This window comes from Halomonas sp. 11-S5 (assembly GCF_029889825.1).
In the GTDB taxonomy this organism is placed as follows: Bacteria; Pseudomonadota; Gammaproteobacteria; order Pseudomonadales; family Halomonadaceae; genus Halomonas.
On sequence record NZ_JARANW010000024.1, the window covers coordinates 1 to 55,296 of the forward strand.

General features: G+C 67.2%; 45 protein-coding genes, 1 tRNA gene and 2 pseudogenes. 18 read left to right on the forward strand and 30 right to left on the reverse strand.

Annotation, left to right across the window (positions count from 1 at the left end; translation table 11 throughout):
* Window positions 1-106: pseudogene (locus tag OP497_RS14240) on the forward strand (IS1595 family transposase); the annotation flags it as partial.
* Window positions 107-544: 438 nt separating this feature from the next.
* On the opposite strand, the gene OP497_RS14245 reads toward OP497_RS14240, so the two are convergent.
* Window positions 545-1,261, reverse strand: a complete 717-nt coding sequence (locus OP497_RS14245) for a ComF family protein (RefSeq protein ID WP_280549544.1) — start codon at window positions 1,259-1,261, stop codon at window positions 545-547.
* A gap of 70 nt (window positions 1,262-1,331) precedes the next feature.
* Between OP497_RS14245 and bioB the strand changes: the two genes are divergently transcribed.
* The 7 genes from bioB (at window position 1,332) to bioA (ending at window position 7,380) form a co-directional block, all read left to right on the forward strand.
* Window positions 1,332-2,450, forward strand: coding sequence for a biotin synthase BioB (gene bioB, locus OP497_RS14250; protein WP_280549546.1), 1,119 nt, complete (start codon window positions 1,332-1,334; stop codon window positions 2,448-2,450).
* A gap of 2 nt (window positions 2,451-2,452) precedes the next feature.
* A complete protein-coding gene (gene bioF / locus OP497_RS14255) occupies window positions 2,453-3,625 on the forward strand; it encodes an 8-amino-7-oxononanoate synthase (protein ID WP_280549549.1) in 1,173 nt (390 codons plus the stop codon).
* Window positions 3,622-4,329 (forward strand): alpha/beta fold hydrolase, encoded by a 708-nt coding sequence (locus OP497_RS14260; RefSeq protein WP_280549551.1) that lies wholly within the window; start codon window positions 3,622-3,624, stop codon window positions 4,327-4,329. The genes bioF and OP497_RS14260 overlap by 4 nt, the downstream gene beginning before the upstream one ends.
* The gene (locus OP497_RS14265; RefSeq protein WP_280549554.1) at window positions 4,326-5,138 is read left to right on the forward strand and encodes a methyltransferase domain-containing protein; all 813 of its coding nucleotides are present in this window, start codon (window positions 4,326-4,328) and stop codon (window positions 5,136-5,138) included. Before OP497_RS14260 ends, OP497_RS14265 begins: the two co-directional genes overlap by 4 nt.
* Before the next feature lies 1 nt (window position 5,139).
* Window positions 5,140-5,853, forward strand: a complete 714-nt coding sequence (gene bioD / locus OP497_RS14270; RefSeq protein WP_280549556.1) for a dethiobiotin synthase — start codon at window positions 5,140-5,142, stop codon at window positions 5,851-5,853.
* A 44-nt stretch (window positions 5,854-5,897) separates the two neighbouring features.
* Window positions 5,898-5,982: transfer RNA gene (locus OP497_RS14275), tRNA-Leu, on the forward strand.
* A gap of 105 nt (window positions 5,983-6,087) precedes the next feature.
* Window positions 6,088-7,380, forward strand: a complete 1,293-nt coding sequence (gene bioA / locus OP497_RS14280) for an adenosylmethionine--8-amino-7-oxononanoate transaminase (RefSeq protein ID WP_280549558.1) — start codon at window positions 6,088-6,090, stop codon at window positions 7,378-7,380.
* 12 nt (window positions 7,381-7,392) lie between these two features.
* Here bioA and OP497_RS14285 read toward each other — a convergent pair whose 3' ends face one another.
* On the reverse strand, window positions 7,393-9,417 hold the full coding sequence (locus OP497_RS14285) for a CocE/NonD family hydrolase (protein ID WP_280549560.1): 2,025 nt from the start codon (window positions 9,415-9,417) through the stop codon (window positions 7,393-7,395).
* 28 nt (window positions 9,418-9,445) lie between these two features.
* Window positions 9,446-10,750 (reverse strand): hypothetical protein, encoded by a 1,305-nt coding sequence (locus OP497_RS14290; RefSeq protein ID WP_280549562.1) that lies wholly within the window; start codon window positions 10,748-10,750, stop codon window positions 9,446-9,448.
* A 472-nt stretch (window positions 10,751-11,222) separates the two neighbouring features.
* On the opposite strand from OP497_RS14290, the gene OP497_RS14295 reads away from it, so the two are divergent.
* From OP497_RS14295 to OP497_RS14305, 3 genes are all read left to right on the forward strand, one after another.
* On the forward strand, window positions 11,223-13,223 hold the full coding sequence (locus OP497_RS14295; protein ID WP_280549564.1) for a hypothetical protein: 2,001 nt from the start codon (window positions 11,223-11,225) through the stop codon (window positions 13,221-13,223).
* A gap of 85 nt (window positions 13,224-13,308) precedes the next feature.
* A complete protein-coding gene (locus tag OP497_RS14300; protein WP_280549566.1) occupies window positions 13,309-14,616 on the forward strand; it encodes a carboxylate--amine ligase in 1,308 nt (435 codons plus the stop codon).
* A 452-nt stretch (window positions 14,617-15,068) separates the two neighbouring features.
* Window positions 15,069-15,212: a hypothetical protein gene (locus OP497_RS14305; protein WP_280549568.1), complete on the forward strand. Its 144-nt coding sequence runs from the start codon at window positions 15,069-15,071 to the stop codon at window positions 15,210-15,212.
* A 12-nt stretch (window positions 15,213-15,224) separates the two neighbouring features.
* Here the strand turns inward: OP497_RS14305 and OP497_RS14310 are convergent, their stop codons facing one another.
* The 7 genes from OP497_RS14310 to OP497_RS14340 form a co-directional block, all read right to left on the reverse strand.
* On the reverse strand, window positions 15,225-16,589 hold the full coding sequence (locus OP497_RS14310) for a TrkH family potassium uptake protein (protein WP_280549570.1): 1,365 nt from the start codon (window positions 16,587-16,589) through the stop codon (window positions 15,225-15,227).
* Window positions 16,590-16,631: 42 nt separating this feature from the next.
* Entirely contained in the window at window positions 16,632-17,288 is a 657-nt protein-coding gene (locus OP497_RS14315; RefSeq protein ID WP_280549572.1) for a TrkA family potassium uptake protein, read from the reverse strand.
* A gap of 521 nt (window positions 17,289-17,809) precedes the next feature.
* Window positions 17,810-18,775 (reverse strand): putative zinc-binding metallopeptidase, encoded by a 966-nt coding sequence (locus OP497_RS14320; protein WP_280549574.1) that lies wholly within the window; start codon window positions 18,773-18,775, stop codon window positions 17,810-17,812.
* 134 nt (window positions 18,776-18,909) lie between these two features.
* Window positions 18,910-20,721 (reverse strand): acyl-CoA dehydrogenase C-terminal domain-containing protein, encoded by a 1,812-nt coding sequence (locus OP497_RS14325; protein WP_280549576.1) that lies wholly within the window; start codon window positions 20,719-20,721, stop codon window positions 18,910-18,912.
* 337 nt (window positions 20,722-21,058) lie between these two features.
* Complete coding sequence (locus OP497_RS14330) at window positions 21,059-21,826, reverse strand: SDR family NAD(P)-dependent oxidoreductase (RefSeq protein WP_280549578.1); 768 nt, start codon at window positions 21,824-21,826, stop codon at window positions 21,059-21,061.
* A gap of 178 nt (window positions 21,827-22,004) precedes the next feature.
* Entirely contained in the window at window positions 22,005-23,666 is a 1,662-nt protein-coding gene (locus OP497_RS14335) for an AMP-binding protein (RefSeq protein ID WP_280549579.1), read from the reverse strand.
* Between the two features lie 254 nt (window positions 23,667-23,920).
* Entirely contained in the window at window positions 23,921-24,487 is a 567-nt protein-coding gene (locus tag OP497_RS14340; protein WP_280549581.1) for a TetR/AcrR family transcriptional regulator, read from the reverse strand.
* Window positions 24,488-24,640: 153 nt separating this feature from the next.
* On the opposite strand from OP497_RS14340, the gene OP497_RS14345 reads away from it, so the two are divergent.
* On the forward strand, window positions 24,641-25,828 hold the full coding sequence (locus OP497_RS14345; protein ID WP_280549583.1) for an acetyl-CoA C-acyltransferase: 1,188 nt from the start codon (window positions 24,641-24,643) through the stop codon (window positions 25,826-25,828).
* A gap of 58 nt (window positions 25,829-25,886) precedes the next feature.
* Here the strand turns inward: OP497_RS14345 and fetB are convergent, their stop codons facing one another.
* Together fetB and OP497_RS14355 are read right to left on the reverse strand one after the other, a co-directional pair.
* Window positions 25,887-26,690 carry an iron export ABC transporter permease subunit FetB gene (fetB, locus tag OP497_RS14350; protein ID WP_280549586.1) on the reverse strand — a complete coding sequence of 268 codons (804 nt, stop codon included), beginning with the start codon at window positions 26,688-26,690 and terminating at the stop codon, window positions 25,887-25,889.
* A complete protein-coding gene (locus OP497_RS14355; RefSeq protein WP_280549588.1) occupies window positions 26,681-27,295 on the reverse strand; it encodes an ATP-binding cassette domain-containing protein in 615 nt (204 codons plus the stop codon). The genes fetB and OP497_RS14355 overlap by 10 nt, the downstream gene beginning before the upstream one ends.
* Before the next feature lie 135 nt (window positions 27,296-27,430).
* Between OP497_RS14355 and arsB the strand changes: the two genes are divergently transcribed.
* Together arsB and OP497_RS17535 are read left to right on the forward strand one after the other, a co-directional pair.
* A complete protein-coding gene (arsB, locus tag OP497_RS14360) occupies window positions 27,431-28,534 on the forward strand; it encodes an ACR3 family arsenite efflux transporter (RefSeq protein ID WP_280549590.1) in 1,104 nt (367 codons plus the stop codon).
* Window positions 28,531-28,626, forward strand: coding sequence for a hypothetical protein (locus OP497_RS17535; RefSeq protein WP_348533123.1), 96 nt, complete (start codon window positions 28,531-28,533; stop codon window positions 28,624-28,626). Before arsB ends, OP497_RS17535 begins: the two co-directional genes overlap by 4 nt.
* A gap of 17 nt (window positions 28,627-28,643) precedes the next feature.
* Here OP497_RS17535 and OP497_RS14365 read toward each other — a convergent pair whose 3' ends face one another.
* The gene (locus OP497_RS14365; RefSeq protein ID WP_280549592.1) at window positions 28,644-28,994 is read right to left on the reverse strand and encodes a metalloregulator ArsR/SmtB family transcription factor; all 351 of its coding nucleotides are present in this window, start codon (window positions 28,992-28,994) and stop codon (window positions 28,644-28,646) included.
* 123 nt (window positions 28,995-29,117) lie between these two features.
* On the opposite strand from OP497_RS14365, the gene OP497_RS14370 reads away from it, so the two are divergent.
* Window positions 29,118-30,320, forward strand: coding sequence for an MFS transporter (locus tag OP497_RS14370; RefSeq protein WP_280549594.1), 1,203 nt, complete (start codon window positions 29,118-29,120; stop codon window positions 30,318-30,320).
* A 13-nt stretch (window positions 30,321-30,333) separates the two neighbouring features.
* On the opposite strand, the gene arsJ is transcribed toward OP497_RS14370, so the two are convergent.
* From arsJ to OP497_RS14410, 8 genes are all read right to left on the reverse strand, one after another.
* On the reverse strand, window positions 30,334-31,560 hold the full coding sequence (gene arsJ / locus OP497_RS14375; RefSeq protein WP_280549595.1) for an organoarsenical effux MFS transporter ArsJ: 1,227 nt from the start codon (window positions 31,558-31,560) through the stop codon (window positions 30,334-30,336).
* On the reverse strand, window positions 31,553-32,626 hold the full coding sequence (locus tag OP497_RS14380; protein WP_280549597.1) for an ArsJ-associated glyceraldehyde-3-phosphate dehydrogenase: 1,074 nt from the start codon (window positions 32,624-32,626) through the stop codon (window positions 31,553-31,555). The genes arsJ and OP497_RS14380 overlap by 8 nt, the downstream gene beginning before the upstream one ends.
* Window positions 32,627-32,665: 39 nt before the next feature.
* A complete protein-coding gene (locus OP497_RS14385; protein ID WP_280549599.1) occupies window positions 32,666-33,088 on the reverse strand; it encodes an arsenate reductase ArsC in 423 nt (140 codons plus the stop codon).
* A 125-nt stretch (window positions 33,089-33,213) separates the two neighbouring features.
* The gene (gene pstB, locus OP497_RS14390) at window positions 33,214-33,996 is read right to left on the reverse strand and encodes a phosphate ABC transporter ATP-binding protein PstB (protein WP_280549633.1); all 783 of its coding nucleotides are present in this window, start codon (window positions 33,994-33,996) and stop codon (window positions 33,214-33,216) included.
* Between the two features lie 121 nt (window positions 33,997-34,117).
* Window positions 34,118-35,284 carry a phosphate ABC transporter permease PstA gene (gene pstA, locus OP497_RS14395; protein WP_280549602.1) on the reverse strand — a complete coding sequence of 389 codons (1,167 nt, stop codon included), beginning with the start codon at window positions 35,282-35,284 and terminating at the stop codon, window positions 34,118-34,120.
* Between the two features lie 18 nt (window positions 35,285-35,302).
* Window positions 35,303-36,559, reverse strand: a complete 1,257-nt coding sequence (pstC, locus tag OP497_RS14400; RefSeq protein ID WP_280549604.1) for a phosphate ABC transporter permease subunit PstC — start codon at window positions 36,557-36,559, stop codon at window positions 35,303-35,305.
* A 104-nt stretch (window positions 36,560-36,663) separates the two neighbouring features.
* A complete protein-coding gene (locus OP497_RS14405) occupies window positions 36,664-37,692 on the reverse strand; it encodes a substrate-binding domain-containing protein (RefSeq protein ID WP_280549606.1) in 1,029 nt (342 codons plus the stop codon).
* 105 nt (window positions 37,693-37,797) lie between these two features.
* Window positions 37,798-38,982 (reverse strand): Bcr/CflA family multidrug efflux MFS transporter, encoded by a 1,185-nt coding sequence (locus OP497_RS14410; RefSeq protein ID WP_280549608.1) that lies wholly within the window; start codon window positions 38,980-38,982, stop codon window positions 37,798-37,800.
* Window positions 38,983-39,119: 137 nt separating this feature from the next.
* Here OP497_RS14410 and tal point away from each other — a divergent pair, with 137 nt between their 5' ends.
* Window positions 39,120-40,058 (forward strand): transaldolase, encoded by a 939-nt coding sequence (gene tal / locus OP497_RS14415; protein ID WP_280549611.1) that lies wholly within the window; start codon window positions 39,120-39,122, stop codon window positions 40,056-40,058.
* Between the two features lie 25 nt (window positions 40,059-40,083).
* Here tal and OP497_RS14420 read toward each other — a convergent pair whose 3' ends face one another.
* The 9 genes from OP497_RS14420 to OP497_RS14460 form a co-directional block, all read right to left on the reverse strand.
* On the reverse strand, window positions 40,084-40,593 hold the full coding sequence (locus tag OP497_RS14420; protein ID WP_280549613.1) for an STAS domain-containing protein: 510 nt from the start codon (window positions 40,591-40,593) through the stop codon (window positions 40,084-40,086).
* Window positions 40,580-41,794 (reverse strand): fused response regulator/phosphatase, encoded by a 1,215-nt coding sequence (locus OP497_RS14425; RefSeq protein ID WP_280549615.1) that lies wholly within the window; start codon window positions 41,792-41,794, stop codon window positions 40,580-40,582. The genes OP497_RS14420 and OP497_RS14425 overlap by 14 nt, the downstream gene beginning before the upstream one ends.
* Window positions 41,795-41,806: 12 nt before the next feature.
* Entirely contained in the window at window positions 41,807-42,580 is a 774-nt protein-coding gene (locus tag OP497_RS14430; protein WP_280549617.1) for a VacJ family lipoprotein, read from the reverse strand.
* Window positions 42,581-42,612: 32 nt separating this feature from the next.
* Window positions 42,613-43,734, reverse strand: a complete 1,122-nt coding sequence (locus tag OP497_RS14435; protein WP_280549619.1) for a beta-ketoacyl-ACP synthase III — start codon at window positions 43,732-43,734, stop codon at window positions 42,613-42,615.
* Window positions 43,731-47,771, reverse strand: a complete 4,041-nt coding sequence (gene hrpA / locus OP497_RS14440) for an ATP-dependent RNA helicase HrpA (protein WP_280549621.1) — start codon at window positions 47,769-47,771, stop codon at window positions 43,731-43,733. Before hrpA ends, OP497_RS14435 begins: the two co-directional genes overlap by 4 nt.
* A 144-nt stretch (window positions 47,772-47,915) precedes the next feature.
* A complete protein-coding gene (locus OP497_RS14445; RefSeq protein ID WP_280549623.1) occupies window positions 47,916-49,586 on the reverse strand; it encodes an AMP-binding protein in 1,671 nt (556 codons plus the stop codon).
* A 101-nt stretch (window positions 49,587-49,687) separates the two neighbouring features.
* A complete protein-coding gene (locus OP497_RS14450; RefSeq protein WP_280549625.1) occupies window positions 49,688-50,476 on the reverse strand; it encodes a class II glutamine amidotransferase in 789 nt (262 codons plus the stop codon).
* On the reverse strand, window positions 50,469-52,304 hold the full coding sequence (locus OP497_RS14455) for a vWA domain-containing protein (RefSeq protein ID WP_280549627.1): 1,836 nt from the start codon (window positions 52,302-52,304) through the stop codon (window positions 50,469-50,471). Before OP497_RS14455 ends, OP497_RS14450 begins: the two co-directional genes overlap by 8 nt.
* Before the next feature lie 24 nt (window positions 52,305-52,328).
* Window positions 52,329-52,775 (reverse strand): hypothetical protein, encoded by a 447-nt coding sequence (locus tag OP497_RS14460; protein WP_280549629.1) that lies wholly within the window; start codon window positions 52,773-52,775, stop codon window positions 52,329-52,331.
* Between the two features lie 71 nt (window positions 52,776-52,846).
* On the opposite strand from OP497_RS14460, the gene OP497_RS14465 reads away from it, so the two are divergent.
* Entirely contained in the window at window positions 52,847-54,997 is a 2,151-nt protein-coding gene (locus tag OP497_RS14465) for a prolyl oligopeptidase family serine peptidase (RefSeq protein ID WP_280549631.1), read from the forward strand.
* 63 nt (window positions 54,998-55,060) lie between these two features.
* Window positions 55,061-55,296, forward strand: a pseudogene (locus OP497_RS14470) (hypothetical protein); the annotation flags it as partial.

The window sequence follows — 55,296 nt, forward strand, 5'->3', positions numbered from 1 at the left end:
TCGGCGCTATGACCTCAAGGCCATGATCCCGCGGTTTCTCACGGTAGCCGCCCGAACACCGCCGATGCCATACCGGTTCCTGAAGATGGCTGAGCCTTATGCGTAATCAGGAAATTCTTTGTAAGAGATACCCCCTTTTTCGTGCATTCGTAAACAAGATTTGCGATGAAACCTGCTGCAACACTCTCGATAACCATGCCTTATTCCTTTTGATACTTATTGGTTAGCCATATCCTCATATTAGGGTTATTTAGGAATGACTGCAATGAGACTTTCAACTTCCAAAAAAGCTAAGTTTCTGATTTTTTTGTGATTTCATCAAAGCTAAGGGGTGAAGGCATGGAGTTGCATCCTAGGTAGCGGACATCACGTCATCCACCGGCGCCACCCGCCGCGGCAGGCCTGCCGGGAGGCAAAAGGCGCCGCGCAGGTTGCGGCGCCGCTCGCCACGGTCCAGGCCGCGCTCCCCTTCGACCTGTCTCCGGCGCCTCTCGCTTCGGGTAACTGCGATTGCCCTGGTGTCAGGCGGCGACCGTGCCGGTCGTCAATGTCTCCCTGCCGGCGTCCGGGCCACCGCCCAGGCCTGCACCTCCTCGGCACCGGCCTGGCGACAGGCCACGGCCAGGGCGTCGAGGGTCGCGCCGGTGGTCATCACGTCATCCACCAGCGCCACCCGCCGTGGCAGGCCGGCCGGGAGGCGAAAGGCGCCGCGCAGGTTGCGGCGCCGCTCGCCACGGTCCAGGCCGCGCTGGGTCCGGGTGTCGCGGGAGCGCTGCGCCAGCGCCAGGGGGCAGCCCAGCTGTCGCCCGAGACGTGAGGCCAGCCAGCGCGCCTGGTCGAAGCCCCGTTCACGGGCCCGCCGCGGATGCAGGGGAACCGGCACCAGCGCCTCGGGCCAGCCTCGAACTTCCGCTGGCAGCCCGGCCACCATCAGCTCCAGCAGTACCCGGCCGGCGCGTGGCGAGGCATCGAACTTGAAGCGCTGCACCAGGCCGGCCACCTCGGCATCGTAGCGCAGCGGCACCCAGGCGCGGTCGAACCGCGGGGGGCGACGCAGGCAGTGGCCACAGCGACGTCCCCTCGCGGCGCCCGGCTGGGGCTCGGCACAGCCGGGACAGGCCGGCAGGTTCCAGGGCAGTTCCGAGAAGCAGGCCTCGCACCAGGGATGATCCCCCGGCAGGGGCGTCAGGCAGAAGACGCAGCGACCGGGCAGGGCCCGCGCCAGCCAGCCGTCAACCCTGGCTCGCCAGGAGGTTGACACGGCAACCGCAGGCGTTAGGCTATCCGTCAACCTGGACATGAACATCAAGTTGACCATAAGCGAGCCCACCATGATCTCTGCGTCCCACGAATCCCGCGCCGCTTCCCTGACCCTAGCCCCGCGGGGCGAGATCCGCCACGACTGGACGGTCGAGGAGATCGAGGCGCTCTTCGCCCTGCCCTTCAACGACCTGCTGTTTCACGCCCGGCAGGTCCACCGCGACCACTTCGACCCAAATGCCGTGCAGGTCTCCACCCTGCTCTCCATCAAGACCGGCGCCTGCCCCGAGGACTGCAAGTACTGCCCGCAGTCGGGGCACTACAACACCGGCCTGGGCAAGGAGAAACTGCTGGAGGTCGAGAAGGTGGTCGAGCAGGCCCGTGCCGCCCGCGAGGCCGGCGCCAGCCGCTTCTGCATGGGCGCGGCCTGGAAGAGCCCCCGTGAGAAGGACCTCGACGTGGTGCTGGAGATGGTTCGCCGGGTCAAGGCGCTGGGACTGGAGACCTGCATGACCTTAGGGATGGTCGACACCGACCAGGCCGGCCGCCTGGCCGAGGCGGGGCTCGACTACTACAACCACAACCTCGACACCTCGCCCGAGTACTACGGCGAGATCATCACCACCCGCACCTACGCCGACCGCCTGGAGACCCTGGGCCATGTGCGCCAGGCCGGCATGAAGGTCTGCGCCGGGGGCATCCTCGGCATGGGCGAGGCGCCCCGCGACCGCGCCGCCCTGCTCCAGCAGCTGGCTCGCCTGGAACCGCACCCGGAGTCGGTGCCGATCAACATGCTGGTCAAGGTGCCGGGCACGCCGCTCGAGAACGTGGAAGACCTCGACCCCATCGAGTTCATCCGCGCCATCGCCGTGGCCCGCATCCTGATGCCGGCGAGCCATGTGCGCCTCTCCGCCGGTCGTGAGCAGATGGGCGAATCCACCCAGGCGCTGGCCTTCCTGGCCGGGGCCAACTCGATCTTCTACGGCGACCAGCTGCTGACCACGGGCAACCCCCAGGTGGATCAGGATCGCGCGCTGTTCGCCAAGCTGGGGCTGCATCCCGAGCAACGGGAATCTTGTGTCGATGACGCCCACCAGCAGGCCACTCTGGAGACCGCGCTGGTTCGCCAGTCGGCGACGGCGCTGGACACCGAGGCCAGCCGGCTCGCCTACGACGCTGCCCGGGCCTGACCATGCAGGACACCTGGAGCACGTATCTCGCCGAGCGGGCCGCGAGCCAGCGCCACACCGGGCGCTGGCGGCGTCGCCGCACCTGGTTCGCGGGCGACGGGCACCGCGACTTCGCCGGCAACGACTACCTGGGCCTGGCCGGCGACCCGCGCCTCGCCGAGGCCCAGGCCGAGGGTGCGAGGCGCCACGGCGCGGGTGCCCGAGCCTCGCACCTGGTCAGCGGCCACCTCGAGGTGCACGAAGCATTGGAGTGCCGGCTGGCCACCCTCACCGGCCGGCCCCGCGCGCTGCTCTTCTCCACCGGCTACATGGCCAACCTCGGCACCCTGCAGGCGCTCTGCGACCCCGACACCCGGGTGTTCCAGGACCGCCTGAACCACGCCTCGCTGCTCGACGGCGCCAGGCTCGCCGGTGCCCGCTCGCGGCGCTTCCACCATGGCGACCTCGGGGACCTCGAGCGGCTGCTCGCCCGGGCGCCGGCCGATGGGCGCCGGCTGGTGGTCAGCGACGGGGTGTTCAGCATGGATGGCGACGTGGCCGATATCGCCGGGCTGGCCGCGACCAGCGCCCGCCATGGGGCCTGGCTGATGGTAGACGATGCCCACGGCCTGGGCGTGCTGGGCGAGACCGGCGACGGCTGCGTGGGTCGCGCCCATGGCATCGACGAGGTGCCAGTGCTGGTCGGCACGCTCGGCAAGGCGCTGGGCTCCGCCGGCGCCTTCGTGGCGGGAAGCGAGACGCTGATCGAGCACCTGATCCAGTTCGCCCGCCCCTATGTCTACACCACCGCCCAGCCGCCGGGGGTGGCCGCGGCCACCCTGAAAGCCCTGGAACTGCTCGAGGCCGAACCCGAACGGCGCACCCGCCTGGCCACCCTGATCGCGCGCTTCCGCCGCGAGGCCGCCCTCCTGGGACTGCCGCTGGCCGCCTCCGCCACGCCGATCCAGCCGCTGGTGCTGGGCGACAGCCAGCGGGTGATGGAGTGGGCGGCGCGACTGGCCGAGCGCGGGATCCTGGTCGGCGCGATCCGCGAGCCCACGGTGCCCCGCGGCCAGGCGCGACTGCGCATCACCCTGAGTGCCGCTCATGGCGACGATGACCTTGACGCCCTGCTCGAGGCGCTGGCCGACTGCCGGGCCCGGGAGGCCCTGGCGGGCGGGGAGGCGAACCCATGACGCCCCTGGTACTGCTCTCCGGCTGGGGCTGCGACGCGCGCCTCTGGCAGCCGCTGGCCGAGCACTGGCCCGAAGGGCTGGCGATCAGCGCCCCCGACTGGCCCGGCTACGGGGCCCGCCCACCGCTGGCGGACCCCGGCAGCCTGGCCGAGCTGGCCGAGGCCATGGACGACGACCTGCCGGCGGACGCCGTCTGGGTGGGCTGGTCACTGGGCGGTCTGCTCGCCACCGCCCTGCACGATCACCTGCCCGCGCCCCGCGCCCTGGTATTGCTCGGCATGGACGAGCGCTTCTGTCATGAAGCGGGCATCCCCCCGACAGAGCTGGCCGACTTCCGACGAGCCTTCGAACGTGCCCCGGAGGCGACCCACCGGCATTTCCTGCGCTGGCAACTGGCCGGCGAGCCCGACCCGCGCGCTGCCCACCGGCAACTGCGGGGCTTGCTCGGCGACGAGGGTGGTGCCGACCGCGCCACCCTGGCCGCGGGGCTCGACCAGCTCGCCGGGCTCGATAACGCTGGCCGCCTGGCCCGCTCGCCCTGCCCGGTATGGCGCGTCGCGGGGGATCGCGACCCGCTGCTCGCGCCGGCGCTGCGCGAGAGCGCCGACCATCGCCTGATTGAGGCCGGCCACTGCCCGATGCTCAGCCAGCCGGCATCGCTGGCCGCCTGCCTCGCCGGCATCGCCGGAGGGATCGCGCCATGAGCGCCCTGCCGCTCGCCATCCCCGCCGGCCGGAACGCACCCCGGGGGGATGACTGGCAGGCCCGTGTGGCCCGCGCCTTCTCCCGTGCCGCCCCCCACTATGCCGAGCGAGCCGTCGCCCAGCGGATCATGGCCGAGCCACTGCTTTCCCGCCTGCCCGCGCGAGCCGGGAGGGTGCTCGACCTGGGCTGCGGGCCGGGCGAGATGACCGCGAGCCTGGCCGGGCGCTTCGGTGCCGGCTGCACGGTCATCGGCCTGGACCTTGCCCCGGGCATGCTCGAGGTGGCACGGCATACCCACGGGGACGCAGCCCGCTGGCTGTGCGGCGATGCCGCCGCCCTGCCGCTGGGGGAGGCCAGCCAGGACCTGGTGGTCTCCAACCTGGCGATCCAGTGGTGTCCGGACCTCGACGCCGTGATGGCCGAGCTTCGCCGCGTCCTGCGCCCGGGGGGCCGGGCGCTGGTCAACACCCTGGGCCCCGGGACCCTGGCCGAGGTCGGCCAGGCCTGGTCGCGCCCCGACCCGCCCGCCGGCCTGCTCGCCTTCCGCGACGCCGCCTGCCACCGGCGCGCCGCCCGAGCGGCGGGCTTCCGTCGCCTCGACTGCCGGGAACGTGCGCTGCGCTTCCACTATCCCGACCTCGCCGCGGTGATGGCCTCCATCAAGGGCATCGGTGCCCAGACATCGCGGCCCGGCGGCCGGCTCACCCGCGCCGACCTGGCACGGGCGGCGCGCCGCTACGAGACACAGCGCGAGCCCGAGGGGCTGCCCGTCACCTATCGCCTGCTGACCCTGGAGCTTTACGCCTGAGATGAGCGCCTACTTCGTCACCGGCACCGACACCGACGCCGGCAAGACCCTGGTCACCAGCGGCCTGCTCGCCCTGGCGCGCCGTCGCGGCCTGACCACCCTGGGCCTCAAGCCGGTGGCCTCGGGCTGCGAGGCGACACCCGAGGGCCTGCGCAACGCCGATGCCCTGGCCCTGCAGGCCCAGACATGGCCGGCCCTCCCCTACGCGACCCTCAACCCCTTCGCCTTCGCCCCGGCCATCGCCCCGCACCTGGCCGCCCGCCGAGCCGGCGTGACGCTGGCCCTCGATGACCTGGTCGACCATGCCCGCCCGTTGCTTGCCGAGCAGCGCGACCTGACCCTGGTCGAGGGCGCCGGCGGCTGGCGGGTGCCGCTGAACGAGCGCGAGGACCTCTCGGGCCTGGCCGTCAGGCTCGAGCTGCCGGTACTGCTGGTGGTGGGGCTGCGCCTGGGCTGCATCAGTCACGCACGACTGACGGCCGAGGCGGTCCGGGCAGACGGCCTGCACCTGGCGGGCTGGGTCGGCAGTCTGGTGGAGCCCGGGCTCTCCTTCGATGCGGCCGGCGATGAGGCGCTCTACCGCGACAACCTGGCGACCCTTGCGGCCACGCTACCCGCCCCCTGCCTGGGCGTGGTGCCGCGGCTGGCGGCGGAGTCTCCCGCGGCCATGGCCGAGGCCGCCGCGGACCATCTGGAGCTGCCCGATGGCGATTGACTTGCGCGGGGGCGTCCGTAGAATATTGTCGCCTGCCTGCCCGTGCGGATGTGGTGGAATTGGTAGACACGCCAGGTTTAGGTCCTGGTGCCTTCGGGCGTGGGAGTTCAAGTCTCCCCATCCGCACCATCATCTATCCCCCTTCTCGACGCGCTCCTGTCCGTCATCTCCCCGAGATGCGCGGCGCCTTCGCGTGCCTGGCATGAACCCTCACCGCTGCCATGGAGCCCTCTGATGCCCTCTCCCCCCTCTCTTTCTCCCTCTCCCGTCTGGCATCCCTATGCCCATCTCAAGACCCAGCGCCCGGCGCCCAGTGTGGTCGGCGGCGAGGGACCGCGCTTCACCCTGGCCGGCGGCGAGACCCTGCTCGACGCCACCTGCTCCTGGTGGTGCATGATCCACGGCTACGCCCACCCGCGGCTGGTGGCGGCGATCTGCGAGCAGGCCGGCGAACTCTGTCATGTGATGCTCGGCGGCCTGACCCACGAGCCCGCCGACCGCCTGGCCCGGGAACTGGTGCGCGTCACCCCCGAGGGGCTGAACCACGTCTTCTACTCCGACAGCGGCTCGGTGGGCATGGAGGTGGCCATGAAGATGGCCGTGCAGTACCACCAGCTGCGCGGCAGGCCGGGCAAGCATCGGCTGCTCTCGCTGATGAAGGCCTACCATGGCGACACCGCCGGCTGCATGGCGGTCTGCGACCCCGAGGAGGGCATGCACTCGCTGTTTGCCGGCTACCTGCCCCGCCACCCCTTCGCCCCGGCACCCACCGCGCCCTTCGATGCTCCGCCCGAGGCGGTGGCGGCGGACCTCGACGCGCTGCGCGCGGTGCTCGAGGCCCATCACCACGAGGTCGCCGCGCTGCTGATGGAGCCGCTGCTGCAGGCCGCCGGCGGGCTCAACATGACCTCGCCCCACTATCTACAGGGAGCGCGACGGCTTTGCGACGAGTTCGACGTGCTGCTGGTGTTCGACGAGGTGGCCACCGGCTTCGGCCGCACCGGACGGATGTTCGCCGCCGACCATGCCGATGTCACGCCCGATATCATGGTGCTCTCCAAGGGGCTCACCGGGGGGTATCTCGGCCACGCGGCGACGCTCGCCACGGATCGGGTGCATGGCGCCTTCATGGGGGACTCCCCCGAGCACGCCTTCATGCACGGCCCCACCTTCATGGGCAACCCGCTGGCCTGCCGGGTGGCCCTGGAGAGCCTGGCGGTGTTCGAGGAGGAGGATTACCTGGGCAAGATCGCCGCGCTGAATCGGGTGCTGCGCCAGGCTCTGCTCGACGACCAGGCGCTAGCCGCCCACCCGGCGGTGGCGGACGTGCGGGTGCTGGGGGCCACTGCGGTGATCGAGGCCCATGAGGCGGCGGATCTTGCCGGTGTGGGTGACTGGGCCCGCGAGCAGGGCATCTGGCTGCGCCCCATCGGCCGCTGGCTCTACACCATGCCGGCCTACGTCACGGCAGAGGCCGACCTGCGGCGCATCACCGACGTCATGAAGGGCTGGTTCCTGGCACGCTGATCGCGGCCGCGGCTACACCAGCCGGCGCGGGATGGCGAGATCCCAGTTGCGGCTGTAGACACGCTGCTCACCCTCGTAGGCATCCAGGGTGGCATGCAGCCGGAACTCCCCTGACGTCGAGGTCAGCACGGTGCGGGTCACCGTGCGCACCTCCCAGTCATCCCGCTTCAAGGCGCGCTCCCAGAGGGTCGTGCCCTCCAGGGAGTCGAAGTCGTCGTCCCGGGAGCGATAGGTCTCCACCGCACGGGTCACCACCTCGATGCCAGAGTCCTCCAGGCGGATCCGCCCGTTGTCGTTGATCACCTCCAGCGTCGAGAGATCCTCGGCGAGATCGCGATGGACATACCAATTGTGGTGCCCGGGCTCGAGGTGCGTAGTGGGGATGGACGGGGCGGCCTCGGCCTCGGCGAACGGGGCCAGGCGGTCATCCTCATCGCGCGGCGGCCGCACCGGCAGGTGCAGCGCGCTCTCCCTGTCGAAGACCGTCAGGCGCACGTGCTCGGGAGGCGCCCAGGCCAGCGGCCAGTAGGAGGTGGAGAGCGAGAGCCTCAGCCGGTGGCCGCGGGGAAACACCTGGGCCACGTCGTTGAGCTGCACGCGCACCCGGTAGCGGCGGCCTGGCTCCAGCGCGGATGGCGACTCATGGCTATTGCGGTGGGTCAGGTTGAGCAGGCCATAGGTCACCCGGGTGGCCTTGTCATCCGGCGCCACGTCGGAGAGGCGCACTGCCACCATGGCCACGGGGCGGTCGGCGGCCAGTTCCAGCTCCAGCTCCGGCGCCCCCATCATCTCCACGGTCTCCTCCAGCGGCGGCGTGTCGAAGGTCAGCGAGCCGCCATCCTCCTCGCGCTGGTCATGGGCCAGATCGGGGCCGGCGGCATAGGAACACCACTTGCCGGCGAACAGGCCGCAGGTCAGCGGTGATTGCACGGTGAGTGCGCTCTCCTCCTCGCTGCGCGCCCCGCCCAGGGCCAGACGCCCCGGCGCCAGCGGCAGTCGCCAGTGGCTGATATTGGGCGATGGCCAGCTGGGCTCCGCCACCCAGCGGCCCGGCCGGCAGCCGTAGCGAGTGGTCGGCGGCATGCTGTCCTGCATCCACACGCGGATCGCGGGATCCTGCTCCACGCCCCGGTCCACGCCCTTCAGCCACTGGTCCCACCAGCGCAGGCACTCCTGCAGGAAGCCGATGGCCGGGCCCGGTTCACCCAGGTGGGGGTACTTGTGGCTCCAGGGGCCGATCAGCCCCTTGCAGCGTTCGGGCAGGTTCGCCACCAGCCGCTTGACCGCGTTGGAGTAGCCGTCCGCCCAGCCGCTGGCGGCCAGCACCGGTACTTCGACCCGGGAGAAGTCCTCGCAGATGGAGCCGTGCTGCCAATAGGCGTCCCGGTGCGGATGCGCAAGCCAGGTCGAGAGCCACAGGCCGCTACCCTCGAGCCGCTGGTGCCACATCTCGCGCCAGGCATCGCCGACGATAGTCGGGTCCGGCGGCAATGAGTTGTAGGCGAACATGGTGGAGGCCCAGGAGAGATTGTCACCCAGCAGGCAGCCGCCCATGTAGTGCACGTCGTCCGCGTAGCGGTCGTCCGTGGAGCAGACGCTGACCACCGCGCGCAGCTCGGGCGGGCGACGGAAGGCGAGCTGCAGGCCGTTGAAGCCGCCCCAGGAGATGCCGATCATGCCGACCTTGCCGTCGCACCAGGGCTGGGCGGCGATCCAGCGCAGGATCGCCTCGCCGTCCACCAGCTCCTGCTCCAGGTACTCGTCGGTCAGCACGCCGCCGGAATCACCGCTGCCACGGATATCGACCCGCAGCGAGGCATAGCCATGCCCGGCAAAGTAGTGGTGGTGCATGGCATCCCGCCGCGCGGAGCCGTCGCGCAGCCGGTAGGGGATGTACTCGAGGATCGCCGGTACCGGGGCCTGCTCGGCGCCCTGGGGCAGCCATAGGCGAGCGCACAGCTCGACCCCGTCGTCCATGGCAATCCAGACGGGATCATGGCACTCGACCGGGTGGGGAAAGTCGGTCACGACACGCATGACGGCCTCCTTCAGGGATGGTGATGGCTCAACCAGGCGACTGCGAGGCGAGCGGCTCGATCTCGAAGGACAGCATCCGCCGGCACTGCTCGATCCGCTGCGTCAGCGCCTCGCGACTTTCCCCACCGATGAACAGCACGCCGAGCTCCCAGGAGAAGGAGTCCTGATGCTTGAGATCCGAGAGCCGCATGCCCTCGTGGACATTGAGATGCACCAGGGTGCCCGGGAATGTTTCCTCGACCTGACGAATCTCCTCGTCCGACGGCACCCGGCGCACCCAGCCATCCTCGAAGACCCGCAGCATCTGCTTGGCGGCGACGGGATAGCGGCCCTCGCGGTGCGGCATGCGCGGCGGGATGCCCAGCGCCACATCCACCATCACCTGGAAGTGCGGCGCCCCGTCGACCAGCTGGAAGATCGCCGCATGGGAACGCGAGATCCGGGCGTTGATCTCCAGCAGCCAGATGCGGTCGGTCTGCTCGTCCAGGTAGTACTCGATATTGAAGGGCGCGTCGTCGTAGCCGATCTGGATCAGGAAGCGCCGGGTGATCGCCAGCATCCTCTCCTGCACCGCATCGGGCAGCGAGGAGGGGTACTCATAGCGCAGCAGCACGGAGGGGTGCGTGGCGTCGCGCAGGCTGTCGACGAAACCCACCAGGTGGACCTCGCCGTTCTGGACGTAGCCCTCCAGGGTGCACTGGCGGCCGGAGGAGATAATCGCCTCGGCGATGCAGTGATGCCCGGTGACCGACGCCACCTCCGCGGGCAGCTCGGCCAGGGCGGTAATCTCGTCGAAGGGCCGGCCGAAGCGCCCGATCCCCTGCCGGATCACCGGCAACACCTCGCGCAGCTGGTCGGCGTCCTCGATGCGGAAGCCGAGATGTGAGGAGTGAGCCTTCACCGGCTTGATCCAGAACGGGTAGTCGATCTCGACCGCCTCCACGGCGCCCTCGTCGAAGGGGTCGAGCGCCTGGAAGGCCGGCACGCACTCCGGCACGGCTCGGGACTGCTCCAGGCGGCTCCAGTACTTGTGCTCACACTTGAGGAAGGCCGCAAGCGACGGGCCGGGCAATCCCCGTTCCCGGCGCAGGACCGGCAGCAGCCCGCTGGTGGGAAAATCCCAGTAACCGACGATGGCATCCACCGGGCCGGGGAAGCGCTCGAGCTGGGCGAGGGCATCATCCACCAGTCGCGCGAAGGGATACTCCTCGGCATGCACCACCTCGTCGAGCGACAGCAGCTCGTGGAAGGCATAGTCCTCGACGTGGCGCAGGTTCGGCAGCATCCGCTTGCTCAGCGCATCGTGGCCGATGATGAAGACGTTCCAGCTCATGTTGCCTCCTCCGACAGGCACATCAAGACGGCGAGATCCTCCCGGCACCCTCCAGGAAATCGCCGACGTCCTTCCAGCATGGCAGCAATCTGTCAGCCTGCCTTGATATTGGTCAATGTGGTCCCGACGAACTTGCGCACCCAACACGACGAGCCCTGTCGGCGTACGGCAATGGTGCCGAGGATGGCGAAGCCGGTAGACTTCCCCGAAACAGGGCAAGGGATACGAAGATGAAGCGCCGGCTGGCCAAGGGCTACCATAAGCTCACCCGCTACACGAATCGCGAGCGGACCGAGGCGGACATCGCGCGACCCCGCGGCTCCCCTGCCCTCCGGCCTAGAGCGGACCCGAGACCAGGTCCACCACACCCTCTGCGACTGAGCGGGGCGACGACGTTCCGCGGCAGGCTGTCCGGCGCATGGCCTGTCCGAATGTGATTGACATCACACGGGATAGGACGGACCGTAGATCAATGAGCGAAGAGACTGACGAATCCGCCCATAACGACGACAACGGGGCGAGCGAGCGAGTGAAGCCGCTTGACGCCGCCATCGAACGGCTCGCCGCCGCCAACGCCATTGCCGAGGTGTCTCCCGTCTTCGAGGTCATCGAGGCGGCACGCCCCCTGATGTCCGATGACAGTGGACTGGAAGCCCTCTATGCGCGCGTGCCGGCAATCGAGGCCGCCGGGTTCTTCGGCGGCAGCGACTGGGACTATCCCCAGACACTGGTGCCGTCGCTCGCCGTGCGTACCGTGCGTCATGGCGACCCGGTCGCCACCCTGGTCGAGAGCCTGAGCCAGATTCGCCTGCTGGCCGTCGCCAAGGGCGACTATTCCCACCCGTCCCTCTCGGCGGAGCATGCACATCACTTTCTCGCCCAGGTGATGGCCATGAACCTCGACCTCGTGGTCGGCGACCTGCACGAGGGTGACAGGCTACGGCCGGACCGGCTCGGGTACGCCGTCCAGACCCTTTACCGCTACCTGTTGCGCCACCTGGGGTACGAGAATCTCCTGGAGCATCTGGTGGCCGAGGTCTGGCGTATCCTGGCGCAACGCCCGGTCCAGGTGGAGGGCGTGAAACAGATGGTGACCCAGATCGCCACCTGCCTGCCCAGACTGAATGATCGGCCGGAGGCCATGGCCGGCGAGGTCGGGGACGACGCCCTGCAACTGATCAACGCCGTGTTCAGCCCCACCGAGGGCTGCCGCGAAGACCCCGGCCTCGAGGCGTATGCCGAGCGGCTGGCGAGCATGGACGACGAGGCCCTGCTGCAGGAGGCCATTGCCTTCGCCCAGGCGATGCACGGCACCGGCCTGGTCTCGCCCTACATGCCGGGGTTCATCCGTTACCTGCGCAGCCGCTGGAACGCGCTGATCCCCACGGCACTGGGCCTGAGTCATACGGGAGCCGACGCCTTTCACTGCTACCCGGCGCTGATCCACGCCCTGATCGATGAGGCCCTGTTTGCCGAGACCAGCCAGGCCGCCTATGGCCTTGCCATGATGCTCGAGCGAGGCATCCTCTACTCGCCGCCGGTGGCTCCGTCGCTATGGCGGCAGCTGAGAATGACGTTGTGCGATGCCGCGGCAGAGAAGATCGTGGCGGTCTTTGGGCAGCGCCGCTCGCCGGAATGTTTTCTGCTCGCCGACGTTCTCAATGTGCTCGGCCGCCCGCTGGGCGTGGGTCAGGGGAACTACCCCACCTGCCAGTCGACACGCGCCCTGTCCATGTGGGCCTTCAATACACCGGCCGACCTGCTGCGGGTCGTCGCCTGGGCGGCGCGAGACGACGAGATCGTGATGCGCTTCGAGGGTCACAGCATCTCCTCCCGCGACCTCGGCGCGGGCCTGGCCAGCGAACCTCCCGTGGATGTGGATGCCGTCTCCCTGCTCACCGTGCCGCACCTCGATCGCATCTATTTCGAGATGGGACGCCGCAGCGCCGGGCGCGGCGAGGATCCCCACAAGTGGGTCAATGCCGAGTTCCATGGCGATCAGGTGGGCCATGGCTTCCGCATCGCGGTGGATGTGTTTACCGGCGGCCTGAAGGACTTCGAGGAGTTTATCCGTGACTTCTATGCCGCGTATCACCCCTTCTACAACGGCAACATTCCGGTGATCAATCCGCAGCCGGCAGGCATTGCCGTGACCGATAGCGCCACGCGCTTTCTCGGCTGGCACGCGATCACGATCCAGCGCCTTGCGCTCGATCCGAACCAGGTCATGCGGGTGTATTTCTTCAATCCCAACAACGACAGTGGACAAGCCTGGGGACAGGGAATCGTCACCTCGACCCAAGGCAATGGCGAACTCTACGGTGAGGCCTCGCTACCAGTTGCACAGTTCGCATCACGGCTATACGTCTTTCACTACGACCCGCTCGAAAAGGGCGAACCGACCGATGTTCCAACCGATGAAGTAGATCGGGCCATGCGTCTGGCCCAGGATAGCTGGGCGTCGGGGCGATAGTCCGCAGATGCTTAGCAGTTAAGTTCGACAAGACCGCTAGGAATCGAGCGTCAATTTCCTGCTCAACGCAGAAGGAGAGCACCATATGTCGACTGTATCAGAAACCCCGGCTGCCCAGGACGTTTCAAGCTGGACCGACCCGACACTGGATTCGGTCCGCGGAACTGAAACGCCCAAGGACCCCAACAAGGGCTACATCGCGCTGCTGGGCTGGAGCGTGAATGCCATCAAGGCCGCGCAAAAGTTCGACCGCCGCTACGTGGTGGTGGCACCCGATTGGGCCGCCGATTTCTGCGAAGCCAATAAGATCCCGTTCATTCAATGGGATTTCGTCCGCCTGAACGATCGCTCCATGGAGATTGCGGAGCGGCTCAAGGCGGAAGGTGTGGATGTGGCCATCCCGCTGTTCGAGGAAACCGTCGAATGGTCGGGCGCGATCAATTCGGTGCTCATGGACAGCCCCCGCATGTACGGGCAATCCATCCTGTTTCGCGACAAGGCGCTGATGAAGCGGCGCGCCCAGCTTGGCGGGATTCGCGTGGGGATCTTCGAGGAAGCCCACGAGAAGGATGACATCATCCGCTTCATGAAGCGTGTCAACCAGACGCTGCTCAAGCTCGACGGTGACCCCGATGACCCGATTCACGTCAAGGCCTTCGACAAGGCCGGTTGTCTCGGGCACCGCATGATCCGCAAGATCGACGAGGTCGACAGTATCCCGGCCGAAGAGTATCCGTTGCTGATGGAGAGTCACCTTGATGGCTGGGAGTTTGCCGTCGAGGCCTGGATCCATGATGGGGAGATCAAGTTCCTCAACATTTCCGAGTACGTGACCCTGGGCTATTCGGTGTTCGTTCCCGCCACCAGGGAGCTCGAGAGCTGGCGCGATGCCATCACCAAGCAGATCAAGAAGTTGATCAAGACGTTCGACATCCAGTTCGGCCTGATCCACCCCGAATACTTCGTGGCGGCGGACGGCGAAATGTACTTCGGCGAGGTCGCCTATCGCCCACCCGGCTTCAAGGCCTTCGAGCTCATCGAGCGGGCCTACGGCTTCAGTGCCTATCAGGCCTCGATGCTGGTCTTCGACCCCAAGAGCACCAAGGAGGAGGTCGAGGCATTCTTCCCCCGCGAAGTGGTCGACGCGAAGGGCTATGCGGGCTGCTTCGGCGTCTACCCGCGGCGCCGTGTCGTCAGCAAGCTGGAGATGCCCAAGGAAACCATCGAACACCCCTACTTCGAGTCCCACGAGCTGGTGGCGCCCACCGAAGAGACGGTACCGGACCGCTCGGCGTTCGGCACGCACTGGGGCCTGGTGTTCTTCTTCGGTGACGATCCGATCATCATGCGGGATCTACTCAAGGCCCAGGAGGATCTGGACTTTTACGTCTAGTGACGCCTTGAAGACCATCTCGCGTAGAGACGGAAGCTGACCAAGGGGGCAGGGCCAGAGCCCTGCCCTTTTTCTTGGTGCGCCATGGCGACCACGACGTGTCCGCGGACCCGTCCGGCCAGCAGCTCACCGAGGCCGCCAGGTGCCGGTCCCATACATGGCGCAAGTCTGGACGGAAGCGACGGGCCCCGCCACTCCGGCACGCCTGGCCCATGGCCCATGGCCCACGGCCCCGCATTGACAGTCGCCGCCGGCCACGCCTACTATCGATAATTATTCTCATCGAAAGGATATTGCCAGGTCGGCCAACATGAACCCCGCCATCCTGCTCTACGAGCCTCAGGCGGACGGCTCCCTGGTGCTGGTCTGCGTCGAGAACCTGGTTCCGCAAGGCCTGGGAGGCCTCGGGCCAGAGCGAGCCGCCGATCCTCGCGGGCCGCACCTGGGATTACATGGTCAACGACCCGGATACGCCTGCCGAGGAGGCCCACCACGTCGAGCCGCACTACGACCAGCACGTCTGGTTCCGCGACAACCCCAGCGGCAACCTCGAGCCCTTCAACCCGACGGTGACCTGCAAGTCCTGGAACACCTGAAAACGGCACTTTCTAGCCGATATGTACCTTGCCTTCGGCGTAGCGAAATCCCTTGATCTTGCGCTTGGCAATCAGGTAACCCAAGGAGATGGGGCCGACACGCCCCAGCAGCATGGTGAGGATGATGGCCAGCTGGCCAGGCACCGACAGCTCACCGGTGATGCCTCGAGAGAGCCCCACGGTGCCGAAGGCAGACACCGATTCGAAGGCCAGGTCGAGGAATGTCTGGCCTGACTCGGTAATGGTGAGGATCAGCAGGCAGGTGAAGATCAGCAGCATTCCGGCGAGCGCCACGGCAACCGCCTCCATCACCGTATTGTCCGGCAGCGAACGGCCGAAGGCCACGGGTCTGGCCTCGCCTCTCAGGAAAGCCCGCGCCACGAGCAGCAGGACCACCAGGGTGGTGACCTTGATACCGCTGGCGGTAGAGCCCGACCCCGCACCGATGAACATCCAGAACATCGTGAGCAGCGCGGTGGGGTCGGACATCGCGCCGGTATCCAGGGTATTGAAGCCGGCAGTGCGGGGTGTCACGGCCTGAAACCAGGCGGCCTGAAACCGCGCGCCCAGACCATCCAGCCCGCCCAGTGTCGCGGGGTTTTGCCACTCGAGGACCAGCACCGCCAGCATGGCAACCACCACCAGCCAGAATGTGGCATGCAGTACGATGCGGGTATGCAGTGACACCCTTGCCGCGGGACGCCAGTTCACCAGCTCGGCGATAACCAGGAAGCCGAGCCCGCCGGTGATGAACAGCAGGCTGATCACGGCATTGACAAGGGGATCGGCCACCTCGTGGGTCAGACTGCCGGACCAGGTGGAGAAACCGGCATTGTTGAAGGCCGAGATCGCGTGGAAGGCGCTGACCCAAAGCCCCTCGGCCAGCCCGTAGTCCGGAACCCAGGCGAAGGCCAGCAGCAGGGTGCCGCTCAGCTCGGCGATCAGGGAGAAGATCATGACCAACCGCACCATCTGGATCAGAGAGGGAAAGGAGGTATGGTCGAGACTCTCGCTAATCAGCTTCTTCTGATTCATGGGCAGGCGGACGCCCAGCATCACCATCATCATGGCCGCACAGGTCATGAACCCGAGGCCGCCAACCTGTATCAGTACCAAGACCACTCCCTGGCCGAACCATGTCAGGGAGGAGGTATCCACCACTCCGAGCCCCGTTACCGTCACCGCCGACGTGGCCGTAAACAGGGCTTGATGCCACGTCAGAGGGTGGTAGGCGGCGATGGACAGTGATAACAGCAAGGTTCCCACGGCACTCAGCGCGAGAAAGCCCAGTAGCAGGAGTTCCGGCAGGGAGAGGGTGATTACACGGCCGTGTGGTGCGCGGCGTACCGGTCGCCTAAGACGCTCACGCATTCCCATCTGGACCTCCTGTCAGCGTGCGGATCTGGGCCGAGAGTCGACTCAGAGATGATTGCCGAGGTCTCTGAGCTCGTCTAGCTCTCCCAACAGCACCAGGCTGTCTTTCTTTTCCAGCACCATATCCCGGGATGGGGCCTTGATGAGCTCGCTCCCTCGCTTGATGGCAATGACCGAGAGGCTCGGACGATCCTTGCACAGGTGGCCTACCGAGGGGAAAGAGCCATCGAGCGCTTCCGTGGCCTGCAGTTCCACCACGAAGTGACCATTACCGAGATCAATGAAGTCAACCAGGGCATGATAGTGAAGGCTTTCACCGACCCGCACACCGATGTCAAACTCGGGGAAGACCACGTGATCTGCCCCGAGACGCTTGAGAATACGGTAGTGCATATCGGAGTGTGCCTTGACCCACACTTCCTTGGCTTTCTGCTCCCGGACAAGCAGCGTGCATATCATGCTGGCCTCCAGGTTGTCGTCGGTATCGATGACGACCGCATCATATTCACCGAGGCCAAGCTGGGAGATGATCTTCTCGTCGGTGATATCCCCGACAATCGCATGACTGAGAAGGTCCGCGTAGCTGTCCACACGAGATTCGTCGATGTCGACACCCAGCACTTCGTCATGCTGGCGACGCAGCTCCTGGGCAACCGTAATGCCAAAATAGCCCAATCCCAGTATGGCAAATTGCCGTGACATCGTTTCACTCCTTTCCAGGACTCATGCGTTGCCGAGTGACCCATGAATCATCGATTTTCACGACCGGCTCATGGCTTTCGCCCGTGCGTTTCCAAACCCATCGTCATTTACCGATTTCACTGTTTCGCCTTTCATCGGGAAACCCGGTGATTGCCTCGAACTCAAGCTGCTCGACCGGGATCGGCTTGTCGTAGGGAGGCAGCGTGGCAACATCCTGGTAGATGGGCGCGCAGGGTGATCCCCATCCGCTGGGCAAGCTCCGGTCCGCCGATGGGGCCTGTGTGGTGACGCAACACACGGATCAGGTCTTGCAAGCGGGTTGTTCGTGACATGGGCGGTTCCTCGTGCGCGTAGCCGTCGCTCGCCGCCTCGGGGAGCGTCAAGGCGCATATCATGCCTTCGAGTTGGGATCGGTGCCAGCCAATTGGCCGAGAAACTGCAGACGCCATCCCTGGCTTCGAGCCTTCTCTAAGGACTGGCACCGGAGCCCCTGGAAGCACAATCCAGAGTCCGAGTCCGGCTCAAAGCCCTTGGGCACCTCGGCGAAGCCAGTCGTGCATGAAGACAAGCTTGCGGCGAACCTTTTCGGAAAGCACGAAGGGATAGAGATCCGGCAATCCCATCGCGCGATTGATGTGGTTGACGGCCATGACCTGGTGCGTCGCAATGTAAATCAGGTTCTCGGCATCTGACTCCATGTACGGGTCCCAGCCGAGATGCGGCAGGTCAGAGGAGGACAAGCCAGCGGCAACGAAGCTATCGGCGATATCCGTGAGATGCAGCAGGTGAGACGCGGTTTCGGCCCAATCCTCGTGAGGGTGTGCCGCGGCATAGGTGCTGACGAAGTGCGAGCGCCAGTCGGGCGGTGGTCCATTGTGGTAATAGCGTTCGAGTGCGGCGGGATAGTCCTCCCGCTCATCACCGAACATGGCCCGGAAGGCATCGAGGAAATCTTCCCTCAGGCTGAGGCGCCACCAGAGCATGTGCGCGATCTCATGACGCATATGACCGATCATGGTGCGGTAGGGCTCCTCCAGGGCCTCGCGACGGGTAGTGCTCAGGACCGGGTCTGCCTCCGCCACACTGATCGTCACCACGCCCCCGACATGCCCCATGGGTACAGGAGTGTGGCCCTCGGCCAGCATGTGAAACACGGGACGAGCCCCGGGGTCCTCGGGACGGAACCAGTTCCAGCGCCCCAGGTTGTCGAGCACCCAGCGCTTGGCAGCTTCGGTCTGGGCCCAATGCGGAACAGCGTTGGGTATGGAGGTGTCCGGAGCCAGCTCGGTCATGGCGCAGGCGCGACAGAAACCGTCCTGCTTGGGGGCGATCCAATTGCAGCCGATCACGTCGCGATTGGCACAGAACGGCGGCATTGTGATGAAGGCCCTGGCCTGAGGGTCATAGGCCACGGGCGTGCCGGAGGCGGTGGCGAGGTTGTCGAACCAGAGGGATCCGGCACCGACCGGATTGGCAAAGACACGCATGAGACAGTATCTCCAACAAAAAAAGAACGGCAGAACAGATAGCCGACGCATTGCATTGCATCCTGCTCTTTCCCGGTCCGCCAATCAAACCGTCAGTAGCACTCCAAGAAGGACGGCAAACTGCTGCCGATTCTTCAGATCTCGAAGCCCAGGCCGAAGTCCTCGGCGCTGATCGCCATGAGCGGCTCGGCACCGGCTTCCAGGGCCGCCTTGTGGGCGCGGGTGCGCGGCAGCAGGCGTTGGTAGAAGAAGCGCGCGGTATCGAGCTTGGCGCGGTAGAAGGCGGCCTCCTCGGTGCCCTTGGAAAGCGCCACCCGGGCCTGCTTCGCCGCACGGGCAAAGAGGTAGGCCAGGGTCACGTAGCCGGCATACATCAGGTAATCGACGCTGGCTGCGCCCACCTCCTCGCGGTCGTTCATGGCCTTCATGCCGATGGCCAGGGTCATCTCGCCCCACTCGGCGTTGAGCTTGGCCAGCGGGCGCACGAACTCGGCGAGTTCGCTGTTGCCCTCCTCGTCCCGGCAGAACCTGTGGATCTCCTTGGTAAAGACCTTCAAGGTCTCGCCCTGGCTCATCAGCACCTTGCGGCCCAGCAGGTCGAGGGCCTGGATGCCGGTGGTGCCCTCGTAGAGGCGGGTGATGCGCGCGTCGCGCACCAGCTGCTCCATGCCCCACTCCTGGATAAAGCCGTGGCCGCCGAACACCTGCACGCCCTCGTTGGTCGCATCGAAGCCCACCTCGGTAAGGAACGCCTTGACGATAGGGGTCAGTAGGCCCAGCAGGGTGTCGGCGCGCTCCTTCTCAGCGGCATCCGTGCCATGCTCGACGATGTCGATCATCTGGGCAGTGTAGAGCACCAGCATCCGGCCACCCTCGGCGAAGGCCTTCTGGGTCAGCAGCATGCGGCGCACGTCTGGGTGGACGATGATCGGGTCGGCGGGCTGCTCGGGGGCCTTGGCCCCGGAGAGCGCTCGCATCTGCAGGCGGTCGCGGGCGTAGGCTAAGGCATTCTGGAAGCTCGCCTCAATGAGGCCCAGGCCCTGGATGCCGACGCCGATGCGCGCGGCGTTCATCATCGTGAACATGCAGGCCAGCCCCGTGTTGGGCGCGCCCACCAGGAAACCTTGTGCCGCGTCGAAGTTCATCACGCAGGTGGCGTTGCCGTGGATGCCCATCTTGTGCTCCAGCGAGCCGCACACCACGCCGTTGCGCTCGCCGGGCTCGCCTGCTTCGTTTGGCAGATATTTCGGCACCACAAAGAGCGAGATGCCCCTGGAGCCCTCCGGGGCATCGGGCAGCTTGGCCAGCACCAGGTGGACGATGTTCTCGGCCAGGTCATGCTCGCCGGCGGAGATGAATATCTTGGTCCCCGTTATCGCATAGCTGCCGTCGTCATCAGGCACCGCGCGGGTCTTGATCAGGCCGAGGTCGGTGCCGCAATGAGGCTCAGTGAGGCACATGGTACCGGTCCAGGTGCCCTTGACCAGCTTGCTCAGGTAGGTGGCCTGCTGCGCCTCGGTGCCGTGGTGGCGCAGCGCGTCGGCGGCGCCGTGGGAGAGCCCCGGGTACATGCCCCAAGCCAGGTTGGTGGCGCAGATCATCTCGTTGAGCACCATGGCCAGAGAGTGCGGCAGGCCCTGACCGCCGTGGGCGGGGTCGGCGGCGAGGCTCGGCCAGCCACCCTCCACGTACTGGGCGTAGGCCTCCTTGAAGCCCTTCGGCGCCTTCACCTCGCCGCCCTCCAGCAGGCAGTCCTCGCGATCGCCGCTCTGGTTCAGCGGCAGCAGCACCTCGCGAGCGAAGCGCGCGCCCTCCTCCAGGATAGCGGCGACCACGTCGGGGCTCGCCTCTTCGCCGCCGGGCAGGCGCGCGTAGTGGGCCGGGTAGTCCAGCATCTCGTCCATGACGAAGCGGATATCGCGCAGAGGGGCCTGATAGTCGGGCATCTCGATCTCTCCAGTTCCACGGCCAGGCCGCAAGCGGTCGCCGATACATCGGGTCGCGAAGGCGGCGAGGGCCGCTTTCGAACATGTGTTTGAAATTACGCGCGAGAGAATGGGGAGTCAAGCGTTCGTTTTAATACCAGCGCCAAGCGCCGAGCTTCAAGCGACAAGCAGTATGGCGACGGGCGTCAGGTAATCGGAAACACAACGCAACCCCCGCCAGCCTGGAACTAGCGGGGTGAGGATCTGCCAAGCCTCCCGAGGCACTTTCGTCCCGATAGCGGCTTGGCGGCTTGGCGGCTCGGCGCTTGCGTCTTGAAACTTGTGGCTGGCCGAAGGCCTACTGCATGCGAATCCCGCCGTCCAGGCGGATCACCTCGCCGTTAAGCATGGCGTTAATGATGATCTGCTCCGCCAGGCGGGCGTACTCGTCGGGCTTGCCGAGCCGCTTGGGAAAGGGCACGGCGGCGGCCAGGGCCTGGGCGGCCTCGTCGGGGATCTCGCTCATCATCGGCGTCTCGAACACGCCGGGGGCGATGGCCATCACCCGCACGCCATGGCGCGAGAGCTCCCGGGCCGCCGGCAGGCTCATGCCCACCACCCCGGCCTTGGAGGCGCTGTAGGCGCACTGCCCCACCTGGCCATCGAAGGCGGCGATGGAGGCGGTGTTGATGATCACCCCGCGCTCGCCGTCCTCGCCCGGTGCGTTCTTGGCCATGGCGGCGGCGGCCAGGCGCATCACGTTGAAGGTGCCCACCAGGTTGATCTGGATGGTGCGATTGTAGGCCTCGAGGTCGGCGGGATTGCCCTCGCGGTCGACCAGCTTGGCCACGCTGACCACGCCGGCGCAGTGCACCACACCCGCCAGGCCGCGGCCATCGCTGAGCTCCACCGCCACATCGACGGCGGTCTGGATGTCCTCGCCGGAGGTGACGTCGCCGCGTACCGCCCGGGCGGCACCGCCCAGGCGCTCGGCGTGGGCATCGACGGCGTCGCTGAGGTCGCAGAGCACCACCCGGCCGCCGGCGGCGACCAGGCGTTCGGCAGTGGCCGCCCCCAGCCCGGAGGCGGCACCGGTGATCAGAAAGGTATTGTCCTTGACGTGCATATCAGGTTCCTGGAGTTGAAAGGCAGCGGTAGAAAGCGCTCGAGGCTGTTCCGTCACCAGGGCTGCGAGGGGGCGCTGTGAACCCCTCCCTGGGCGCTACCGATGCCATCCCTGGCATAGGACCCCCTCTTCGCCCTGGCCCCCCGGCGCCTCTCGCTTCAGAGGCTTGCGGCTGTCATTACGCAGCACCTGTCTCGGCCTTGTCCACGGCATCGGCGCGCAGCTTGAAGCGCTGGATCTTGCCGCTCGGGGTCTTGGGCAGTTCCTCGACGAACTCGATCACCCGCGGGAAGGCGTGGGTCGAGAGCCGCTCGCGCACCTGCTTGCGGATCTCGTCGGCCAGTTCATCGCTGGGCTCGAAGCCCTCGCGCAGCACCACGTAGGACTTGATGATCTCGCCGCGAATCTCGTCGGGCTGGCCCACGGCGGCGGACTCGGCCACCGCCGGGTGAGTCATCACGCTGTTCTCCACGTCGGTGGGCCCCACACGATAGCCGGCGGTGGTGATGATGTCATCGTCGCGGCCGGCGAACTGGAAAGTGCCGTCCTCGTTCCTGATCACCACGTCACCGGTCAGGTAATAGCCTTCGGCGAAGGGGTGCTTCTCCTGCCAGGTGTAGCCGGCGAAGAAGTGCGCCGGGGAGTTCTCGATGTCCACCGCCAGCACGCCGGGCTCGCCCGGCGGCAGCTCCTTGTACTCGGCATCGAGGATCGCCAGGCGGTAGCCGGGCATCGGCACGCCCATCGCGCCGACATGCTTGGGGTGGTCCAGGCCATGGTGGTTGTTGCAGGTCATACCGGTCTCGGTCTGGCCGTAGTGGTCCATGACCGGGCAACCCAGGGAGCGCTCGACCCAGGTCACCACCTCGGTGTTGAGCGGCTCGCCGGCGGAGCTCGCCGCGCGCAGCTCGAGGGTCTGGTGGGCGTCATCGAACAGGCCGGAGGCCTTCATCAGGCGGTAGGCGGTGGGCGCGGCGGCGAAGTTGGTGATGCGGTGGCGCTTCATGAAGGCCAGCGCCCCCTCGGCAGAAAAACCCGCCTCGCAGAAGTGGGTCGTCACGCCCAGCAGCAGCGGTCCAACGATGGCGTAGTAGAGGCCATAGGCCCAGCCCGGGTCGGCCATGTTCCAGAAGCGGTCGGTCTCGCGCAGATCGACGGCCAGCTCCATGTAGAGGGCGAAGGCCGGCATGGCGGCCAGCGGCACGGCCACTCCCTTGGGCTTACCCACGGTGCCGGAGGTGAACATCTGCAGGAAGGGCTCGTCCCGGGAGAGGCGCGGCGGCGTGGTCTCGATCGGCGCATGCGCCAGGGCATCATTCCAGTCCAGGTCGTCGGCGTGCTTGCCATCGGGGCCGCCCACGGCGAGCACCGGCGGGCACTGGGTCAGGCCATCGAACTTGAAGCGGTTGGCATGATCGGTGATCACCAGCTTGGTGTCGGCACGCCCCAGGCGGTAGTCCACGGCGTCCGGACCGAAGGCGGTGAACAGCGGCTGGTAGACGGCACCGATGCGCCAGGTGGCCAGCACCACCATCAGCAGCTGCGGCGAACGCGGCAGCATGCAGGCGATGCGGTCGCCCACGCCCAGGCCGCGCTCGGCGAACCAGCCGGCGAGCCTGGCGCTCTCGGCATCGAGTTCGGCGTAGGTCAGGGTGTGGATCTGGCCCTGGGTATCCTCCTGCACCAGGGCCGGGACGTCGCCCCGGCCGGCACGCAGGTGGCGTCCGCAGCAGGACTCGAAGGCGTTGGCCTTGCCGTCGCGGTGGTCATCGAGGCGCGCGATGACGTCATCGACGGTGAAGGTCTCGAGGTAGCTCTGGTAATCGGGAAGGGTGCTCATGTACTGCCCTCTCGCGGTTTGTGCTTGTTGTGGCGGCAAACAAGATTGGTGGCGATCAATGCTGACGACGAAGGAAACGGCAAGCGCCGACGCTGGCGTGCACGCCCAACTTGTGATTATATGCAGTTAACGTAAGCGTCAACCTAGCAAGCGCTAGGTACAAGTTAGAGGCTCCCGGAGAACGGGGCAACCCCTGAACGGCAGGATGGGACTAGACGATGGTCGAGCGTGGCGGTCCGGCGGCGCCCAGGATGTCAGGCTCGATGGGTGATCATGGCGACCAGCTCGTGGGCCAGGTCATCGGGGGAGCGCGAGCCGGCGGGATCGTACCAGCGCACCGTCCAGTTGAGCGCCCCCATCACGAAGCGGGCCACCAGGAAGCGGTCGCCATGGATCAGCCTCTCGGCCAGGGCCGCGTCGATCACCGCTTCCCAGAGCGCCTCGTAGGCATCGCGCAGGTGGCTCAGGTGGTCCCGGGCCTCGGGGTCGAGACGGCGCCACTCGTAGAGGGCCACCACATGGGCATTGCGGTCAGTGAGCAGGGTCTCGAGGTGTGCGCGCGCCATGGCCTGCAACCGTGCCTCGGCAGAGTTGTCGCACTGTTCGAGGGCCGCCTTCGCGATGACCAGAGCGTTCTGGGTGCCCTCTTCGATCACCGCCGCCAGGATCTCCTGCTTGTCGCGGAAGTGATGGAATAGGCTGCCGGACTTGATGCCCATCTCCTGGGCCAGCATGCGCACCGTGGTCCGGTCGAAGCCCTCCTGGACGAACAGCTGGGCGGCCTGGCGGGTCAACTCCTTGCGACGCGGTGAGTCATTCATTACATTCATCGACATTTACACTAGCGCTTGCTTGGTTGACCCTGAGAAAACCACAGCCTCTCGGACGGGTCAACGCGGCGCCGTCCGAGATCACGGCCACAATGACAATGCGGTCCCGCCCGGGACCGTTACGCCACACCGGGAGAGCCCACCATGAGCCAGTCCAACGATATCGTCTTCCTCTCTGCCGCACGCACGCCCATGGGTGGCATGCTGGGCAGCCTCGCCAGCCTCACCGCCCCGCAGCTGGGGGCCACGGCGATCCAGGCCGCCATCGAGTGCGCCGGCATCAGTGCCGACAGCATCGACGAGGGCATCATGGGCTGCGTGCTGCCCGCCGGCGTCAAGCAGGGCCCGGCCCGCCAGGCGATGCGCCAGGCCGGTATTCCCGATGCCATAGGCGCCACCACCATCAACAAGCTGTGTGGCTCTGGCATGAAGGCCACCATGCTGGCCCACGACCTGATCCGCGCCGGCAGCGGCGAGGTGATGCTGGCCGGCGGCATGGAGTCCATGTCCAATGCGCCTCATGTGCTAACCAAGGCACGTACCGGCTATCGCCTGGGCCACGGCGAGCTCAAGGACCACATGTTCCTGGACGGCCTGGAGGACGCCGAGACCGGCAAGCTGATGGGTGTCTTCGCCCAGGACGTCGCCAGCGAGCGCGGCTATGGCCGCGAGCGCCTGGACGACTTCGCCATCGCCTCGCTGGAGCGCGCCATGGAGGCCACCAACGCCGGCCACCTGAAGGCCGAGATGGCGCCGGTCACCGTCACCAGCCGCCAGGGGGAAAGCGTGGTGGACCACGACGAGCAGCCCTTCCAGGCCAAGCTCGACAAGATCCGCTCGCTGCGCCCCGCCTTCGCCAAGGACGGCACCATCACCGCCGCCAACTCCAGTTCCATCTCCGATGGTGCCTCGGCGCTGATCCTGGCTAGCCAGGCGGCGGCCGACCGCCTGGGCGCCAGGCCGATCGCGCGGATGCTGGGCCACAGCACCCACTCGCGTCACCCGAGCGAGTTCACCATTGCCCCGGTGGGCGCCATCGACACGCTGATGAAGAAACTCGACTGGGGCGTGAATGATGTCGACCTCTTCGAGATCAACGAGGCCTTCGCCGTGGTGACCCTGATGGCCATGGACGACCTTGGCCTGCCCCACGACAAGGTCAATGTCTTCGGCGGCGCCTGCGCCCAGGGCCACCCCATCGGCTCCACCGGCTCGCGGATCATCGCCACCCTGATTCATGCCCTGCGCACCCGGGGCGGCAAGCGTGGCATCGCCAGCCTGTGCATCGGCGGCGGCGAGGCCACCGCCGTGGCGGTCGAACTGATCGACTGACCCGGCAAGTGCCCGCCAGCGACGCCCGCTGCCTCCGGAGGGGCAGCGGGCGTCATCGTTATCCACGGGGCGCTGCCAGACGGTCGAGGCGCAGTCGCTCGCGGCCATCGAACAGCCGACGGCTGCCCGCCGCCACCGCCACCAGGGTGCCGAAGCCGGTCCCCAGGGTAATGGTGAACATCACGAGTATCTGGTACTTCACCGCCAGGGCCGGCGGGCTGCCGGCGAGTATCTGGCCGGTCATCATGCCCGGCAGGCTGACCACCCCGGCGGCCGCCATGGCATTGATCATCGGCATCAGGCCGCTGCGCATCGCCTCGCGGCGGATGTCACCGACCGCCTCCTGCCAGCGCTGGCCGAGCATCAGGCGATTCTCGATCACCGCTCGCTGGCGCCAGGCGGTGTCGGTCAGCCGATCCAGCGCCAGGGCCACCCCGGTCATGGTGTTGCCGAGCATCATGCCCAGCAGCGGAATGGCGTACTGCGGCCGATACCAGGGCTCGGGGCCAATGATCACGGTAAGCGTCAGCACCGTCACCGTGAACGAGGAGAGAAACATCGCCAGGGTACCGATACCGAAGGCCCAGCCGCCCAGCAGGCGGCGCTTCTGGCGCGCCATCACCTCGCGCCCGGCGATCAGCAGCATGCCCAGCGCCATCAGCGCCACCCACACCAGCCGCTCGGCCGCAAAAAGCGCTTCCAGCACCAGCCCCACCAGGGTGAGCTGGATCACCGTGCGCGCCGCGGCGATCAGCAGGCTCCTGCCCATGCCCAGTCGTGCCATGGCCGTGCAGGCGGCCAGCGCCACCACCATCAACGCCGCCAGCGCCAGCTGCCACCAGGCCAGCTCGATCACGCCCATAACGCCACCTCGAGGAGTTCGCTTGCTTCGATACGCCAGTGGCGATCCGCCACTCGCTGGATCTGTCCCGGGTCATGGGCGACCCAGATCACCGGCCAGCCGTGATCACGAATTATCGACAGGAGCCAGGCCTCCACCCGGCGGGTGGTGACCTCATCCAGGTTGGCGGTGGGCTCGTCGAGCAGCAGTGCCGAGGGCTGACGGCTGATCGCCCTCAGCAGGGCCAGGCGCTGCTTCTCTCCCGACGAGAGGCGCGAGACCTGCCAGCCCAGGACCTCGGGGGTGAAGCCCAGCGTCGCGAGATTCGCGGGAGCGACCTGCGGCATATGCTCGCCCACGCTGTCCGCCCACCACTGGCTCTCGGCCGGCACCAGCATCACCCGCGCCCGCCACGCATGGGCCGGCAGCGCCGCCTGGGCGATATCGCCCAGCCACACCTCGCCATGGTGGGGCTCCAGGTCGGCTACGGCGCGCAGCAGGCGGCTCTTTCCGGACCCACTGGGGCCGGAAAGGCAATGAACTTCGCAGGGGGCGATGGTCAGGCTCACCTCGGCAAGCTCGCCGACAGCGAGCCGCTCCAGGCTCAGGGCATCGGTGGCGATCAAGGGCTATCTCCAGCGCTGGGACGCTCGGCGTGGCGACGATCATAGCAGTTCATGAAACAGCGCCCGGCAAAGCGATTGAATACATATGAAATTTCATATATATTCGACACTCCCCCACGGTGAGAGGATGCCATCATGACGACTCACCACACCGCTACTGATGCTCCCAGCTCCGCAGAGGGCATGGGACGCTTCGAGCGCTTCCTCTCGGTCTGGGTAGCCCTGGCCATCATCGCCGGCGTGCTGCTCGGCCAGTTCGCCCCGGCGATCCCCGAGACCCTCTCGCGCTTCGAGGTTGCCCAGGTGTCGATCCCGGTGGCGGTGCTGATCTGGGCGATGATCTTCCCCATGATGGCGCAGATCGACTTCACTGCCATCCTTGGCGTGCGCCGCCAGCCCAGGGGGCTGATCATCACCACCTCGGTGAACTGGCTGATCAAGCCGTTCACCATGTTCGCCATCGCCTGGTTCTTCCTGACGGTGGTGTTCGCCCCGCTGATCCCAGAGCACCTGGCCAGCCAGTACCTGGCCGGCGCCATCCTGCTGGGTGCCGCCCCCTGCACCGCCATGGTCTTCGTCTGGAGTACCCTGACCCGCGGCGACGCCGCCTACACCCTGGTACAGGTCGCCCTCAACGACCTGATCATGCTGTTCGCCTTCGCGCCCATCGTGGTCTTCCTGCTCGGCGTCTCCGACATCCCGGTGCCCTGGGCCACCGTGGCGCTGTCGGTGGTCCTCTATATCGTCATCCCGCTCACCGCCGGCGTCGTGACCCGCCACCTGCTGATCGCCCGCCACGGCATCGAGTGGTACGACAACATCTTCCTGAAGAAGGTGGGGCCGATCACCCCCATCGGGCTGATCATCACCCTGGTGCTGCTGTTCGCCTTCCAGGGCGAGGTGATCCTCGAGGCGCCGCTGCATATCGTGCTGATCGCCATCCCGCTGAGCCTCCAGACCTTCCTGATCTTCTTCATCGCCTATGGCTGGGCCAAGGCGTGGAAGGTGCCCCATAGCGTGGCGGCCCCCGGGGCAATGATCGGCGCCAGCAACTTCTTCGAGCTGGCCGTGGCCGCCGCCATCTCGCTCTTCGGCCTGCAGTCCGGCGCGGCGCTGGCCACGGTGGTGGGGGTGCTGGTCGAGGTGCCGCTGATGCTGGCGCTGGTGCGCATCGCCAACAACACCCGGCACCACTTCCCCGAGGCCGAGGCGCAGGCGCCCGCAGAGACAAGGGGGTGAGGCGCACCCCGGCACTCGGGGTCGATGGTGAGGTGATCATCGAGGGCAAGGTGGCCGGCGCCGAGGAGATCCAGCGCCTGCTCAAGGCCTGATCCGGCCAGGCCCTGGATCAGCAGAGGGCGGCGCGACGCTCCGGACGGTTGCCCATGCCCGAGAGTCGCTCGCGCCGCTGCGCGAGCCGGGGGGCGCACCCTTTCGCCGCGGCCTCCAGGGTGGTCATCACCCAGGCGGGTAGGCTCGACTCGAGTCCGTAATAGACCCACTGGCCCTCACGCCGATCGTTGAGCAACCCGCACCGACGCAGCTGCGCCAGGTGTCGCGAGACCTTGGGCTGGGACTCCTCAAGGGCGTGGGTCATCTCGCAGACGCAGAGCTCCTGCTCACGCAGCACGAGCAGCATCAGCATCAGGCGCGTCTCGTCGCCCAGGCACTTGAAGAGGCGAACCGGGTCCAGCGACATCGGAGATTTCCTCGGGTTGGGATCAACACGATTCTACGTGATGCAGCCGCACAGGCGAAGCAACAGCCGGCCAGGCCGACACCGGACTTGCCTTGCCCCTGGGGCGAGGGCGACCATGGCGGTATGACGACCTTCCTGCACCGCCACCCCCTGGCGATCATCGTCCTTGCCCAGCTCTGCGGCACCTCGCTGTGGTTCAGCGTGAATGGCGTGGGATTGTCCCTGTCCCGCGACCTGGGGCTCACCGAGGCCGACCTCGGCCGGCTGACCCTCACCGTTCAGGCCGGCTTCATCCTCGGCACCCTGAGCATCGCCGCCAGCGGCCTTGCCGACCGGTTCCGCGCCAGCCGCATCTTTGCCGTCTCCTGCCTGCTCGGCGCCCTGGTCAACGCGGCCTTCGTGCTGGCCTCGGAGTCCTTCGCCGCAAGCCTGGCGTTGCGCTTCGCCACCGGCCTGTGCCTGGCCGGCATCTACCCGCTGGGCATGAAGCTGGTGATCGGCTGGACACCGACCCACAAGGGCGCGGCCCTGGCGTGGCTGGTCGGCATGCTGACCCTGGGGACCGCCCTGCCCCACCTGCTTCGTGGCACCACCCTGGGCATGCCCTGGGAATGGCCGCTGATCGGTGCCTCGCTGCTCGCGCTGGCCGGCGGGGCCCTTATCCACCTGCTCGGGGATGGCCCCCACCTGCCACCGCCCGCCGGTCCCGCTCGACTGCAAGAGGGCCTCGCCGGCCTGCGCGAGCCGCGCTTCCGGGCCGTGGCCGGGGGTTACTTCGGCCATTGTTGGGAGCTCTATGCCTTGTGGATGCTGACGCCCTTCCTGGTAGCCCGGGAGCTCCAGCGCCTGGGCGCCACCGAGGACCTGGTGCCCTGGCTATCGTTCGGCGTCATTGCCCTGGGGCTTGTGGGCTGCGTGGGTGGCGGCGTCTTGAGCCGGCGCCTCGGCAGCCTGTGGGTGGCACGGCGTGCCCTGGCCACCTCCGGGCTGATCTGTCTGGCCTATCCGCTGCTGCCCTGGCTGCCACCCGGCCTGCTGCTCGTCCTGCTCGGCGCCTGGGGACTCACGGTCATCGCCGACTCGCCGCAGTTCTCGGCGCTGGCTGCCGCTACCGCCCCCCTGGCCCGAGTCGGCTCCACGCTGGCGGTGATGAATGCCGTGGGATTCGCGCTGACCATCCCGGCGATCTCGCTGACCAGCAGCCTGTGGGCGGCCCAGGGCCCCTGGGTGCTGTGGTGGCTGCTTCCAGGACCTGTGCTGGGCCTCTGGGCACTGCGCGGACTCGCCGAGCGGGAGCCTCAAGCGGCGCCTCCGGCATCCTCCTGAGACCGGCATGTCATCAGGCCTTGGCCTCCCGCGGCAGCGCCAAGGCCATCAGCGCACTGGCCGCCACCAGGGCCGAAGAGATCCACAGGCAGGCGGTAAGGCCGTAGACCTGGTAGACCCAGCCGGAGAGCAGGGTCCCCAGCAGGCGCCCCATGGCGTTGGCCATGTAGTAGAAGCCCACGTCCATGGAGACGCCGTCGGCGCGGGCGTAGTGGACGATCAGGTAGCTGTGCCAGCTGGAGTTGACGGCGAACAGCACGCCGAAGGCCAGCAAGCCCGCCACCAGCCACCCCACCTCGGCCAGCGGCAGCAGCGCCAGCAGTGCCGGCAGGCCGGCCAGCGCCATGGCCCAGAAAGCCGTCACGCCTCGCGCCCCGCCCTTTACCAGGCCGGTGAGGCGCGGCGCCTGGGTCTGTACACCGCCATAGCCGATCACCCAGATGGCCAGCAGGCCGCCTACCGTCCAGTGGCTCCAGCCATGCTGGTCATAGAGGAACACCGGCAGCGCCACCACGAACCAGACGTCCCGGGAGGCGAAGAGGCACAGCCGCGCCGCCGAGAGCACGTTGATGGCCCGCGACTTGGAGAACACCTCGCTGAACCTGGGCTTGCGCTTCTGGCGGCCCAGGTCGGCCTTGAGACGGGCAAGCGACAGGGCCAGCACCGCGACCAGCATCAGCGCCATGGCGATCACGGCGCCACGAAAGCCGATCAGGGTCAGCAGCAGCCCGCCGAGGAAGAAGCCGGCGCCCTTGAGGGCGTTCTTGGAGCCGGTGAGGATCGCCACCCAGCGATAGAGGGCGCTGCCCGCGCCGGGGCTGTCCCTGGGCACCAGCACCTTGACCGCGCTCTTGGCGCTCATCTTGTTGAGGTCCTTGGCGATGCCCGAGAGCGCCTGGGCCGCCATCACCCAGGGCACGGTCAGCGCCGTGGCGGGCACCAGCAGCATGGCCAGCGCCACGACCTGCAATGCGAGCCCTGCGTTCATGGTGCGGTTGAGCCCCAGGCGGGCGCCCAGCCAGCCCCCCACCAGGTTGGTGACCACGCCGAAGGCCTCGTAGAAGAGGAACAGCATGGCCACTTCCAGGGGCGAGTAACCCAGCTGGTGGAAGTGCAGCACCACCAGCATGCGCAGGGCGCCATCGGTGAGGGTGAAGGCCCAGTAGTTGCCGGTGATCAGCAGGTACTGGCGCACCTCGAAGGGCAGCGCCCTGACGCGTGCGGTGAGCGATTCAGCCACGCCCCACCTGCATCTCATCTACCTGCTCCCGCCCGACCTTCCCTAGGCCCACCTTCAGGGCCAGCTCGGCGGTGCGGTTGGCGTAGCCCCACTCGTTGTCGTACCAGGCGTAGAGCTTGAGCTGGGTACCGTTGATCACCATGGTGGAGAGCGCATCGATGATCGAGCTTCGCGGGTCGGTGCGGTAGTCGATGGAGACCAGCGGACGCTCCTCATAGCCGAGGATGCCGGCAAGCGGGCCCTCGGCGGCCGCCTCTAGCGCCGCATTGACCTCCCCCACCGTCACCTCGCGCTCGAGTTCGAAGACCATGTCGGTGAGCGAGGCGTTGGCCAGCGGCACTCGGATGGCATGCCCGTTCAATTTGCCCTCGAGTTCCGGGAAGATGGCGGTGATCGCCTTGGCCGAGCCGGTGGTGGTGGGGATCAGGCTCATGCCGCAGGCGCGTGAACGGCGCAGGTCCGGCTTCTGTGGAGAACTCGGGGCGTCGAGGATGACCTGGGTGTTGGTGATGTCGTGCACCGTGGTCATCGAGCCGTGGCGGATCCCGAACATCTCGTGGATCACCTTGACCACCGGCGCCAGGCAGTTGGTGGTGCAGCTCGCCGCGGTGACGATGCGATGGACGTCGGGGTCGTACCTGTCGTCATTGACGCCCACCACCACGTTCAGCACGCCCGCCTCCTTCACCGGCGCGCTGACCACCACTCGCTCGACGCCCTGGTCGAGATAGGCCTGAAGCGCCTCCGTGGTCTTCATCTTGCCGGAGCACTCGATGGCGACCTGGCAGCCGGACCAGTCGCCCTCGTCCACCGCCTTGTGCGTGCTGAAGGCGATGCGGTGGCCGTCAATCAGGATGGCATCACCATCGCCGTGGATCCCCTGCCCCGGGCTCCAATGTCCGTGTACCGAGTCGAACTCCAGCAGGTGGGCGAAGGTCGCGGCATCGCCACCCGGGTCATTGATGCGCGAAAGTTCGACCTCGCCCGCCGTAACGCGGGGCCAGAGGCTACGCAGGACCAGGCGACCGATACGGCCGAAGCCGTTGATGCCGATACGTAGGGGCATGGTGTTCTCCTGATGAAGAATGAACGCCGGGAGACACCCTCAGAGATCGTCGTCCCGGGCCTTGATCTGCAGCCATAGCGAGAGGCGGTGGCGAATCTCGTTGAGGGCCTGCTCGTAGGCGTCGGTACGCCCGATCAGTCGCGGGTCGCGAATGTCCCAGTAGAGGTGCTCGTCGCTCCCTCCCTGCCAGTCGCGGCACGCCTGCTGGGCCTTGTCACACAGCACGATGACGGCATTGAAATGTTCGCCGGCGAAATCATCCAGCGACTTGCTGGCCAGTCCCTCGGTGGAAATGCCCTGCTTCTCCAGCGCCGCCAGGGTCATCGCATGGGGTTCATCCGGTTCACTGCCGGCGCTGTAGGCCTCGAACCTGTCGCCGGCCAGGTGGCGCAGCAGGGCCTCGCCCATCAGCGAGCGGGCGGAATTGGCATTGCAGAGGAAGAGCACGCGCTGTTTCGTCATGGGAGGCTCCTGACGACATATGGAATGTCATATATAACGCCGTTGGATGTCAATCATGTGACAGCCCTTCACGACGACGGGGAGGCCGAAGCCTCCCCGTTTCTCGATGCCAGCCAGGATGGCGCTCAGCCGTAGCGGCCGGTGATGTAGTCCTCGGCCTTCTTGGTGGCCGGGTTGGCGAACATCGTACGGGTGTCGTTGTACTCGATGATCTCGCCGAGGTGGAAGAAGGCCGTGTAGTCTGCCACCCGCGCCGCCTGCTGCATGTTGTGGGTCACGGTGATGATGGTGAACTGCTGCTTGAGCTTGTCCATCAGGTCCTCGATGGTCGCCGTGGAGATCGGGTCCAGCGCCGAGGTGGGCTCGTCCATCAGGATCACGTCGGGCTGCACGGCGATGGCGCGGGCGATGCACAGGCGCTGCTGCTGGCCACCGGAGAGCGAGGTACCCGGCTGGTGCAGCTTGTCCTTGACCTCTTCCCACAGGCCGGCGTCGCGCAGCGCCTTCTCTACCAGTTCATCCTGGTCGGCCTTGCGGCTCACCAGGTCGTGCATGCGCGGCGCGTAGACGACATTGTCGTAGATCGACTTGGGAAAGGGATTGGGCTTCTGGAAGACCATGCCCACCCGGCGGCGCAGCGCCACCTCGTCCATCTTGGCGGCGTTGACATCGCGGCCATCCATCTCCACCAGCCCTTCGAGACGCACGCTGGGGATCAGGTCGTTCATGCGATTCAGGCAGCGCAGGAAGGTGGACTTGCCACAGCCCGAGGGCCCGATCAGGGCCGTGATGTTCTTCTGGTAGACATCGATGTTGAGGTTCTTCAGCGCCTGACTCTGGCCGTACCAGAGATTGAGGTCGCGAACGCGGATGCTCAGCTCATGATGGGCGTCATTATTGCGGGTCACCGGCTGACCGGGTTCGGGACGGGAGTTTTCCTGACGTGACCTTTCGTGACCTGACATGGGCGCGGTACTCCGCTCGGCAACGTGAATGTTCATCTATGGATATCCTGTAACGTAGCGTGGCCTACCAGCGGCGTTCGAACTTCTTGCGCAGGACGACGGCAGTGGCGTTAAGGAAGATCAGGATCGCCAGCAGCACAAGAATCCCCCCGGCGGTCTTCTCGACGAAGGCCTGATCCGGCTCGCCCGCCCAGGTGAAGATCTGCGCCGGCAGTACGGTGGCGGCCTGGGTGAAAGAGCTCCCCGCGTCGGGAATGAAGGCCACCATGCCGACGATGATCAGCGGTGCGGTCTCGCCCATGGCCTGGGCCAGGCCGATGATGGAACCGGTCATGATGCCCGGCATGGCCAGCGGCAGCACGTGGTCGCGCACCACCTGCCAGCGCGAGCAGCCCACCCCGAAGGCGGCGTGGCGGATCGTGTCCGGTACACTGCGCAGTGCCGTGCGGGTGGCGATGATGATTACCGGCAGGGTCATCAGCGCCAGGGTCATGCCGCCGACCAGCGGCGTGGAACGCGGCACGCCGAAGAAGTTGATGAAGATGGCCAGGCCCAGCAGGCCAAACAGGATCGAAGGAATCGCCGCCAGGTTGTTGATGTTGATCTCGATGATCTGGGTCAGGCGGTTGTCGGGGGCGAACTCCTCCAGGTAGACCGCCGTCATCACCCCGATGGGGAAGGCGATGGCCAGCGTCACCAGCAAGGTCATCACTGTGCCCACGGCAGCGGAGAGAATGCCCGACGCTTCCGGCATCTTGGAATCGCCGCTGGTGAAGAAGGTGGTGTTGAACTTGAGCTCCGCCCGGCCCTGTTCCACCAGGGCATCGACGGTGGTCTTCTGGGACTCACTGAGTTTGTTGCGGTTGCCCTTGAGGTATTGATCCACTTCGCTGTCGGCCAGCACCCAGCGGGTCTCGGTGGTGCCCATCAGCGACGGATTGTCGCGCATGCGGACCGGGATCAGGCGCTCGAAGGTACGGCTCACCAAGCGCGACACCTCGGGGTCCAGGGCGGCACGCCCCATGCGCTGGGCATCCTCGTTGTAGTCGACCTCCACCTGGATCTGCGCCTGCTGGAAGGCCGGCAGCCCTTTGGACAGCATGTCGGTGAAGAACAGCACCAGGAACAGGCCGGCGAGACCCAGGGCGCCCATGGAGAACCACTTCAGTCGTGCCGATTTGCGGTGGCGCTTGCGCAGCTGGGCGCTGATGTCGTCGAAGGATTGACTCATCTCGGCGATTCCTCGGCGTTACAGGTTGTTGACGCGATACTTCTCGCGGAAGCGGCGGATCATGAGCACCGATACCAGGTTCAGGCTCAGGGTGACGGCAAACAGCACCAGACCCAGGGCGAAGGCAGAGAGCGTCTCGGCACTCTCGAACTCCAGGTCACCGGTCAGCGCCGCCACGATACGCACCGTCACCGTGGTCATGTCCTCCAGCGGGTTGGCAGTGAGGTTGGGCCGCATGCCCGCCGCCATCACCACGATCATGGTCTCGCCCAGCGCCCGCGAGACCGCCAGCAGCGAGGCGGAGATGATCCCCGGCAGCGCCGCGGGAATGACCACGTCGCGGATAGTCTCACCCTTGGTCATGCCCAGTGCCAGTGAGCCCTGCCGCATGCTGTCCGGTACCGCGCTGATCACGTCGTCGGAAAGCGAGGAGATGAAGGGGATGATCATGATGCCCATCACCACCCCGGGCGCCACGGCATTGTTGAAAGAGGCATCCAGGCCGAAGAAGCCGGCCACGTCGACGATGATCGGCGCCACCGTGATGGCGGCGAAGAAGCCATAGACCACGGTGGGAATGCCGGCCAGCACCTCGAGGGTCGGCTTGGCCAGGGTGCGCACCCGCGACGGGGCGAACTCTGCCATGTAGACGGCCGAGAGCAGGCCCACGGGAATCGCTACCAGCATGGCGATGGCCGTGATCATGAAGGTGCCGGCGAACAGCGGCACCGAACCGAACTGGGCGGCGCTGCCGCCCTCGTCGCCGCGCCCCGCGGCGGCCAGGAAGCTGGCGCCGGGGTTCCAGACGGTGCCGGTGATGAAGTCCCAGAAGCTGTGCATCTGGAAGAATCGCAGCGCCTCGAAGACGATCGAGAAGAGGATGCCAAAGGTGGTGAAGATAGAGATCATGGCCGCCGCGACCAGGATCCGGCGAATCACCCACTCGATGGCCTGGCGGGCATGGAAGTCGGGCTTTACTTGGCTCACCCCCACCATCAGGCCGATAGCGGCGATCACTAGGCTGCCGGCCAGTAAATAGAAGGTGGGGATATCGGCGCCCAACAGCAGCATCAGGAAGGCCCCGATGGCGCCCACGGTGATCGCCGGCCCGGCGGTGGCGAGCACGGCGAACCAGGCGTACTGGTCGGGTTGAGCATACATGGCCGTGCCGCTGGCGCGCACTCGCGCGGCCTTGGCACGACCCAGGAAGAAGGCTATCAGACCCAGCAGCAGCAGGACGCCGCTGAACATGGCGAGGAGTTGGTTGGTCTGCATAGGTCTCTCTCGGTGGATAACGACGGCAGCGTGCCTGCCGGAACGTGAGACGGCCGGCAGCCGTGGGCTGCCGGCCGGATCAGGCATCCCTGCCCAACGGGTTGTTACTTGAGGTCGTCGACCTCGAGTTGGGCCCGGTTGGCAACCTTCTCGCGGGTCTGCTCACGCTCGGCTTCCGTCAGCGGGATCAGGCCCAGGTCACTCAGGTAGCCACCCTTGCCGATCATGGCCTCGGATACAAACATGTCGACATAGTCGTACAGCGGCGGCACGGCATCGGCGTGCTGGTTCTTGACGTAGAACCACAGCGAGCGGGCGATCGGGTAGTCCCCGGCGCTGATCGCCTCGGGTTCCGGCGCCACGCCCTCGATGGCGGTGCCGATCAGGGCGTTGGGATTCTCTTCGAGGAAAGAGTAGCCGAAGATGCCGAAGGCATCGGTGTCTTCACTCAGACGCTGGACGATCAGGTTATCGTTCTCCCCGGCATCGATGTAAGCGCCGTCGGAACGTACCTCAGTGTAGGCCTCGCCGCCGTAGGCCTCCATCTCCTCTGACGGGACTTCCATGACGAGCTCTTCGAAGGCATCGCGGGTACCGGAAGTGCTGGGCGGGCCGTAGATGGAAATCTCGCGATCCGGCAGCGAGGCGTCGATGTCACTCCAGTTGGTGTAGGGGTTGTCGACCAGCTCGCCATCGACCGGCACCTTGGCGGCCACGGCCAGGAACAGCTGTTCGAGGGTCAGCTCGATGGCCTCATTGGTGCTGGACTGGGCGAAGACGATGCCGTCGGAACCGATCTTCACCTCGGTGACGTCGGTCACGCCGTTCTCGATGCAACGCTCGAGCTCAGAGAGCTTGATGCGGCGAGACGCATTGGTGATGTCCGGAGTGCCCTCGCCCACACCGTTGCAGAACAGGCGCAGTCCACCGCCGGAACCGGTGGACTCGATGACCGGCGTCGGGTTGCTGGTCACGGCACCGAACTCCTCGGTCACATAGCTGGCGAACGGGTAGACGGTGCTGGATCCGACGATGTGGATCTGATCACGGGCGTGGGCCACAGTGGCCACACTCATGACGGCGGCGGCGATGGCCGTGGTCTTGACAGCGCGGCTTTTGAGGATGCGATTCATGGAGCGATCTCCTGATGGGGACAGTGTGCAACCTTCGCGAGTCACACCTTGCCCCACTCAGATGACAGCTTCATGACATTTGACCGCCGCCGGCGAATCCGACCCTCACTCTAGCTCGGGACGCCCGGCCAGTACGCGAATGCCGAAATTGGCCAGCAGCGAGGCGCCGAGCATGGTGCCCACCATCGGCCAGGCGCTGTCCACCTCGAAGGCGCCCACCAGCACCCCGGCCAGGGCGCCGCTGGAGAACTGTAGGCTGCCCTGCAGGGCGGCCGCGGTGGCGCTCATGTGATGGAAGCGGTCGAGCAGCGAGGTGATGGCGTTGGGGGCGATCAGGCCGATGGTGCCGGCGAACAGCATGATCAGCGGCACCATGGTGGCAAGCGACTCCCGCCCGGTGACCACCACCAGCGCAAGTCCGAGGCCGGCGGCCAGCTGGATACCCAGCCCCAGGCGCAAGTTCTGCAGGGGCGTGCGCCATCTCAGCAAGCGGATATTGAGGCGATTGGAGGCCACCATGGCCACCACGTTGACGCCGAACACCAGCGGATAGAGTGACGGCGTCAGGTCGAAGTGCTCGAGATAGAGAAACGGCGAGGCGGTGACGAAGGCGAACAGCCCAGCGAACGACATCGAGGCGGCAGCGATGAAGCCCATGGCCCGACGATCGCCAAGCACGCTGGCATAGTTGACCAGCACCTTGGCCGGCGTTGCCGCAGACCGGCCGGACGGTCGCGTCTCGGGTAGCCGGGTGCCCAGCAGCCACATCAAGAAACCGGCGTAGGCGGCAAGGAACACGAAGATCAGCCACCAGTCGGCGAGATACAGCAGCCCGCTGCCCACCACCGGCGCCACCAGCGGCGCCATCAGCATGATGATGGCCATGGTCGACATCACCTTGGCGGCTTCACGGCCCTTGAAACAGTCGCGCACGATGGCCGCCGAGTTGACGACGGTCGCGCCACCGCCCAGCGCCTGGACGAAGCGCCAGGTCAAGAGCTCACCCAGAGAGCCCACCGTAGCGATCACCAGGCTGGCCAGCAGGAAGACCACCAGGCCACCCAGCAGCACCGGCTTGCGCCCCACCCGATCGGACACCGGGCCGAACACCAGCTGGCCCAGGGCGAAGCCGGCCAGGAAGGTGGAGAGCGACAGCTCCGTGTGATGGATGCTGGCGCCGATATGCCCGGCGATCGCCGACATGGCCGGCAGGTAGGCATCGATGGCGAAGGGCGCCAGGGCCGTATTGGCGGCCACCAGCAGCGCCACGCGTCGAGGATTCAGGGTCAAGGCGCCTCCGAGGCAGCAACCGGACAAACAGATAGTAAGCTAATGATACCTGAAACCGTAGCCCCTGCCTCGATCGTCTATATTCGGCCACCTCGCCTTGCTAGAGTGGCCCCCACGACAACCGGAGGGATCCCGCCATGGCAGATGACCTGCTTTCACAACTCAAGACCATGACCACCGTGGTCGCCGACACCGGTGATCTCGAGGCGATTCGCCGCTTCTCGCCCACCGATGCCACCACCAACCCGTCACTGATCCTCCAGGCGGCCCAGCAGGAGGCACGCCGCGCACGGCTGGCCGAAATCGCCCGCCATGCGACCGACATCGACGATGCCCTGGACGCGGTGGCCGTGGAGATCGGCAGAGAGGTCAGTGCCCTGATACCGGGCCATGTCTCCACCGAGGTCAGCGCCCGCCTCTCCTTCGACAGCGACGCCACCCTGGCGCGGGCCCGCTCGCTGATCGAGCGTTACGGGCGTCACGGCGTCGGTCCCGAGCGCATCCTGATCAAGGTCGCCGCCACCTGGGAAGGCATCCGTGCCGCCCGGACCCTCGAGCGCGAAGGCATCCACACCAACCTCACCCTGCTGTTCAGCTTCGCCCAGGCCCGGGCCTGCGCGGATGCCGGCGTCACCCTGGTCTCGCCCTTCGTCGGCCGGATACTGGACTGGCACAAGGCGCAGGAGCCCGATGCCGACTTCAGTGGCGACCGCGACCCGGGCGTGCAGTCCGTCAGGCGCATCTACGAACACTTCAAGGGGCATGGCTACGACACCATCGTGATGGGCGCGAGCTTCCGCAACGCCGGCGAGATCATCGCCCTGGCCGGCTGTGACCGCCTGACCCTCTCGCCCAAGCTGCTGGAAGAGCTGGCCGACACCACCGGTAACCTGGAGCGTCGGCTTATGCCGCTGGACGCCGAGACTCGCGCCCCCGAGCCCCAGGACGAGGCCGAGTTCCGCTGGGCGATGAACGAGGATGCCATGGCCACCGATAAGCTGGCGGAAGGCATCCGCAAGTTCATGGCCGACCAGCGCAAGCTGGAGGCGCTGCTGGGTGAGCTGAGGAAGGGCTGACCGACCGGGGCCGCCGAGGGCCCGGTCAATGGCCGTGCGAGGCGGCCTCCTGGGCCTCGAGCATCTCGACGAGGGGCTGAAACTCCTCGCGGTTATGCTCGTTCAGGCGCATCAGGATACGGTGGGCCTCGAGAACCCGCTGGCGGGTTTCCTCGACGTCGGTGGGAATCTCGGGGAGATCGCAAAGCTCACAGGTCTCGGTGATCGGCGTCTCCACCAGGGTGAAGATGCGCGAGAACCCCATGACGTCAAGCATCCGCCGGACATCCGGGTTGTCGGCGATGATGGTCGCTCGCTCGGTGACACGGCCCTGCACTGCCATCGCCACCTTGGCGAGGAAGCCCAAGGCAGTGGAATCCACGTTGGTGGTGTCGCGCAGGTCGATGATCAGCGTCTCGAGGCCCGGGGTCTCGGCCAGCTGCTGGGCCTGACGGTCCAGGGTGGCGCAGAGCGTCAGGCGCACGTCTCCGCACAGCTTGAGGACGAAGACCCCGGAATCGAACGCCGCCTTGATGCGGCCTTCATTGTTTATCATTGCCAAATCCGCTCAACGTCATGATCGTCAGGTCGTCTGGCAGTTCCTCGTGTCCCGGGGCGCTCTGGGCGACGCCTTCATCATCGTCCGCCAATGCCCCCAGTGCAAGGCTGCCACGTAGGTCCTCCAGCGTCTCGCTGGCCAGGACCCGCCGCTCGAGCTCCCTGAGCCGCAGATCGAGGGTGTCGCCCGGCAGACACTCCAGTATCCCATCCGAACACAGCCACAGCCGGAAGTTCTCCGGCAGCTCGCAGCCCAGCATCGGGTAGTCGATCCCCGGGAAGAGGCCGACCGGCATGCCCTCGCCGGGCAACGGCGTCACCTTGCCATCGGACACCAGCAGGGGCATGGGCAGCTGCGCGCCCAGCGAATAGTGGAGATAACGACGTTGATGGTCAATGACCCCGACGAGCAGGGTCGCATGCTTGCCGATGCCGGCATCCAGCAGTTCGCGATTGAGCGCCGCCAGCCAGCGCGGCGCCAGGGCCTCGGGATGCTCGCCGTCCCACTCGTGCTGCCAGTGATTGGAGAGATACTTCAGCAGCACGGTGACAAAGGCCGAAGAGGCCCCGTGCCCGGAGACATCGGCAAAATAGAACAGGCTGTAGCGCTCGTCGAAAGCCTGGAAATCGAGGAAATCCCCGGACAGGTAGAGCGAGGGCGCCAGCCAGTAGTCGAAGGTCACGTCATTGAGGGTCTGTGGCCGCGGGGGCAGCAGCTTACGCTGGATCTGTCCGCCGGCCTGTTGATCAAGGCGCAGCATCGCCAGATGCGTCTCGAGGCTCTCGTTGAGTTCTTCCAGGTCCTCATTGAGCTGGGCCAGGCGGGCACGATCATGCTCACGCTCCGCGGCCAGGCGATGCACCTCGATGGCCTTGCCGATCATGCGCCGCAGCAGGGACCCATGGCGCAGCGGGTCGACGATGTAGTCCACCAGGCCGACATCGACCGCGCGCAGCAGGTCGGCATCCTGGCGCTCGTCGCTGACCACCAGGGTCGGCAGGCATTCAGCGAGATGTGTCCAGTCCCCGCTGGGCACCGCCCGGGAATGGGCCACGATGAGGGCGGTTTCCGGCGGGAGTCCCTCGATGCTGTCGGCGGCATATACCGCCAGGCCGTCACGGGCGATGGTCTCGGCCAGGGCATCACGCTCCGACCCCGGCACGTCGATCACCCCGATCAGTTGCTTGGCTGGTGGCATGCAGTCATGGCCTCAATCGGCGAAGGCATCATCGAAGTCCGCCTCATCGAAGTTGAACTCCTCGTTGACGAAGGGATCTTCGCCCTGCTCGCCATCGCTGACTTCGAAGCGGCGCTGCTGCAGCCAGGTATCACGAATGAAACTGTAGCGATCGCCCCGGATCAGCGCCTCCTGGTCGAGCAGGCCGGCCCGGGCATCGATCACCCTCAGGGCGGTAAGGCCGATGCGCACCTCGTCATCCTCCACGTAGGTGGTCGGATAGGTAACCATGTCCACCGGCAGCCCGGCGGTATCGCGCAGCGTGCTCGGACCGAGCAGCGGCAGCACCAGGTAGGCTCCCTCGCCCAGGCCCCAGACAGCGAGCGTCTGGCCGAAGTCCTCCTCGCGGCCGGTGACCTCCATTCGCGAGGCGACGTCGAACAGGCCACCGATGCCGACGGTGCTGTTGATCAGGAAGCGACCGGTGGCCACGCTGGCGTTGGTGCCCTTGCCCTGCAACAGGCTGTTGAGCGCGGTGCGAATCTCCCCCAAGTTGGAGAAGAAGTTGCCGACACCGGTCTCCACCGGGTCCGGCGTGACGAAGCGGTAGCCCCGGGCAGCGGGCTTGAGCGCGTATCGGTCGACCACATCATTGAAGGCGAACACCTTGCGGTTGAAGCCCTCCAAAGGGTCGTCGGGATTTCGCTCCCGCACTTCCCCGCTGGTGGCGCACCCCGCGCTGGCCACCAGCAAAAACGCCAGTGCTCCCCGCCCGACCCATCTCGTCAGCCCTTGTCTCATTGGCATTCTCGCCTCCCAGCGGTTCCCTGTCATGACGCTCATTGGCGACGCACCACCACGCTGCCGGCACTGTATCCCGCGCCGAAGGAACAGACCACCCCGAGCGCGCCGCGTGGCAGGTCGCCCCGGTGCAGGTGGAAGGCGATGATCGAACCCGCCGAGCTGGTGTTGGCGTAGCGATCGAGGATGATCGGCGCCTGTTCGGGGCTCGGGTCATGGCCCAGCACGCGCCGGGCAATGAGGTCGTTCATGTGGCGGTTGGCCTGGTGCAGCCAGAGCCGCGACAGGTCGCCGCCCGTAAGCTCGAGGCTCGCCAGGTGATCGGTGATCAGCGCTGCCACCAGCGGACAGACCTCCTTGAAGACCCGCCGGCCCTCCTGGACGAAGAGCTTGTCGATGGCCTGCGGATCGCTGTCGGTGACCCGGTTGAGGAAGCCGGCGTTGTTGCGGATGGCGTTGGAGAAGCGCGTGACCAGGCGGGCGCCGAGGATCTCGAAGCGCTCCTCGGCGGTGGCGACCTGCTCGCTCTCCAGCACGATGGCGGTGCAGGCATCACCGAAGATGAAGTGGCTGTCGCGGTCCCGGAAGTTGAGGTGCGCCGAGCAGATCTCGGGGTCGACCACCAGCGCCCGCTTGACGCTGCCGGCGCGGATGGCATTGGCGGCGGTCTCGATGGCGAAGGTCGCCGAGCTGCAGGCGACGTTCATGTCGAAGGCATAGCCGCCCGCGCCGAGCGTATCCTGGAGTTCCACCGCGACGGCCGGGTAGGGCCGCTCCAGGTTGGAGCAGGCGACGATGACCAGCTCGATATCCGCGGCCTCGACCCCCGCCGCGTCCAGGGCCTCGCGCGCCGCGGCCAGGCCCATCTCGCACTGGAGGGAGGGCGCGTCATTGCCGCGTTCCGGCAGCCGGGGACGCATCCGCGCGGGGTCGAGGATGCCCTCGGCGTCGAGCACGTAACGGCTGTGGATGCCCGAGGCCTTGACGATGAACTCGGTGCTGGAGTGTGGCAGCGGTTCACGCTCGCCGGCGGCGATGGCAGCGGCATGGCGCGCGTTCTCGGCGTCCACCCAGGCGTTGAACGAGTCCACCAGGGCCGCGTTGTCGATGGCGTGTGGTGGGGTGAAGAGGCCCGTCCCGGTAATCACCACTTGGCTCATGCTTTTCTCCCTGTGAGTTCTGCCCAGCGCTTCTCGAGGCGCTTGGTGGAGACCGGGAACCTCGTGCCCAACTGCTGGGCGAAGAGCGAGACCCGCAGCTCCTCGATCCACCAGCCGAACTCCACCAGTACCGGGTCCTCCACCCCGCCGCGTCGCTCGCTCTCGCGGCGGGCCACCAGCCGCGCCTCGAAGTCCTGGACCTCCTGCATGTGCATCTGGTCGCGCATGCGCTCCCGCGGCGCCTTCTCCAGGCGGATCAGCGCCGCGTCCATGTAGCGGGGGTACTCCTCGAGCCACTCCCCCGCCTCGCTGACGAAACCGGGATGCACCAGCTGCTGCATCTGGGCCTTGAGGTCACTGTAGACCAGCGCCAGGGCCAGGTTCAGCCGCCCCTTGAGCGCCTTGGTCACGGCCAGGTGCCCCTTGAGCGCCTGCTCCAGGGTGGCCACCAGGACCTCCGCCCGGGGCAGCAGCGCATCGCGCGTCGCCTCGAGGCGCTGCTCCAGTTCGCCCCGCGAGCGCGGCAGCGCCTCGCTGGCCACCACCTGGCCAAACACCCCGGCCACCACGTCATCGATGAGCTGTCGCTTGCTGCCGACCTTGGCGAACAGCAGCGCACAGGTCTCCAGCCCCTTCAGGCGTTCGATGGCCCGCACTTGGTCGGGCAGGCGTTCCATGGCCGCCCTGACCACGCCCCGGCGATGGGCCTCGCGGGCCTTGTCGGGATGGTCGAAGAGCTCGACCCGGAAGGCCTCCTTGGCGGGCACCAGGGCCGGGTAGGCCTCCACCCGGATGCCCGCCTGGGTGGTGACCCGGGACTCGGGCAGGGGCGTCTCGGGCAGGGCCTCGAGCTCGCCTTCGCTGCTGGCCTGCTCGGCCAGGGCCCGGGCGCCCTCCCCGGCGGCGGCCTCGAAGCGGCGCTCCAGTTCACGAGCGTCTCGGCCCTGGCCCAGGGTCCGGCCCTGGTGATCGACCACCCGCAGGTTCATCACCAGGTGCGGCTCCAGCTGGTCGAGGCGCCAGTCGTCGGGATGGAGCCGTACACCGGTCTTGCGGCGCAGGAATTCACCCAGCGCCTCGGTGAGCGGCACGTCGTCCGGCGTCATGGCCTCGAGGGCGGCGTCGACCCAGTCGGGAATCGGCACCACCTGGCGGCGCACCGCCTTGGGCAGCGACTTCATCAGCGCGATGCCCTTCTCGCGCAGCAGGCCCGGGACCAGCCACTCGAGCCGCGCCAGGGGCAGCTGGGGCAGCATGGCCGCCGGCACGGTCAGCGTCACCCCGTCGTCCACGGCCCCAGGCTGGAAGTGGTAGGAAAGCGGATAGCGCACGCCACCCAGCACCAGCTCGTCGGGGTAGTCGGCCACGGTGACCTCCCCGGCCTCCCGCGCCAGCAGGGCCGCGCGGTCGAACTTCAGGATGTCGCGGTTCTCGCGCTCGGCCTGCCGACGCCAGGCCTCGAAGCCCTTGCCGTTGACGATCTCCGCGGGGATGCGTTCGTCGTAGAAGGCGAACAGGGTCTCCTCGTCGACCAGAATATCGCGCCTGCGGGCCCGGTCCTCGAGATCCTCGACCTCCTCCACCAGCGCCCGGTTGTGGGCGAAGAAGTCGCCCCTGGTCTTGAACTCGCCCTCCACCAGTGCCCGGCGGATGAAAATCTCCCGGGACTCCTGCGGGGCCATGGCACCATAGTGGACCTTGCGTCCGGCGACGATCGGCAGGCCGAAGAGCGTGACCTGCTCGGTGGCGACCACCTGGGCGCGCTTCATCTCCCAGTGCGGCTCGGCATAGGAGCGCTTCACCAGGTGGCCGGCCAGCGGTTCGATCCACTGGGGCTCGATCCTGGCCACGGTCCGGGCGAAGAGCTTGCTGGTCTCGACCAGTTCGAAGGCCATCAGCCACTTGGGGGACTTCTTGGCAAGGCCCGACCCCGGATGGATCAGGAACTTGCGGTTGCGTGCCCCCAGGTACTCGCGATTCTCGGTGGCGAGGCCCAAGTGCGAGAGCAAGCCGGTGAGCAGTGCCTTGTGTAGGGCCACGGCGCTTTCTCGGCGGGCTTCCACGCGGCTCTTGTCGTCCCAGGCCGGGTCATCGGCGGCAAGCCGTGGGGCCGGCGGCGGTACCTCGATCTGCATGTCGCGCAGCAGCTGGCGCAGCTGGCGAAAGGTGTCATGCCACTCGCGCAGGCGCAGATAGTTGAGATAGTGATCCTTGCACCAGCGCCGCAGCCGATTACCGGAGAGCTCCTCGCGGGCGACTTCGAAGCCGTTCCAGAGGTTGAGCAGGGCCACGAAGTCGGAGTCCGGGTCCTGCCAGCGGCGGTGGGCCTGATCGGCGGCCTGGCGCTTGTCGGCCGGCCGGTCGCGGGGATCCTGCACCGCCAGGCCGGCGACCACGATCAGCACCTCGCGCAAGCCCCCCTGCTCGGCGCCGGCCAGCACCATGCGCGCCAGGCGCGGGTCGATGGGCAGCCGCGACAGTTTGCGCCCCAACGGGGTCAGGCGGTTGTCCGCGTCCACCGCGCCCAGCTCGAACAGCAGCCGGAAGCCATCGGTGACGAAACGCGAATCCGGCGGATCGACGAACGGGAAGGTCGCGATGTCATCGGGGTTCAACGACAGCAGCGACAGCATCGAGAGGATCACCGAGGCCAGATTGGTGCGGCGGATCTCGGGGTCGGTAAATTCGGGCCGGGCGAGGAAGTCCTCCTCGTCGTAAAGCCGGATGCAGACCCCCTCGGCCACGCGCCCGCAGCGCCCCTTGCGCTGGTTGGCGCTGGCCTGGCTGACCGGCTCCACCGGCAGGCGCTGGATCTTGGTCTTGTAGCTGTAGCGGCTGAGACGCACCAGCCCCGGGTCGATGACGTAGCGGATGCCCGGCACGGTGAGCGAGGTCTCCGCCACGTTGGTGGAGAGCACGATGCGCCGCCCCGCATGGGGGGCGAAGACACGGTTCTGCTCGGCATTGGAGAGCCGCGCATAGAGCGGCAGGATCTCGGTGCCCTTGAGGTCGGCACGGCGCAGGGTGTCGGCGGTCTCACGAATCTCGCGCTCACCGGGCAGGAATACCAGGATGTCGCGCGGGCCATGGAACCAGCGCTTGTCGCGCTCGACCCGCTCGATCTCCTCCACGGCGTGGAGGATGCCCTCCTGCAGAGTACGATCCTCCTCGTCGTCATCATCGCGCACCAGCGGCCGATAGCGCACCTCCACCGGGTGGGTGCGCCCGGTGACCTCCACCACCGGCGCCGGCTGGCCCCGTCCCTGGGCGTCGGTGCGCCCGAAGTGCTCGGCGAAGCGGGCCACGTCGATGGTTGCCGAGGTGATGATCACCTTGAGGTCGGGGCGCCGCGCGGTGAGGCGCTTGAGGTAGCCGAGCAGGAAGTCGATATTAAGGCTGCGCTCATGGGCCTCGTCGATGATGATGGCCTCGTAGCGCATCAGATCCGGGTCGTGGCGGGTCTCGGCGAGCAGGATGCCGTCGGTCATCAGCTTGACCAGGGTGTCGTCGCTGCTCTGGTCGGTGAAACGCACCTGGTAGCCCACCTGTTCGCCCAGCGGCACCTGGAGCTCCTCGGCGAGGCGATTGGCCACCGAGCGCGCCGCCAGGCGCCGCGGCTGGGTGTGGCCGATCAGTCCGCGGCGCCCCAGGCCCAGTTCCAGGCAGAGCTTGGGCAGCTGGGTGGTCTTGCCCGAGCCGGTCTCGCCGGCCACCACCACCACCGGATGCCCGCGCAGGGCCTCGAGGATGTCCTCCCGACGCTCCGCCACCGGCAGCGATGGCGGATACTCGAGGGCCACCGGCCGCGCCCGACGCCGTTCCACCTGCTGCCGCGAACGCTCGAGCGCGCGCCGCACCTCGACGAGGCCGCGGTCCACGGGCTTGCCCTCCCTCAGTCGACGGCGCAGCCCGCGCAGGCGCTTGTCCAGGGTCGGGACGTCGCGCCGCAGGGCATCATCGAGGTCGCGGGTCAGGGCGTCGAGCTCGGCGGCATCCTGGGCGTTCGCGGCGGGGGCCTGGCGGGTCTCGGGGGTCACGGTCTCTACGGTCGTCTCCGGGTCACGGTCATCAAAAAACTGCCCGCCCAGGACTCCCGGAGCGGGCAGTGCATTGTAACGCCGAGGTCACGACGACGCCTAATCGGAACCATCAAGCGTGGCTATCAGGTTGCAAGAAGAAAGCTATCGCTTCTCGCGCTCCTCGTCGCGAAGCTGGCGTCGCAGGACTTTCCCCACATTCGTCTTGGGCAACTCGTCGCGGAACTCCACGAACCTCGGCACCTTGTAGCCGGCGAGATCCTTCTTGCACCAGGCCCGCAGGGTCTCGGCATCGAGGGTCTCGTCCCGGGAGACGACGAACAGCTTGATCGCCTCGCCGCTGGTCTCGTCGGGCACTCCCACGGCCGCGGACTCGATCACCCCGGGATGGGCCGCCACCACGTCCTCGATCTCGTTGGGGTACACGTTGAAGCCAGAGACCAGGATCATGTCCTTCTTGCGATCGACGATGCGGATGTAGCCATCCGGCTGGAGCACGGCAATGTCGCCGGTATGAAACCAGCCCTGGCCGTCGATCGCACAGGCGGTCTCCTCGTCCCGGTTCCAGTAGCCCTTCATCACCTGGGGGCCCCTGACGCAGAGCTCCCCGGCGGCATCGAAGGGCGCATCCTGACCATCGGCATCCACCACCTTCACCTCGGTCCCCGCCACCGGCTTGCCGATGGTGCCAAGCTGGGCGGCATCCACGGGATTGAAGCTGACGATGGGCGAGGTCTCGGTCAGGCCATAGCCCTCGGCCACCGGACAGCCGGTGACCTCCTCCCAGCGCTGCGCCGCGGCCCGGGTCAGGGCCATGCCGCCGGAGATGGTCAGGTGCAGCCGGGAGAAGTCGAGACGGCGAAAGTCCTCGCGGTTGCACAGGGCATTGAAGAGGGTGTTCAGCCCGATGAAACCGGTAAAGGAGAGCCCCTTGAGGGTCTTGACGAAGGTGTCCAGGTCGCGGGGGTTGGGGATCAGCACCGAGTGATTGCCGGTCTCCATCATGAACAAGCAGTTCACCGTAAAGGTGTAGATATGGTAGACGGGCAGTGGCGCGATGATGGTCTCGGCGCCGTCGGTCAGCGCCGGGCCGATGGCCTGGCGGGCCTGGAGCATGTTGGCCACCAGGTTGCGATGGGTGAGCATGGCGCCCTTGGCTAGCCCGGTGGTGCCGCCGGTGTACTGCAGCGCGGCGATGTCGTCGGGGCCGCACGTCACTTCCTGATGGCGACGCCCGGCGCCCACCTTCAGGGCCTGACGCAACGGCGTGGCACCGGGCAGCGAGTAGGCCGGCACCATTCGCTTGACGTGCTTGACCACGGCATTGATCAACTGGCGCTTCGGGAAGCCATGCAGATCCCCCAGTTCCGTCACCACCACATGCTGGATATCGGTGCGCTCGAGGATGCGTTCGAGCTTGTCGGCCATGTTGGCCAGGATGACGATGGCCCGGACCCCGGCGTCCTTGAACTGGTGGGCCATCTCCCGCTCGGTATACAGCGGGTTGGTGTTGACCACCACCAGCCCCGCCCGCAGGGCACCAAACACCGCCACCGGGAACTGCAGCACGTTGGGCAGCTGGATGGCGATGCGGTCCCCCGGCTGCAGCGTGGTCTCCTGCTGCAGCCAGGCAGCAAAGTCCCCGGAGAGGCGGTCGAGTTCGGCATAGGTCAGCATTCGTCCCATGCAGCTGAACGCCGGCTTGTCGGCGAAGCGCGCCACGGAGGAGTGGAAGACATCCATCACCGAGGCGTAGGCGTCAAGCCCCTCAAGGGGCTGACCGGTCAGGATGGCGGGCTTGGCGTTCTCGCTCATGGGCAGTCTCCACGCTGCGGCTGATGTCATCAGCCGGCTTGTTGTTCTTTGCGCCTACCTTATACCAGCGCCTTTGCGGCTGTAAAACACCCGATTGAAACCTACGTTTGAAAGCGCGCCTGGATCACCCCACCCTGCCAGACCAGCAGCTCGCCGGGTACCATGCGCACCCACTCCTCGTTGTCGGTGAGCGGCTCGGTGGCAATCACCGAGACCACGTCGTCGGCCGTGGTGTGCTCGGCGAAGTTGACCGTCAGCTCGGCATCCGAGAGGCTTGCCCGGCCGAAGGGCGCCCGCCGCGTGATATGGGCCAGCTTGGTGGAACAGTAAGTGTAGAGATAGTCGCCATCGGCCAGCAGAAGATTGAAAACCCCCAGGCCCCGCAGTCGCTCACAGAGACCGTGCAGGGTCCCCCAGAGGGCATGACGCTGGGCGTCATCATCCGGCGGTTCGGGAAAGGCGCCGCGCAGCTCACCGAGCAGCCAGCAGAAGGCATGCTCGCTGTCGGTGCTCCCCACCGAGCGATAGAAGGAGTGCGGCAAAGCCTGCCAATCGGCGAGCTGGCCATTGTGGGCATAGCACCAAGGGCGCCCCCACATCTCGCGGACGAAGGGATGGGTGTTGGCCAGGCGCACCTGGCCGACATTGGCCTGCCGGATATGACTGATGACGATGTTCGACTTGATCGGATAATCGCAGATCAGCCGGGCGATGGGGGAGTTCACCGAGGGGTGGGGATCACGGAAGTCCCGATAACCGCCCTCCTCGTAGAAGGCGATACCCCAGCCGTCACGGTGTGGCCCGGTCCCCCCGCCACGGTGCAGAAAGCCGGTGAAGCTGAAGCAGATGTCAGTGGGCACATTGGCGCTCATGCCCAGCAATTCACACATGGGGTTCCTCCCGGCGTACGGGGCGTCGCACGCGACGACGCCGGATCAGGCCGATCACCAACACCAGCCACAGCACCACCACCAGCGCCACGGCCGCCCACAGAAGCGGATCATGGCGATGCGCCTCCCACTGCCGCTGCAGGCCCGGCACTCCCGCCTGCCAGAGATCACGCGCCTGTCCGGGCAGGCGATTGACCCAGGCGACGAAGCGGTCGGCCGAGGTCTCGGGGGGCGGCAGAGGGGAATCGCTGCGCTCCCCGTTCTCGACGCGTTCGGTCCCGAGGGTCGGCCCGGTTACGTCCGCCAGGTCGATGCCGATGCGGCCTTCGGGGTTGAGTATCAGGCGCGGCAGGGCCAGCTCGCGGGTCTCGCCATCCAGCTCGAGGGTGGCCGTGAGCAGCAGTGGCTGGCTCAGTTCCTCGTCGAGCTCGGGCAGGTCGAGATGCCAGCGCGAGGCCCCGACCGCCCGGGCCTCGAGACGTTCTCCCTGCAGCTCGCCATGGATCTCGGTGTTGTCGCGATTCAGCCGGGGATGCTCGGCGGCCAGCACCACCCGACCCTGCCGGGGCCGATACACCGCCCCGATGGCCGGCAGTACGTTCACCGCCTGCACCCGCTGGCGGTGGAACCTCTCCCCTTCGGCACGGATCACCAGACGCGCATTGCCGGTCAGCGCCGGCGCCGGCAGGCGGCCAAGGAAGCGCCCCGCCTCGGCCTGCAAGGTGATCCGGGACTGTGCCTTGCCCCCCGCGTCCTGCAGCAAGACCGAGAGGGTGAGTTCCTCGCCTTCCTCGCCGAGGGGGTCACCATCGCGCTCCACCCAGGCCTGGACCGGGACTTCGAAGCCCAGATAGAGGGTGGTCGGCAGATCGGCGAGCCGCAGGTGAAGTGGGGAGGCGACGTTGATGCGACTGCCCTCGCCCACCGGCCCCTCGAGACGCCACTCGCCGACCTGGGGATCGGGCACCCGGATCAGGTCGAAGCGAGGCTCCACCTGCCAGCGAATGTCGTCCGGCGCCTCGTCGGCCCGGTAGCGCGTGCCGTCCGGCGCGACCAAGGTCAGGGGGGCATCGTCGGGCGCGTGGAAGACCAGTGCCGAGAAGTTTTCCACGTCATCGTCGATGACGAAGCGCCTCTCCTCCAGCGGCACCTGGTCGGCGGGGAAGATACGCTCGATGATGTCGAGGAAGGCGCCCAGCAGGCTCTCGGGGTTCTCCGCGAGCGCCGCCAGCCCCCCGGTGGACTGGGCCAGCCGCTCCACCAGGGCCAGGTCGGCCTCGTCGGAGAAGGCGATGGCATGGATGGCCACGCCCTGATCGGCCAGTTCGGCGGCCAGTTCGTCCACCAGGCGCTCGCGCGAGGCTTCGTCGACCTCGGGCTTGGCCCCCCGGGCCGGTGACAGATCGATCACGCCATCGGTGAGCAGCACCAGGTGGCGCCAGCCGTTGGCCTCGGCCCTTGCCGCCTCGCGAAGGGCCACCTCGATATCGGTGTACTGCTGGTAGTCCTGCAGGGCCGGAGGCAGGGCCAGGGCCCGTTCGCGCCAGGCCGCATCCACCTCGCCCAGCGGCAGGGGGTTGTCGACCGTCTCACCGAAGGTCCAGACGCCCGCCGTGGCGCCGTTGGGCAGCAGCGCCACCAGCATGTCCAGGGCACTGAGCGCCAGGCGATCGGGATCGTTTTCCTTCATGCTGCCGGAGACATCGACCACCACCCGGACGTCCGGCCGCTCCTCCTCGCCGACCTGTGCCGGCGCCTGGCTCGCCCACAGCCACAGGGCACCGCCGATTGCCAGCATCCAGGTCAGCCGGCCAACGGGCCTTTCCATGCCATACCCGCCCATCGGGGCTCCTTAGCCGATCATCGGCTCCTGGCGCTGGCCCCGGCCACCGCGGCGGGGGCCGGCGGGCGCCTCGTCATGCATGTCCACGTAGTCATCGTCATCGAGGGTGTCGCGATGACGGCCACGCCACCACAACAGCAGCCCCACCAGGACCCCCAGCCCGGCCCCCACCGCGACCAGCAGGGTAGCCGGCATGAGGGCCGCGCCGTTGCGCTCGAGGAAGGCCACGGCCGCCACCACCACCGCCGGGGCGAAGCCGGAGTAGAACTCGCCTTCCTCCAGCAGCGGCAGGCGGAAATGGGCCGGCGTCCACATCACACCGGCCACCAGCCAGGTGATCACCAGCCGCGGCAACCGCGGCAGGAAGGCCAGTCCCAAGTAGCCAGTCAGCAGCACCACCAGCGACAACACGACATAGACCAGCCATAGTAGGGATATCGAATCCGAAATCAGCATCACCACCTCGCGACCTGTGCGTCCACGACGCACGTTCTTGAAAATACACTGAGTATGGTACATCTCGCGCAATGAAAGCACAGCCGCCACGTGACCAGGCCCCCGAGACGCCTGCCGATGACCCCGTCACCCGCTTGCGCCACGCCGACGACCCGGCATGGCACTGGCTGGAGAACCGCGATGATCCAACGGTCAGCGACTTCCTGGAGGCCGCCAACCAGGAGTCGCGCCGCTGGTTCGCCCCCCTCGACGACCTGGTCGAGCGCCTCTACCACGGCCACCTGGCCCGCCGCGAACTCGCCGTGCACGGGCTGAGGACGCCGCTGGATCACTACACGGTGTGGAGCGAGACGGCGGTAGACGCCGACTATCCGGTCTGGTGGCGCCATCCCAATGGCGACCCCGACGCCACGCAGTGCTTCCTCGACCTGCAGGCCAGGGCCAGCGAGCACGACTTCCTCGAGGTGGGCGACATGGCCCTCTCCCCGGACGAGGCCTGGCTGGCCTGGACCGAGGACACCCGCGGCGATGAGACCTACAGGCTCTATCTCAAGCACCTGCCCGGCGGTGAGCCCAGGGGGCTGCTCGAGGAGATCGGCCCCGAGATCGGCTGGGCCGAGGATAACGCCACCCTGCTCTTCACCCGCTATGACGCCACCCAGCGCCCGGAGAGCATCTGGCGCCTGCCGCTGGAGGATGACAGGGCCGGCGAGCCGGTGCTGGTGCTGCGCGAGGAGGACCCGGAGTTCTGGCTGGGACTCGGCATGACCCGCTCCCGCGAGTGGCTGGTCCTGGAGAGCGCCTCCAAGGACACCAGCGAGAGCCACCTGATCCCCGCCCGAGCGCCGGCTACCGCGCCGCACTGCTTCCGCCCCCGGCAAAGCGGAGTGGAGTACGCCCTGGACCACCGCCCGGGCCACTTCTATGTGCTGCACAACCGCGAGGCCACCCATTTCCGGCTGGACGTGATGGCCGAGCAGCGGCTGGGCGAGGCCGACCCCGCGAGCGACTGGCAGCCGCTGATCGCCCAGCGCGACGATGACACCCTGGAGGGGGTCGACGCCTTCGACTGGGGGCTGGTGATCACCGAACGCGACCACCACGAGGCCCAGGTGCACCTGCGCGTCCTCGAGCTGGATGCCGACCACACCATCACCCGCGACGAACGGCTGCCACTGCCGGAGTTGCCCTGCAGCCTGGTACTGGGCGACACACCCCACTTCGATACCCGCCGCCTGCGACTGCGCGAGGAGTCCTTCACTCTGCCGGTGACCTGGCTCGAGCATGACCTCGACAGCGGCCAGCGGCGCCTCCTCAAGCAGCAGCCCATCCACGGCGACCTGAGGCCCGAGCAGCTGGTCTGCGAACGGCTCTGGGCGACCTCGCACGACGGTGAACGGGTCCCCGTTTCGGTGGTGATGCGTGCGGACCTGGCCGGCCACCCGCTGCCCACTCTGCTGTATGGCTACGGTGCCTATGGCGAGGTGCTCGATCCCTGGTTCTCGGTCGCCCGGCTGGAACTGCTGGCACGCGGCGCGGCGTTCGCCGTAGCGCATGTGCGCGGCGGCGGCGATCGCGGCGAGCCCTGGTACCTAGCCGGCAAGCTCGAGCACAAGGCAAACAGCTTCCATGACTTCCTCGCCGCCCGCGACGCCCTGGTCGAGAAGGGCTTCAGCAATGGCGAACGCATTGCGGCCTATGGCGCCAGTGCCGGGGGGCTGCTGGTCAGCGCCAGCCTCAACCTGGCTCCGGAGGCCTTCTGTGCCGCCGTCCTCGACGTGCCCTTCGTCGACGTGCTGCGCACCATGGAGAACCCCGACCTGCCTCTCACCACCGCGGAATACACCGAATGGGGCGACCCCCGCGAACCCGAGGCACGACGGCGCATCGGCAACTACTCACCGCTGGACAACCTCTCGGCACAGCCCTGGCCGGCAGTATTCCTGCAGGGCAGCTGGCACGACACTCGGGTGCCGTACTGGGAGCCTGCCAAGCTCTATGCCCGCCTCAAGGAACTGGGCCGCGACCAGGCCGGTAAAGGCCATCCTGCGGCTGACCGCCCCTCGGATCGCCGCCCGACGGAAGTCCGCCCCATCCTCCTGCGTACCGACATGGCCGCCGGCCATGGCGGGGCCTCGGGACGCTTCAAGGCCTGGCACGATAACGCTCGCCAGGATGCCTTCATCCTCTGGGCGCTCGGGCTCGAGGGCAGAGACGCCTGATATGCTGATCCTGATCTGCTGATACAAAAGGACCCGGCCGATGCCGGGTCCCTTACGTACTGAATGGATGGAGACGCGTCAGCTACCACCGCCGGCACCACCGCCAGCACCACCACCGGCGCCACCACCAGCACCACCACCGGCGCCACCACCAGCACCACCACCGGCGCCACCACCGGCGCCACCGCCGGAACCACCACCAGCGCCGCCACCGGAACCACCGCCAGGCACGCCAGACCGGCCGGCGGGGAGGACGCCGGCGGCGGGGGGAGAGGCGCGGGCGGGGGGGGGGGGGGGGG

Excerpts from the sequence above, each read along its gene's own strand:
- bioB (WP_280549546.1), top strand. The coding sequence starts at position 1,332 with ATGATCTCTGCGTCCCACGAATCCCGCGCCGCTTCCCTGACCCTAGCC.
- bioF (WP_280549549.1), top strand. The coding sequence starts at position 2,453 with ATGCAGGACACCTGGAGCACGTATCTCGCCGAGCGGGCCGCGAGCCAG.
- OP497_RS14260 (WP_280549551.1), top strand. The coding sequence starts at position 3,622 with ATGACGCCCCTGGTACTGCTCTCCGGCTGGGGCTGCGACGCGCGCCTC.
- OP497_RS14265 (WP_280549554.1), top strand. The coding sequence starts at position 4,326 with ATGAGCGCCCTGCCGCTCGCCATCCCCGCCGGCCGGAACGCACCCCGG.
- bioD (WP_280549556.1), top strand. The coding sequence starts at position 5,140 with ATGAGCGCCTACTTCGTCACCGGCACCGACACCGACGCCGGCAAGACC.
- bioA (WP_280549558.1), top strand. The coding sequence starts at position 6,088 with ATGCCCTCTCCCCCCTCTCTTTCTCCCTCTCCCGTCTGGCATCCCTAT.
- OP497_RS14285 (WP_280549560.1), bottom strand. The coding sequence starts at position 9,417 with ATGCGTGTCGTGACCGACTTTCCCCACCCGGTCGAGTGCCATGATCCC.
- OP497_RS14290 (WP_280549562.1), bottom strand. The coding sequence starts at position 10,750 with ATGAGCTGGAACGTCTTCATCATCGGCCACGATGCGCTGAGCAAGCGG.
- OP497_RS14295 (WP_280549564.1), top strand. The coding sequence starts at position 11,223 with ATGAGCGAAGAGACTGACGAATCCGCCCATAACGACGACAACGGGGCG.
- OP497_RS14300 (WP_280549566.1), top strand. The coding sequence starts at position 13,309 with ATGTCGACTGTATCAGAAACCCCGGCTGCCCAGGACGTTTCAAGCTGG.
- OP497_RS14305 (WP_280549568.1), top strand. The coding sequence starts at position 15,069 with ATGGTCAACGACCCGGATACGCCTGCCGAGGAGGCCCACCACGTCGAG.
- OP497_RS14310 (WP_280549570.1), bottom strand. The coding sequence starts at position 16,589 with ATGGGAATGCGTGAGCGTCTTAGGCGACCGGTACGCCGCGCACCACAC.
- OP497_RS14315 (WP_280549572.1), bottom strand. The coding sequence starts at position 17,288 with ATGTCACGGCAATTTGCCATACTGGGATTGGGCTATTTTGGCATTACG.
- OP497_RS14320 (WP_280549574.1), bottom strand. The coding sequence starts at position 18,775 with ATGCGTGTCTTTGCCAATCCGGTCGGTGCCGGATCCCTCTGGTTCGAC.
- OP497_RS14325 (WP_280549576.1), bottom strand. The coding sequence starts at position 20,721 with ATGCCCGACTATCAGGCCCCTCTGCGCGATATCCGCTTCGTCATGGAC.
- OP497_RS14330 (WP_280549578.1), bottom strand. The coding sequence starts at position 21,826 with ATGCACGTCAAGGACAATACCTTTCTGATCACCGGTGCCGCCTCCGGG.
- OP497_RS14335 (WP_280549579.1), bottom strand. The coding sequence starts at position 23,666 with ATGAGCACCCTTCCCGATTACCAGAGCTACCTCGAGACCTTCACCGTC.
- OP497_RS14340 (WP_280549581.1), bottom strand. The coding sequence starts at position 24,487 with ATGAATGACTCACCGCGTCGCAAGGAGTTGACCCGCCAGGCCGCCCAG.
- OP497_RS14345 (WP_280549583.1), top strand. The coding sequence starts at position 24,641 with ATGAGCCAGTCCAACGATATCGTCTTCCTCTCTGCCGCACGCACGCCC.
- fetB (WP_280549586.1), bottom strand. The coding sequence starts at position 26,690 with ATGGGCGTGATCGAGCTGGCCTGGTGGCAGCTGGCGCTGGCGGCGTTG.
- arsB (WP_280549590.1), top strand. The coding sequence starts at position 27,431 with ATGACGACTCACCACACCGCTACTGATGCTCCCAGCTCCGCAGAGGGC.
- OP497_RS14365 (WP_280549592.1), bottom strand. The coding sequence starts at position 28,994 with ATGTCGCTGGACCCGGTTCGCCTCTTCAAGTGCCTGGGCGACGAGACG.
- OP497_RS14370 (WP_280549594.1), top strand. The coding sequence starts at position 29,118 with ATGACGACCTTCCTGCACCGCCACCCCCTGGCGATCATCGTCCTTGCC.
- OP497_RS14380 (WP_280549597.1), bottom strand. The coding sequence starts at position 32,626 with ATGCCCCTACGTATCGGCATCAACGGCTTCGGCCGTATCGGTCGCCTG.
- OP497_RS14385 (WP_280549599.1), bottom strand. The coding sequence starts at position 33,088 with ATGACGAAACAGCGCGTGCTCTTCCTCTGCAATGCCAATTCCGCCCGC.
- pstA (WP_280549602.1), bottom strand. The coding sequence starts at position 35,284 with ATGAGTCAATCCTTCGACGACATCAGCGCCCAGCTGCGCAAGCGCCAC.
- pstC (WP_280549604.1), bottom strand. The coding sequence starts at position 36,559 with ATGCAGACCAACCAACTCCTCGCCATGTTCAGCGGCGTCCTGCTGCTG.
- OP497_RS14405 (WP_280549606.1), bottom strand. The coding sequence starts at position 37,692 with ATGAATCGCATCCTCAAAAGCCGCGCTGTCAAGACCACGGCCATCGCC.
- tal (WP_280549611.1), top strand. The coding sequence starts at position 39,120 with ATGGCAGATGACCTGCTTTCACAACTCAAGACCATGACCACCGTGGTC.
- OP497_RS14420 (WP_280549613.1), bottom strand. The coding sequence starts at position 40,593 with ATGATAAACAATGAAGGCCGCATCAAGGCGGCGTTCGATTCCGGGGTC.
- OP497_RS14425 (WP_280549615.1), bottom strand. The coding sequence starts at position 41,794 with ATGCCACCAGCCAAGCAACTGATCGGGGTGATCGACGTGCCGGGGTCG.
- OP497_RS14430 (WP_280549617.1), bottom strand. The coding sequence starts at position 42,580 with ATGCCAATGAGACAAGGGCTGACGAGATGGGTCGGGCGGGGAGCACTG.
- OP497_RS14435 (WP_280549619.1), bottom strand. The coding sequence starts at position 43,734 with ATGAGCCAAGTGGTGATTACCGGGACGGGCCTCTTCACCCCACCACAC.
- OP497_RS14445 (WP_280549623.1), bottom strand. The coding sequence starts at position 49,586 with ATGAGCGAGAACGCCAAGCCCGCCATCCTGACCGGTCAGCCCCTTGAG.
- OP497_RS14450 (WP_280549625.1), bottom strand. The coding sequence starts at position 50,476 with ATGTGTGAATTGCTGGGCATGAGCGCCAATGTGCCCACTGACATCTGC.
- OP497_RS14455 (WP_280549627.1), bottom strand. The coding sequence starts at position 52,304 with ATGGAAAGGCCCGTTGGCCGGCTGACCTGGATGCTGGCAATCGGCGGT.
- OP497_RS14460 (WP_280549629.1), bottom strand. The coding sequence starts at position 52,775 with ATGCTGATTTCGGATTCGATATCCCTACTATGGCTGGTCTATGTCGTG.
- OP497_RS14465 (WP_280549631.1), top strand. The coding sequence starts at position 52,847 with ATGAAAGCACAGCCGCCACGTGACCAGGCCCCCGAGACGCCTGCCGAT.